At 59.6% G+C, this 54303-nt stretch carries 67 protein-coding genes and 2 tRNA genes (1 of these 69 only partly in view); 22 read left to right on the forward strand and 47 right to left on the reverse strand.

Features of this window, described 5'->3' with window-relative positions; translation table 11 throughout:
- Nucleotides 1–175 precede the first annotated feature (175 nt).
- The 9 genes from ACZO3G_RS03170 to ACZO3G_RS03210 are packed head-to-tail and all read right to left on the reverse strand — an operon-like array spanning nt 176 to nt 5880.
- Entirely contained in the window at nt 176–616 is a 441-nt protein-coding gene (locus ACZO3G_RS03170; protein ID WP_276870436.1) for a putative ABC transporter permease, read from the reverse strand.
- Nucleotides 576–1298 carry a hypothetical protein gene (locus tag ACZO3G_RS03175; RefSeq protein ID WP_276870440.1) on the reverse strand — a complete coding sequence of 241 codons (723 nt, stop codon included), beginning with the start codon at nt 1296–1298 and terminating at the stop codon, nt 576–578. Before ACZO3G_RS03175 ends, ACZO3G_RS03170 begins: the two co-directional genes overlap by 41 nt.
- 11 nt (nt 1299–1309) lie before the next feature.
- Nucleotides 1310–2107 (reverse strand): hypothetical protein, encoded by a 798-nt coding sequence (locus ACZO3G_RS03180; protein WP_276870441.1) that lies wholly within the window; start codon nt 2105–2107, stop codon nt 1310–1312.
- Between the two features lie 9 nt (nt 2108–2116).
- The gene (locus ACZO3G_RS03185) at nt 2117–2530 is read right to left on the reverse strand and encodes a hypothetical protein (protein ID WP_276870443.1); all 414 of its coding nucleotides are present in this window, start codon (nt 2528–2530) and stop codon (nt 2117–2119) included.
- Complete coding sequence (locus ACZO3G_RS03190) at nt 2523–3089, reverse strand: putative phage tail protein (protein ID WP_276870446.1); 567 nt, start codon at nt 3087–3089, stop codon at nt 2523–2525. Before ACZO3G_RS03190 ends, ACZO3G_RS03185 begins: the two co-directional genes overlap by 8 nt.
- Nucleotides 3089–4168, reverse strand: coding sequence for a baseplate J/gp47 family protein (locus ACZO3G_RS03195; protein ID WP_276870450.1), 1080 nt, complete (start codon nt 4166–4168; stop codon nt 3089–3091). Before ACZO3G_RS03195 ends, ACZO3G_RS03190 begins: the two co-directional genes overlap by 1 nt.
- Nucleotides 4161–4550 carry a DUF2634 domain-containing protein gene (locus ACZO3G_RS03200; protein ID WP_276870452.1) on the reverse strand — a complete coding sequence of 130 codons (390 nt, stop codon included), beginning with the start codon at nt 4548–4550 and terminating at the stop codon, nt 4161–4163. Before ACZO3G_RS03200 ends, ACZO3G_RS03195 begins: the two co-directional genes overlap by 8 nt.
- Nucleotides 4547–4939 carry a hypothetical protein gene (locus tag ACZO3G_RS03205; RefSeq protein WP_276870455.1) on the reverse strand — a complete coding sequence of 131 codons (393 nt, stop codon included), beginning with the start codon at nt 4937–4939 and terminating at the stop codon, nt 4547–4549. Before ACZO3G_RS03205 ends, ACZO3G_RS03200 begins: the two co-directional genes overlap by 4 nt.
- Nucleotides 4915–5880 carry an XkdQ/YqbQ family protein gene (locus ACZO3G_RS03210; RefSeq protein WP_276870458.1) on the reverse strand — a complete coding sequence of 322 codons (966 nt, stop codon included), beginning with the start codon at nt 5878–5880 and terminating at the stop codon, nt 4915–4917. Before ACZO3G_RS03210 ends, ACZO3G_RS03205 begins: the two co-directional genes overlap by 25 nt.
- A gap of 67 nt (nt 5881–5947) precedes the next feature.
- Between ACZO3G_RS03210 and ACZO3G_RS03215 the strand changes: the two genes are divergently transcribed.
- From ACZO3G_RS03215 to ACZO3G_RS03230, 4 genes are all read left to right on the forward strand, one after another.
- Nucleotides 5948–6205: a hypothetical protein gene (locus ACZO3G_RS03215; RefSeq protein WP_276870460.1), complete on the forward strand. Its 258-nt coding sequence runs from the start codon at nt 5948–5950 to the stop codon at nt 6203–6205.
- Between the two features lie 78 nt (nt 6206–6283).
- Complete coding sequence (locus ACZO3G_RS03220; protein ID WP_276870463.1) at nt 6284–6595, forward strand: hypothetical protein; 312 nt, start codon at nt 6284–6286, stop codon at nt 6593–6595.
- 15 nt (nt 6596–6610) lie between these two features.
- Nucleotides 6611–6889, forward strand: coding sequence for a hypothetical protein (locus ACZO3G_RS03225; RefSeq protein ID WP_276870466.1), 279 nt, complete (start codon nt 6611–6613; stop codon nt 6887–6889).
- A gap of 42 nt (nt 6890–6931) precedes the next feature.
- On the forward strand, nt 6932–8050 hold the full coding sequence (locus ACZO3G_RS03230; RefSeq protein WP_276870469.1) for a hypothetical protein: 1119 nt from the start codon (nt 6932–6934) through the stop codon (nt 8048–8050).
- A 7-nt stretch (nt 8051–8057) separates the two neighbouring features.
- On the opposite strand, the gene ACZO3G_RS03235 is transcribed toward ACZO3G_RS03230, so the two are convergent.
- The 20 genes from ACZO3G_RS03235 to ACZO3G_RS03330 form a co-directional block, all read right to left on the reverse strand.
- Nucleotides 8058–8879, reverse strand: coding sequence for a hypothetical protein (locus ACZO3G_RS03235; RefSeq protein ID WP_276870472.1), 822 nt, complete (start codon nt 8877–8879; stop codon nt 8058–8060).
- Nucleotides 8879–10318: a hypothetical protein gene (locus ACZO3G_RS03240; RefSeq protein ID WP_276870474.1), complete on the reverse strand. Its 1440-nt coding sequence runs from the start codon at nt 10316–10318 to the stop codon at nt 8879–8881. The genes ACZO3G_RS03235 and ACZO3G_RS03240 overlap by 1 nt, the downstream gene beginning before the upstream one ends.
- A gap of 171 nt (nt 10319–10489) precedes the next feature.
- Nucleotides 10490–10876, reverse strand: a complete 387-nt coding sequence (locus ACZO3G_RS03245; RefSeq protein WP_276870478.1) for a phage tail assembly chaperone — start codon at nt 10874–10876, stop codon at nt 10490–10492.
- 4 nt (nt 10877–10880) lie between these two features.
- Nucleotides 10881–11342 carry a phage tail tube protein gene (locus tag ACZO3G_RS03250; RefSeq protein ID WP_276870481.1) on the reverse strand — a complete coding sequence of 154 codons (462 nt, stop codon included), beginning with the start codon at nt 11340–11342 and terminating at the stop codon, nt 10881–10883.
- 12 nt (nt 11343–11354) lie between these two features.
- On the reverse strand, nt 11355–12668 hold the full coding sequence (locus ACZO3G_RS03255) for a phage tail sheath subtilisin-like domain-containing protein (protein WP_276870483.1): 1314 nt from the start codon (nt 12666–12668) through the stop codon (nt 11355–11357).
- Nucleotides 12665–13141 (reverse strand): phage tail terminator family protein, encoded by a 477-nt coding sequence (locus ACZO3G_RS03260; RefSeq protein ID WP_276870485.1) that lies wholly within the window; start codon nt 13139–13141, stop codon nt 12665–12667. Before ACZO3G_RS03260 ends, ACZO3G_RS03255 begins: the two co-directional genes overlap by 4 nt.
- Before the next feature lies 1 nt (nt 13142).
- On the reverse strand, nt 13143–13547 hold the full coding sequence (locus tag ACZO3G_RS03265) for an HK97 gp10 family phage protein (RefSeq protein ID WP_276870488.1): 405 nt from the start codon (nt 13545–13547) through the stop codon (nt 13143–13145).
- Entirely contained in the window at nt 13544–13894 is a 351-nt protein-coding gene (locus tag ACZO3G_RS03270; protein ID WP_276870489.1) for a hypothetical protein, read from the reverse strand. The genes ACZO3G_RS03265 and ACZO3G_RS03270 overlap by 4 nt, the downstream gene beginning before the upstream one ends.
- Nucleotides 13873–14265: a hypothetical protein gene (locus ACZO3G_RS03275; protein WP_276870490.1), complete on the reverse strand. Its 393-nt coding sequence runs from the start codon at nt 14263–14265 to the stop codon at nt 13873–13875. Before ACZO3G_RS03275 ends, ACZO3G_RS03270 begins: the two co-directional genes overlap by 22 nt.
- Complete coding sequence (locus ACZO3G_RS03280; RefSeq protein WP_276870491.1) at nt 14265–14510, reverse strand: hypothetical protein; 246 nt, start codon at nt 14508–14510, stop codon at nt 14265–14267. Before ACZO3G_RS03280 ends, ACZO3G_RS03275 begins: the two co-directional genes overlap by 1 nt.
- Nucleotides 14510–15406: a capsid protein gene (locus ACZO3G_RS03285; protein WP_276870493.1), complete on the reverse strand. Its 897-nt coding sequence runs from the start codon at nt 15404–15406 to the stop codon at nt 14510–14512. Before ACZO3G_RS03285 ends, ACZO3G_RS03280 begins: the two co-directional genes overlap by 1 nt.
- Before the next feature lie 15 nt (nt 15407–15421).
- On the reverse strand, nt 15422–16000 hold the full coding sequence (locus tag ACZO3G_RS03290) for a phage scaffolding protein (RefSeq protein ID WP_276870494.1): 579 nt from the start codon (nt 15998–16000) through the stop codon (nt 15422–15424).
- 155 nt (nt 16001–16155) lie between these two features.
- Nucleotides 16156–16302, reverse strand: a complete 147-nt coding sequence (locus tag ACZO3G_RS03295; RefSeq protein WP_276870496.1) for a hypothetical protein — start codon at nt 16300–16302, stop codon at nt 16156–16158.
- Nucleotide 16303: 1 nt separating this feature from the next.
- A complete protein-coding gene (locus tag ACZO3G_RS03300; RefSeq protein WP_276870498.1) occupies nt 16304–17845 on the reverse strand; it encodes a minor capsid protein in 1542 nt (513 codons plus the stop codon).
- Nucleotides 17842–19221, reverse strand: coding sequence for a phage portal protein (locus ACZO3G_RS03305; RefSeq protein ID WP_276870500.1), 1380 nt, complete (start codon nt 19219–19221; stop codon nt 17842–17844). The genes ACZO3G_RS03300 and ACZO3G_RS03305 overlap by 4 nt, the downstream gene beginning before the upstream one ends.
- A 1-nt stretch (nt 19222) precedes the next feature.
- Nucleotides 19223–20479: a PBSX family phage terminase large subunit gene (locus tag ACZO3G_RS03310; protein ID WP_276870502.1), complete on the reverse strand. Its 1257-nt coding sequence runs from the start codon at nt 20477–20479 to the stop codon at nt 19223–19225.
- Nucleotides 20469–20819, reverse strand: a complete 351-nt coding sequence (locus ACZO3G_RS03315) for a hypothetical protein (protein ID WP_276870505.1) — start codon at nt 20817–20819, stop codon at nt 20469–20471. Before ACZO3G_RS03315 ends, ACZO3G_RS03310 begins: the two co-directional genes overlap by 11 nt.
- A gap of 367 nt (nt 20820–21186) precedes the next feature.
- Nucleotides 21187–21597, reverse strand: coding sequence for a sigma factor-like helix-turn-helix DNA-binding protein (locus tag ACZO3G_RS03320; protein ID WP_276870507.1), 411 nt, complete (start codon nt 21595–21597; stop codon nt 21187–21189).
- A gap of 8 nt (nt 21598–21605) precedes the next feature.
- The gene (locus ACZO3G_RS03325; RefSeq protein ID WP_276870508.1) at nt 21606–21836 is read right to left on the reverse strand and encodes a hypothetical protein; all 231 of its coding nucleotides are present in this window, start codon (nt 21834–21836) and stop codon (nt 21606–21608) included.
- A complete protein-coding gene (locus ACZO3G_RS03330) occupies nt 21836–22099 on the reverse strand; it encodes a hypothetical protein (RefSeq protein ID WP_277138506.1) in 264 nt (87 codons plus the stop codon). The genes ACZO3G_RS03325 and ACZO3G_RS03330 overlap by 1 nt, the downstream gene beginning before the upstream one ends.
- A 457-nt stretch (nt 22100–22556) precedes the next feature.
- Here ACZO3G_RS03330 and ACZO3G_RS03335 point away from each other — a divergent pair, with 457 nt between their 5' ends.
- Entirely contained in the window at nt 22557–23372 is an 816-nt protein-coding gene (locus ACZO3G_RS03335) for a hypothetical protein (protein WP_276870510.1), read from the forward strand.
- Between the two features lie 380 nt (nt 23373–23752).
- Here ACZO3G_RS03335 and ACZO3G_RS03340 read toward each other — a convergent pair whose 3' ends face one another.
- The 13 genes from ACZO3G_RS03340 to ACZO3G_RS03400 form a co-directional block, all read right to left on the reverse strand.
- Nucleotides 23753–24163, reverse strand: a complete 411-nt coding sequence (locus tag ACZO3G_RS03340; protein ID WP_276870511.1) for a VRR-NUC domain-containing protein — start codon at nt 24161–24163, stop codon at nt 23753–23755.
- Nucleotides 24160–25689 (reverse strand): DEAD/DEAH box helicase, encoded by a 1530-nt coding sequence (locus ACZO3G_RS03345; RefSeq protein ID WP_276870513.1) that lies wholly within the window; start codon nt 25687–25689, stop codon nt 24160–24162. Before ACZO3G_RS03345 ends, ACZO3G_RS03340 begins: the two co-directional genes overlap by 4 nt.
- A 305-nt stretch (nt 25690–25994) precedes the next feature.
- A complete protein-coding gene (locus ACZO3G_RS03350) occupies nt 25995–27905 on the reverse strand; it encodes a DUF927 domain-containing protein (protein ID WP_276870516.1) in 1911 nt (636 codons plus the stop codon).
- 77 nt (nt 27906–27982) lie between these two features.
- Nucleotides 27983–28576 (reverse strand): CHC2 zinc finger domain-containing protein, encoded by a 594-nt coding sequence (locus tag ACZO3G_RS03355; protein ID WP_276870518.1) that lies wholly within the window; start codon nt 28574–28576, stop codon nt 27983–27985.
- Nucleotides 28560–28991, reverse strand: coding sequence for a single-stranded DNA-binding protein (locus ACZO3G_RS03360; RefSeq protein WP_276870520.1), 432 nt, complete (start codon nt 28989–28991; stop codon nt 28560–28562). Before ACZO3G_RS03360 ends, ACZO3G_RS03355 begins: the two co-directional genes overlap by 17 nt.
- Nucleotides 28991–29806, reverse strand: coding sequence for a PD-(D/E)XK nuclease-like domain-containing protein (locus ACZO3G_RS03365; protein ID WP_276870522.1), 816 nt, complete (start codon nt 29804–29806; stop codon nt 28991–28993). Before ACZO3G_RS03365 ends, ACZO3G_RS03360 begins: the two co-directional genes overlap by 1 nt.
- Nucleotides 29803–30156: a hypothetical protein gene (locus ACZO3G_RS03370; RefSeq protein ID WP_276870524.1), complete on the reverse strand. Its 354-nt coding sequence runs from the start codon at nt 30154–30156 to the stop codon at nt 29803–29805. The genes ACZO3G_RS03365 and ACZO3G_RS03370 overlap by 4 nt, the downstream gene beginning before the upstream one ends.
- Nucleotides 30146–30958: a hypothetical protein gene (locus tag ACZO3G_RS03375; protein WP_276870526.1), complete on the reverse strand. Its 813-nt coding sequence runs from the start codon at nt 30956–30958 to the stop codon at nt 30146–30148. The genes ACZO3G_RS03370 and ACZO3G_RS03375 overlap by 11 nt, the downstream gene beginning before the upstream one ends.
- Nucleotides 30959–30974: 16 nt before the next feature.
- Nucleotides 30975–31145: a hypothetical protein gene (locus ACZO3G_RS03380; RefSeq protein WP_276870530.1), complete on the reverse strand. Its 171-nt coding sequence runs from the start codon at nt 31143–31145 to the stop codon at nt 30975–30977.
- Nucleotides 31142–31597, reverse strand: a complete 456-nt coding sequence (locus ACZO3G_RS03385; RefSeq protein ID WP_276870533.1) for a hypothetical protein — start codon at nt 31595–31597, stop codon at nt 31142–31144. Before ACZO3G_RS03385 ends, ACZO3G_RS03380 begins: the two co-directional genes overlap by 4 nt.
- On the reverse strand, nt 31590–31880 hold the full coding sequence (locus ACZO3G_RS03390; protein ID WP_353939286.1) for an AbrB/MazE/SpoVT family DNA-binding domain-containing protein: 291 nt from the start codon (nt 31878–31880) through the stop codon (nt 31590–31592). Before ACZO3G_RS03390 ends, ACZO3G_RS03385 begins: the two co-directional genes overlap by 8 nt.
- Before the next feature lie 85 nt (nt 31881–31965).
- Nucleotides 31966–32112: a hypothetical protein gene (locus ACZO3G_RS03395; protein WP_276870535.1), complete on the reverse strand. Its 147-nt coding sequence runs from the start codon at nt 32110–32112 to the stop codon at nt 31966–31968.
- A 69-nt stretch (nt 32113–32181) separates the two neighbouring features.
- Nucleotides 32182–32418, reverse strand: coding sequence for a hypothetical protein (locus ACZO3G_RS03400; protein ID WP_276870537.1), 237 nt, complete (start codon nt 32416–32418; stop codon nt 32182–32184).
- Between the two features lie 93 nt (nt 32419–32511).
- Between ACZO3G_RS03400 and ACZO3G_RS03405 the strand changes: the two genes are divergently transcribed.
- Complete coding sequence (locus ACZO3G_RS03405; protein ID WP_276870539.1) at nt 32512–33312, forward strand: hypothetical protein; 801 nt, start codon at nt 32512–32514, stop codon at nt 33310–33312.
- A gap of 207 nt (nt 33313–33519) precedes the next feature.
- Here ACZO3G_RS03405 and ACZO3G_RS03410 read toward each other — a convergent pair whose 3' ends face one another.
- Nucleotides 33520–33741, reverse strand: coding sequence for a helix-turn-helix domain-containing protein (locus tag ACZO3G_RS03410; RefSeq protein ID WP_276870541.1), 222 nt, complete (start codon nt 33739–33741; stop codon nt 33520–33522).
- 172 nt (nt 33742–33913) lie between these two features.
- On the opposite strand from ACZO3G_RS03410, the gene ACZO3G_RS03415 reads away from it, so the two are divergent.
- The 3 genes from ACZO3G_RS03415 to ACZO3G_RS03425 all read left to right on the forward strand — a co-directional run bounded on the left by ACZO3G_RS03415 (nt 33914) and on the right by ACZO3G_RS03425 (nt 36347).
- Nucleotides 33914–34429, forward strand: coding sequence for a helix-turn-helix transcriptional regulator (locus ACZO3G_RS03415; RefSeq protein WP_276870544.1), 516 nt, complete (start codon nt 33914–33916; stop codon nt 34427–34429).
- Complete coding sequence (locus ACZO3G_RS03420; RefSeq protein ID WP_276870546.1) at nt 34429–35076, forward strand: ImmA/IrrE family metallo-endopeptidase; 648 nt, start codon at nt 34429–34431, stop codon at nt 35074–35076. The genes ACZO3G_RS03415 and ACZO3G_RS03420 overlap by 1 nt, the downstream gene beginning before the upstream one ends.
- Nucleotides 35077–35207: 131 nt before the next feature.
- Nucleotides 35208–36347: a site-specific integrase gene (locus ACZO3G_RS03425; protein WP_276870548.1), complete on the forward strand. Its 1140-nt coding sequence runs from the start codon at nt 35208–35210 to the stop codon at nt 36345–36347.
- A 112-nt stretch (nt 36348–36459) separates the two neighbouring features.
- Here ACZO3G_RS03425 and ACZO3G_RS03430 read toward each other — a convergent pair.
- The 3 genes from ACZO3G_RS03430 to ACZO3G_RS03440 all read right to left on the reverse strand — a co-directional run bounded on the left by ACZO3G_RS03430 (nt 36460) and on the right by ACZO3G_RS03440 (nt 37351).
- Nucleotides 36460–36550, reverse strand: a tRNA-Ser gene (locus tag ACZO3G_RS03430).
- 43 nt (nt 36551–36593) lie between these two features.
- Nucleotides 36594–36680: transfer RNA gene (locus ACZO3G_RS03435), tRNA-Ser, on the reverse strand.
- A gap of 41 nt (nt 36681–36721) precedes the next feature.
- Nucleotides 36722–37351, reverse strand: coding sequence for a flavin reductase family protein (locus ACZO3G_RS03440; RefSeq protein ID WP_276870549.1), 630 nt, complete (start codon nt 37349–37351; stop codon nt 36722–36724).
- 238 nt (nt 37352–37589) lie between these two features.
- Here ACZO3G_RS03440 and ACZO3G_RS03445 point away from each other — a divergent pair, with 238 nt between their 5' ends.
- From ACZO3G_RS03445 to ACZO3G_RS03480, 8 genes are all read left to right on the forward strand, one after another.
- Nucleotides 37590–39506: an NAD(+) synthase gene (locus tag ACZO3G_RS03445; protein WP_276870551.1), complete on the forward strand. Its 1917-nt coding sequence runs from the start codon at nt 37590–37592 to the stop codon at nt 39504–39506.
- Nucleotides 39507–39710: 204 nt separating this feature from the next.
- Nucleotides 39711–40751, forward strand: a complete 1041-nt coding sequence (locus tag ACZO3G_RS03450) for an ABC transporter substrate-binding protein (protein WP_101552622.1) — start codon at nt 39711–39713, stop codon at nt 40749–40751.
- A gap of 116 nt (nt 40752–40867) precedes the next feature.
- Nucleotides 40868–42391, forward strand: a complete 1524-nt coding sequence (locus tag ACZO3G_RS03455; protein WP_276870560.1) for a sugar ABC transporter ATP-binding protein — start codon at nt 40868–40870, stop codon at nt 42389–42391.
- Nucleotides 42375–43409: an ABC transporter permease gene (locus ACZO3G_RS03460; RefSeq protein ID WP_101552618.1), complete on the forward strand. Its 1035-nt coding sequence runs from the start codon at nt 42375–42377 to the stop codon at nt 43407–43409. The genes ACZO3G_RS03455 and ACZO3G_RS03460 overlap by 17 nt, the downstream gene beginning before the upstream one ends.
- Nucleotides 43406–44395 (forward strand): galactofuranose ABC transporter, permease protein YjfF, encoded by a 990-nt coding sequence (gene yjfF / locus ACZO3G_RS03465; RefSeq protein WP_306574532.1) that lies wholly within the window; start codon nt 43406–43408, stop codon nt 44393–44395. Before ACZO3G_RS03460 ends, yjfF begins: the two co-directional genes overlap by 4 nt.
- 138 nt (nt 44396–44533) lie before the next feature.
- Nucleotides 44534–46324 (forward strand): cache domain-containing sensor histidine kinase, encoded by a 1791-nt coding sequence (locus ACZO3G_RS03470; protein ID WP_276870564.1) that lies wholly within the window; start codon nt 44534–44536, stop codon nt 46322–46324.
- Entirely contained in the window at nt 46317–47522 is a 1206-nt protein-coding gene (locus ACZO3G_RS03475) for a response regulator transcription factor (RefSeq protein WP_101552614.1), read from the forward strand. The genes ACZO3G_RS03470 and ACZO3G_RS03475 overlap by 8 nt, the downstream gene beginning before the upstream one ends.
- A 22-nt stretch (nt 47523–47544) precedes the next feature.
- The gene (locus ACZO3G_RS03480) at nt 47545–49401 is read left to right on the forward strand and encodes a substrate-binding domain-containing protein (protein WP_276870566.1); all 1857 of its coding nucleotides are present in this window, start codon (nt 47545–47547) and stop codon (nt 49399–49401) included.
- Nucleotides 49402–49453: 52 nt separating this feature from the next.
- On the opposite strand, the gene ACZO3G_RS03485 is transcribed toward ACZO3G_RS03480, so the two are convergent.
- Nucleotides 49454–50461: a hypothetical protein gene (locus ACZO3G_RS03485; protein ID WP_101552611.1), complete on the reverse strand. Its 1008-nt coding sequence runs from the start codon at nt 50459–50461 to the stop codon at nt 49454–49456.
- A gap of 200 nt (nt 50462–50661) precedes the next feature.
- Here ACZO3G_RS03485 and ACZO3G_RS03490 point away from each other — a divergent pair, with 200 nt between their 5' ends.
- From ACZO3G_RS03490 to ACZO3G_RS03510, 5 genes are all read left to right on the forward strand, one after another.
- Nucleotides 50662–51441, forward strand: a complete 780-nt coding sequence (locus ACZO3G_RS03490) for an HAD-IIB family hydrolase (RefSeq protein WP_158595605.1) — start codon at nt 50662–50664, stop codon at nt 51439–51441.
- A gap of 135 nt (nt 51442–51576) precedes the next feature.
- On the forward strand, nt 51577–52044 hold the full coding sequence (locus ACZO3G_RS03495) for a hypothetical protein (protein WP_276870571.1): 468 nt from the start codon (nt 51577–51579) through the stop codon (nt 52042–52044).
- A 171-nt stretch (nt 52045–52215) separates the two neighbouring features.
- Nucleotides 52216–53376, forward strand: coding sequence for an MFS transporter (locus ACZO3G_RS03500; protein WP_276870573.1), 1161 nt, complete (start codon nt 52216–52218; stop codon nt 53374–53376).
- A gap of 117 nt (nt 53377–53493) precedes the next feature.
- The gene (locus tag ACZO3G_RS03505) at nt 53494–54168 is read left to right on the forward strand and encodes a response regulator transcription factor (protein ID WP_276870576.1); all 675 of its coding nucleotides are present in this window, start codon (nt 53494–53496) and stop codon (nt 54166–54168) included.
- Nucleotides 54152–54303 carry the start of a sensor histidine kinase gene (locus ACZO3G_RS03510; protein ID WP_276870578.1) on the forward strand. It continues 1411 nt past the right edge of the window, so the window shows 152 of its 1563 coding nt (coding positions 1–152); it begins with the start codon at nt 54152–54154; the stop codon falls past the right edge of the window. The genes ACZO3G_RS03505 and ACZO3G_RS03510 overlap by 17 nt, the downstream gene beginning before the upstream one ends.

The raw sequence follows: 54303 nt of genomic DNA on the forward strand, positions 1-54303 counted from the left end.
TCTGCATGAGTTTTTCATCCGCGTTCGGGCTCCACTTGACTGTAAAATACACGGTGTCGCCTCTCTCAAAAGGATGCAGGGAACCGTCCGGGTTCTTACACAGCACGGTAAAGGTTTCGCTGTCGCCTCGAATCATACTCATATTTCTTCCGGAAATCTGCATGCAGCATCCCCCCTATAGAATCTTATATTTCGGCCGATCCTCTCCAAACCACCAGTGGCGCAGCCAGTCGTCGAGCACGATAGCGGGAAGCGAGAGCAGGAACCAACCGCAGGAAAACAGCAGGCTGATTTGTCCCAACAGGTTGTAAGGCATATCGGAGTAGTTCCAAATATCAAGCCTCATCCATACGTTGAGTACCATGCCCACCAAAAACTCCGCCGCAGTTACGATCGCCGCCGCAAGGAGCATTTGGGAAGTGAGCGCCATTTCCCACGGATATCGTTCGTTGAGCAGACCGATCAGCAGGAAGCAAATGCCGCCTACAAGCACCATCGTCCAGTGTGTCCTCCCACGGAAAAGCAGCTCTACGCCGCAATACATGCCGCCTCCCGCCGTCGCGAGGACGGCCGCCTTAAACGTTCCCCACAGCGGTTCCGTAGTTAATAACAACATCTGCCACTTCTTCCTTCGTTCCCGCCGCATAAATTGCCTCCTTGACCTGTTCCTGATATCTCAGAGATGGGTATACGTACTGCGCAATCGCCAGCGACAGCGCGGAGAATTCCTTCGGGTCCCATGCCGTGCAGGCGGATTTGGTGCTGTGCCACTCCAATACTGCTTCCTGTCCGGCGGCAACCGCCGTCTGGTATTGCATGAGGTTGAGCGCCATTTCCTGCTGGTCCTCCAGCGTGACGCCGTACCGCTTTCCGTCCGCCCACGTGAGGGGGTGCGACGCCAGCCACTCGGCCAGCGCCTCCTTGTTTTCGCCCTGCTTTCGAGCCTGCCACCCGGCCAGCGTGGTCGGCTCGGGCGGAATTAAAAGCTGGAGTTGTTCACGCATGGCAGTAATCTCGCTGCGGCGGAAGAGCGTCACCGAATATCCCTTCCCGTCATAGCCGATGTGGTCGAGTTCATATCCGCCCAGCTCGTTCACCTTTTCCCACGATCCGCCGTCTACAGATTCGAATATCTCGATCGTAACACGCCCGGAGAACATCTCCTTCAGGTGATCAAATCCGGCTTCCCTCCCAAGGCGGATTACCACCCCCAACCGCTTGACTCCATCCAGATACCCGGTTTCTTCCGCCACCGAGATCACAGGCAGTTCGTGACTTCCAACTACGATTTTTTCCATCATGATTCCTCCTAAAATACGTTGTCATAGGTGTCAGCCGGATATGTACTCGTCATCGCTTCTCCCTTAGTGTTTACCCATGTGTACGTCAGGTCAAATACCAGCCCCTCCGGGATATCATCCGATTGCCAGATACGATAGATGTGCCAGTGGGGGGAATACTGAACCCCCCAACCGATATCGTCAGCTAAAGACTCCAGCGACAGCGCCCAATGCTTCGTCACGCTTTTGCGCAGGTCCGCGCATATGACTACGGTACCCCCTTGCATCGTCAAGCTCCTGTTGAACCAAGTCGTGTAATAGAGGTTTTTGTTGGTAGTCCAGCCGGTTCCTGAGTTGCTGCCTATATAATGCGCGGGGGAAGTAAAACTTAAATCTTTGAGTACCGTTCCGTTGGGGGCGCTCTTTGCTTTGAAGTGTGCCATACCGTAAGTCCTTTCCAGGTAGAGCTCCATGCACAGGTAATTGCAATCCCAGTCGCACGCCTCAAAATCCACCTGCGCAATCTTGGTGGGTTTCTGCCCGTAATTATTCTGGACGAACTTCTGAGGGTAAAGAATGATTTCCGTGCCCGCATCCCATCCTCCGCAGGTGTACCCTTGGCTGTAGGTATAGTTTCCGCTTTGGGAGGCAATAGGAACGTCTTTTACGCCCCGGTTGTAGAGCTCCAGTGCCGAAGAATGGTACTGCCGCAGCACTCCGTCAATCCGGTCATATCCCTTGGATACCTCCCGCAGGGTTCCGCCCATGCTGTCGTAAATCCTGCTGACGGGCCGCAGCACCCCATCGATCTTGTCATAAGCGGGCATTCGATCACCTCATTTATAAACATGCAGCACGTCTCCGTCGTTGATGGTGACGTTGGTATCCGTCGCACAGACGATATTTCGCACCCGTGCCGTCGTGTAATCCGCCCCGCCAGCGGCAACCAGCGTCCCCGTCATCGCGCCGCCAGCTTTCGGGAGCGCCGCGTCCGCCGTCGCCTTGACCGCGTTCAGCGCGGTTATCGTGGCTTTGCCGTTCCATGCCGTGCGTTCCGCTCCCGTGATGTGCACCGTGGTATCTGCAACGTGTGCGGCGATCTGCTGGGCGTGGCCTTCAACGTGGTCCTCTATCTCTTTTGTCTTTCCGTCTACCGCTTCAAACTTTTCGTTTGCCGCCGCAAAGCGGTCATTCATGCCCTTTCTGCTTACGGCATCGGTACCGTTATAAAGCTGTATTACATCAGCCAATCCATTCACCTCGCTCAAATTCGTCCCAAACCAGGGATCTTGCGTCCAGCTCATCCCAAACCAGGTCGAGCGAATCCAGTTCGTTCCACACTAAATACCGATAAGATATTTCCACGATCAGGTTCGCCGGTATCATTTCGTATACCGTGGAATACAGCGGGTTCAAATCCGGCTGTCGGCTCTCGCCGCGGTACCACACCCGCAGGGTGTAGTCCTCGCCGAGCACAACGTCCACCTCCAGCCCCATGTAAGCCTCCGCGACCGCCTTGAAGGATTGCAGGTTGATCGGCGGCTTCGACATCAGCTTGGCCCGCAAAGCCTCCCGTCGCGCCTGCAAACTGCTGTTGAGCGGGGAGGTGACGCCGAGAATCCGCTCCCACCGTGCGACGCCGGATTCGTCCGCCAGAGTTACGCTTTTGTTGGTCACGCACGCCTTGATGCGGTCGAGCACCTTGTCAAGCTGGATATTGACGCCGTTGGAAATCACCTTGATTTCAAGGAGTTCCCGCCAGTCATCCGGCAGAAGATGCAGATAATCGGAGGAATCCCCGTAAAACATCAGGAAACCACCTCCGTCACCGTAATCGTCCCCACCGTGGGCACCTGGTAGTTTTCGAAGGTTTTGACCAGCGCGATATTTGCCGCCGCACCGTTCATCGTAACCTCTCCGACGTCGAGGATGCTTTCATGGCAGCCGAGGATAGCGGCTACCAGCTTGGCGTGGAACACCGTCTGGTCGGTGAACCCCACGTCTTCCACATAGTTCCGCACCGTATTCTCCACCACCGGCCGGACGATCTCGAAACTTGCGCCGGTTTTGAGCCGCAGCGGCGCCGCAACATTCACCGGGAGATCTGTTGAGGTGCCAACCGTGACCGTATGCCAGATCGGCGCGATGCCGTCACCGTTGACGCCCATGAGGGCCTGCACCTTGTTGACCAATTCCTGTGAAGCACGGTTGCCCTGTTCGTCGCCGATCACGAGCCCCACCCGTCCGGGGCCCATCGTCGGGGCGGCGAATACCTGTACGGCCCCGACGCCCTCCACCTCCAGGGTTTTCTGTTCGTAGTCCGAAATGTTCCCGCCGTAGGGAGAGCGCCGCACGGTTGCGTAGAACCGGGCGCGCAGCGCGTCGTCCGTCTCGGTGTCCCGGGCGGCAATGACGGGCTCCGGATCAAGGACGGCGGATCCGAGGCCGTTGAGATTGTCGACCGGAAGCAGCTCCCCCGAATAGAGGTTGCCCTGCGACCCCGCCTGCTCACACTGCGCGTGGTATTCTCCGGGATTCTTCTTTTCACTCAAAGCGAACGTGAGGGAGTTGATGGCAAAGCGGGTGCCGATGGGGAAATCCGCCGGCTGGCCGTCGGTGCCCGTGAGGATGATCTTGCGCAGCGCGTAGGTGGCCTGCTCGCGGGCAACCCCGAAGTCGTACACCACACGGTCAAGCCAGTCGCCCGTGGAGGTGTCCGCGAAAAGCAGGTCGAAGAGGTAGCCGATCATGTAATTCTGCTGGGCAAGCAGCAGCGCCGAGGGCGCCAGCGCGGTATAGATCACGCTGCCCTCCCGCTTGTCCAGCGTGTCGGGGACGGCTTCCAGCATCTCCCGCAGGATGGATTGATACTCATAGTTTTCAGCCAAGCGGCACACTCCTTTCAATGGAGGCTTCCCCGAAGGCGGTCACCGCCGTAAGGGATACGCGGGCGATTTCACCCCCGAACGTCAGCGCGAAATCTTTGACCCCGGTGATGCGGTCATCCTCGAGCAGGGCGTCGGTGATCCGCCGCTCAATGTCCGCCTCGACGTAGGCGGGCCGCCGCTCACCGATCAGCTCGTCCAGCTCCACACCGTAATCGGAAGAAAAGATTTGCCACTGAAAGCGTTCGGTGATCAGGATCAGCTCGATGGACTGCCGCACCGCATTGAGACCGTCGATCGTTCCCTCGATGCGCCCGTCATGGATGCGGTAGGTCCTGGAGGGCGCGGACGCCGTCCCCTCCGGGTAGGTTTTCAATACGCTCATACACCGGTCACCTCGTCAATGATGGAGTATTTGTTTGCGCCGCGCTTCTGCACGACGGCCACCCGCGCGCCGGGGGCGAGGCCGGTTTTGATGGTCACCGGCGCATCGGTGAGCTTGAGCCGCTTTACCTCCACCTTTTTGCCGTTTTCATCCTTTGCCTGGATCTCTTCCAGCCCTTCGGAGAGGTCGCAGGAGAGCAGGCCGGTGATCGTCTGGAGATGCAGGGGGATGTCCACCATATCGAGAGGGACGGGGATGGGGCGATTGTCAATGACCAGCGAACCACCTGTGTAGGTGGCATATACCACATCGGAAATTTTTTCGTTATCCAGATAGTTCTTGACGATCCCCTTAAACGCCTTTGTCAGCTGTGCGAATTCTGCATCCATCGCGGCCACCTCCCAAATATCAGATTGAGTGTCATCTTATAGGGGCTTCCGAATTCATGTGTCGCGGTGTCCACAATCGCCCACAGGTCGATTCCCGTGTCTTTCAGTACCGCGCGCACCCCGTTCCCCGCCATCACGCGAGTGTCGCCGAGGCACTCCACCTTGAGGGTCTCGGTCTCGCGGTCCCTGATCTGGAGAAGGAGCTGCGCCAATTCCGCGAGCTGCGCCTCGTTGTAGTTCGCCGTCACCTTCTCATAGAGCGTCAGCTTGCCCCACTCGGCGATGGAGACGCCGTCCTGGGCTTCGTAGGTGTATCGGGTGCCGATATCCTTCCGGTCCTTCGCCACCTTGATGTGGTTGTAAGTGTCCTCGTCGATGGACTTCACATACTCAAAATCTGTGGCAAGGCTTCTGTCGCCGATGATGAGCGGCAGCCGCAGGTCAATGGTGTCCCGCAGATCGAGCGCGCCGAAGTTGTCGCGCAGGGTGTATTGGTACCCATTCCCGTAGAGGTTTTCCTGTATCGACTGGTAAAGCATGTCGAGATAGGTCTGGTTGTCAAACAGGTAGCGCGGCAGCGGGTATTCGGTGCTGTCCACCTGCCCGAGGCGGATTCGGTCCCCATGCGTGGCCCCGACACGGTTAAGAAAGCTGTCCAGCGGTTCCACCTCGCGCAGGATGCTGTTTTTCGCCTTGAGGTACCGCAGCTGGTCGTAGCAGGTACACTTGAACTTGTCGCGGGTCTGCGAGGTCTTGAAGAGCCAGCCGTAAAAGACGTTGGAGCCCTCATATGAAAACGTCACGGTGCAGCCGTTCGGATACATTTTTCCTTTCCCCGCCGCATACTCGAAGGTAAGCGTTCCGGGGCCGTTGTTCCACAGCGAAACGTATCGGGCGTTTTCGGCGATCTGTGTGATGTCGGCTCCGTCGACAAGAAGCATGAAAATCACCTCTTTCCTTTCAAAGCGGGCTGTGGTATAATCAAATCCACAGATGGGAGGCGGGAATATGCTGGACCAAAACGACATCCAGATGATCGCGCAGCTGCTGGAGCAGCAGGAGAAAAAGATCATCAATCAGATGAACGCCATCATTGAAACGAAGGTAACGCCGCAGATACAGTTGATCGCGGAACAGCATGGCGATATCATCGCCCGTCTCGACAAGGTGGACCAGATCGACGACCATACCGATCGTATCCGCACTCTGGAACGGGTCACCGCGGCGCATACCGCCGAGATAAAGGAATTGAAGAAAGCGCAGTGAACGAAAGCCGTCCGAAAGGGCGGCTTTTTATTGTAAATGTTTTCCTGCCGTGTTATGATGTGGGCAGGAGGGATGCCTGTGAAATCGAGGCTTCGCAAGAAAATACATACCAAGTATATTGAGGATGTCGTCTGCGAGATCAGCCAGGCAAACGAGTGGCGCCAAGCCCTTTTTTCGTCACCTGCCGGTCAATCGCACGAGATTTCAAGGCGATCTGAAATACCGCTTCCGGCACCGCTCGAAGGAATCTTTAAGCGGTACCCTTTAACCTATTTCGTTGGCGTGTTTCCTTCCGATAACATGGTTGTATTTGAGTTTTCGCCGAAGTCCTTCCCAGAAGTAAAACGGTGGTCTTGCAACCGGGCACCGGTAAATGGTGAGCTCATTTGATTCGGAGGGGATGTCTTGAAAAATCGCACAATTGCAAGGATCCTGAGACATTGGGGGAAACTCCTATTCCTGCTTTCACCGATTTCTCTGATTGCCGGTTTCGGAGCGATTTCCAAGCCCCTTATCACTCCCGTCTTGGGCTTCCTGATAGTGTTTTCGAGCCTGAGCATTTTGGTTACAGGGTTTGCTTTTCTGGCCATATCAAGAATTCTTCTAATAGTTAATTTCCTAGGTGAAGATAAGACCGACAGCGAAGACTTTTGCGATGAAATGGATGAAGATAACGATGCTTGAAGATTAGATGCCGCGCTATTATGAAAGCTGGGGGTGTGGAACATGGCAACTTGTGAAAAATGCGGACGTGCGCTTGATGACGAGTATGCAAAGGAATGGCATTGGTGCACCGAGTGCCGTGCCGAAGCTGGTTCCGCGCCGTTTGGCAACTGTGAAATTTGCGGGAAAGCCCTCTATGAAAATGAAAAGGGCGGAATATGTTCTACTTGCCTGCAAAACGCTGAAGAACTATACGAGTCTGAGCGCGCCGCCTTTTTGCCAGAGGAAAAACACCGGACGAATAGCGGCAAGGGCTGCGCGGTCATTCTCGCTGTAGGATTATTGGCTATCATAATATTTGCGTGTCTTTCAGCGGCTTTGCCGAGAGGTGCACACGAGAACTCCACCACATCAACTCCGGCATCCTCCGCCACTTCAAACGCTGCTCCTTCAAAATCTGTTTATGAAATCGAGAGGGATGCCGACTTTGATGATGCCAGATCGTATACTATGGATGCAATTAGGGCCGTCTCTTCGCGCCCCGAATCCGTAAATATTTCAGACCACAATAAGAATAAATTTCGCGGCGGCGGTGTTTTCTTTCATGATTATGGGCAGGTGACATTTACCGACTCCGCAGGGAGCGAGCGTGATGAGCCCTACGAACATACTTACGTTACGAACGGAAACGACTATGTAAGTTGTTATTTAAAAATCGGTGATACCGTAATGTACGACTATACAAATTTTATAGATCCAGACACGGGGATTATTATCTCTGCATCGTACTCTATCGACGGTCGTTCATTCGGCGAGCCTATAATTGAAGGTAAAATATCGTCGTCAAAAGATTGGAGCCCTACCTCGCCAAAAAACGACGGAAAGATTCCTGAAGAAAAATATAGCAAAGTTAAATACGATGTAGAAATCGCATTTATTCAGGATGTCCAAGAGCTTGTGCCAACAATTACGGGGAAAATGAAATTCGATTACCAGTCGTACAAATTCTTGGACATGGGGGACAATGTCTTGGCAGTTTCGATCGATTTCACATCCGAAAATGCTTTTGGCGTTGAATTGAAATATACGGCTACTGCGGCCTATGATTACGATGACGAAAACTATGCAATTACCTTGATGGTGTTGGGCGTTGATGATCAAGTTTATTATCCGGCCAGCTGATCCAGGGTTAAACTTTATCTCCAAACAAAAACTTTTTGATGGCATCTCCCATAGCTGAAAACGTTTCGTCAGCCCTGCTGGATTTATTATTCACTTGAGTTTGATGATCCCGTTGAGCTCTTGTTTTATCGTTGCCACCTGCCGTCCCATTGCGAGCATTCGCCAGATCCGTCTTTGTCATCCCCGGTTCGTAATCATTGTTGGGGAATACAGTCACAGTCTTCTTTGTGGGAACGATATTGGGGTTGTTGGTCTGGTGCATAATCCCTTTTTCGTCCGTCCAGCAATAGTTTATGGCCGGCGGCGGCTTCCCTTGTTGGGCCGCGTCGTTGCCCCGCTTTACCGCATCCTCTCCCACGTCTGACGGCTTATCAAACGTCATTGTCTTTGGCATCTCCGGGATTTTCCCCGGCCGGGTAATGGCAGGCACCCCCGTGGTTCGCACCACAGGCTTCCGGTACTCGGTCAGCTTGACCGTCACGTCGTACACTCCCGCGCACGTCTCCGTGGCGTTCACGTCGGTGACGTAGGCCAGCACGGAGGTCTTGTCGTACCCGTTGGTCATTATAAGGCGCTCGGGGTCGTCCGAGCCCATCATGCTTTTCAGATCGGCTATCAGCTCGTGCGCGGGTTCCCACCCGGCGAGCCGGTAGTCGTTTTTTTCTGTCCACTGGCCCTTGACCGTCCATCCCCGCAGCTTCCTGTCGTCGGGGGTGGGGTACTCCCCAAACCCGAGCCCGTTATGGACGGTCACTGGACGGGCAAGGGCCACGTCAACCTTCTCCGCCCCGTAGAGTGTGAGCGGCCCGAAATATACCTTGTAGCTCATCAGTACACCCCTTCCGCGTAGGCTTCGCCCGCCTCGGTCAAGCCCTCCGCCAGCACTGGGAGGACCTCTCGAATATCCGCCGTTTTCTCGATGGTCTGCCCGTAGATGTTGACCTGCGGAGCCAGCATCGCCGTGGAGAACTGGGCGTAAAATTTCTGGCTGGCGGCGTCCAGCAGGTACCGCATATTCTCCTTTTCGATTTCCACCTCGCCGGTCACCTTGATCGGGTCGGTATTGGTGATGTGCGCGTCGATGTCTGCGGTACCCGCAAGTCCCGCGCTCAGTTGATTCTTGATATCCGCGATACTCTGCTTTGTCTCGGTATCCACGCTCTTGGTGACGGCGGAAATCGCGGCGGCGCTGCCGATAAACGCGGCGAGCGCGGCGGCGGCCTTAACCCATCCACCTGTGAGGATTCCAGTCGTGATACCGAGGATCTGCGTCGTCGTGTTCACGACCTTCATGACGCCGTTGTAGATGATCAGCGCGGTCATGACGCCCACCAGCGTCGGCGCAATCCAGTTTAGGTTTTCGACGACCCACGCAATCCCGTTCCCGACGAGCTCCATACCGTTCACCATCACGTTGATGAACGGCTGAAACTTCCCGGCCTCCATATCCGCGTTCAGGCGCTGCATAACGCCGGCAAGGCTCTCCATAACCGGGGTCGCTTCCTCCCCGATGGCCGTTTTGAGATTTGAGGTAAAGACGTTCGTCTGTGTGGTCAGGCCGGTGAAGTTCCGGTCCACAACCTCCTGCGTCGCACCGAACTTGTCGAGGAAACCGCTGATGTAGTCGAAGGCGCCCTGTATGTCGCCGGCTCCCGTCAGCTTGCGGATATAATCGCCGCTGATACCGGTAATGCCGTACACTCCGCGCGCGGACACAACGTCCCCTGCAAGCAGCTCTTTGAGGGAGAATACCGCCTGCTGCGCGCCCTTGGTCGGGTCCTTCGCGTACAGGCGCTCGATCATCTTGATGAACTGCTCGATCTGGTTGATGTCACGGGTGACGGTCAGCGCGGAAGTGACGCCTTTGGCGACATCCTCGCGGCCCAGCGCGGACACCTCGGCATACCGGCTCACATAATCGTAGAGCTGTGAACCGATCCTGTCGCTGTGCGTCAGCGCCTGGAAGGTCGTCTCCTGAACCTTCTGGAGGGCCGAGAGGTTGACCGCGGCGAACATCCCTTCCAGGGCCTTTTTCCCGAGGTAAGCCACGGACACCAGTCCGCCGATCTTTGCCGCGAGCCCGCTGACGCCCGTTCCGGCGTTGTCGGCGGAACTTCGGAGGCCGTCCAGCCGCTTCTTGAAAACTTCAGTCGCTTTGTCCGCAAGCTCCTGCTTGCGGGCGAACTCATCCTGTGAATGCAGGATTTTCGTAAGCGCCGCCGTATACCTGTCGTTTAGAGCGAACACCGCCTGCAGGGTCTGAGCCATGGTATCACCTCGGTTTCATTTGGTCTTTCATGTGCTTGGCCGCTACGGCGTCGCTCGCAATGATAAACTGCCGGTCCTTTACCGGCAGGGCCATAAAGTCGCGCGGAAGAATGTTGTGATTCTGCAGGGCGAGGTGGGCGTACAGGTAGTACCCGTCCTCGCCCTGCTCGATCAGTTTTTTATCTCTTCCACTCCTTCGGTGAAGGTGACGTCCACGCCTGAAAACTCGGTGTATGCGCCGAGAATCGCCGACAACTCCGCGCTGGTCGTCATCGCGACTAGCGCGTCGGCGGGCGACAGAACTGGGCGCCCTGCCTTCTTGGAGAGCTTGTCCTGGAAATCCGCGTTGTGGAGGTCGGGCACGACGAGCGCTTCGGCCGCGTAGGCGATCAGGGCGTCGGCGCCGTCCAGCTTCTTGTCTCCCTGCATCCGGCGAAGGATTTCCCGGTCCTCCTCCGCGCTGAGCAGGCGCATCTCGAATTCGTCGGGGTATGGGGAGAGCTTAAAGCGGATATTGGGCTTGCGTTCGGGGTTTAGGAAGCTGTCAAAGCTGTTCATGCGATCACTCCTTGTAGGATTCAATGGTCTGGAAGTCGTCCGCCGTCAGGTCGCTGTCGAAGGTGGTCGCCGTATCCCCGGAGTCGTCCAGCGTGACCAGACCGATATTTTTGAGGATGACGCCGGTGGCGAGAATCTCCTGCCGGCCGATGCCCGACACACTCGCATAGGCCTGAATCGTGATATCCGGGTAATCCGCGCCGCCGTTTTTCCAGTCCTCAATGGCCTTTACGAGCGCGCTGGTACAGTTGTAGTAGGTGATGCTGCCGGTGATGTTCCCGCCGCGCGCCGCGTGCTGCGTCATGCGCTCCTGCAGGAACCGCTTTTCATCGGGGATCGTTTCAAAGTTGATGTTCATTTTGGATACCAGAAAGGCTTCATAGCGGCGCCCGTCCACCATCAGGTAGGCCTTCCCGTCATGCCCGGTCGGGATGTCGGAAAGCCGCCGTGTCCTTGCCAATGCCATCTGAATCCCTCCTTACTGCGACACAACGGTCACATAGATTTTGTCGATCGCGTCGTTGGGCTTGATGCCGACCTTGACGTCGATCGCGTCGCGCTCGTTTCCGAGCTTTACGGAGATGTCGTCGGCTGAGAAGCCCTGCGGGTCCTCGTCGCTCCTGCGGGCGATGTATCCCCGGTCGACGTATTCCTCCGCCGTCATCTTGGCGATCATGCCCTTGACGAGGTTCCGCCCCTCCACGCTGTTGCGGATGCCGTTCCGGGTCCCCCGGTAACCAATTACCTTCTCCTCCAGCAGGAGCTGCAGGTCCTTGGCGTACTTGTCGTGCGTGCGCACCACGAGGCCCTTGTGCCAGTCTTTGGGGCGGGCGCTCGTATGGGTCGTCAGGCTGTTGATGTCGTAAAGCACCTTGACGGCGCCGTTCCGGAGCCCAAACAGGATTTCGCCCGCCTGCGTGCGCGCCTTCTGCTGCTCGATGGTCAGCCGTGTGGAGACGTCGATCCAACCGGCCACGTCGTCGAAGTTGGTGGCGCTGTCCGAGATGCCGCACCGGGAAAGAATCCCCGCCATGGTGGCGCACGCCTCGGCGGGGGTCAGCTCGTAATCAGCGGTTTTGCCGCCGACCGTGCTGTGGTAGACCGCCTCGTTGTCCGTGGCCGTCACGCTCTGGACAAGCTGGATCATGTCGCACACCTCGGGGTCGCGCCTCTCCTTGACGTATCCCACGAGCTTCTGCACGTCCTCCGCGCTGGTCCCGGTGTAGGCGATCAGGTTGTATTCGTGCAGCGGCAGCCCCGCGATGAAGCTGTCGATGCTCTTGGCGTCCCCGTCCGCGCCTCCCGTGAGCTTCACGGTCTTTGCCGCGAGCGCGCCCTCGCCCTCAAGCGTGATCAGGCCGTTCGCGGTGAAGCCCACGGCCGAGGTCACCGTCTGGCTGTCCATCTCCACGGTGTCCAGATAGGTCTTTACCATCCAGCCGTCCCCGGCCGCCTCGACGATCACCGAGAGGTCGTTCCCGCGCGCGCCGCCGTACATAGCCTTCGCCGTCAGGCCGGAGGAGATCGTCCCCGTTGCCTGCGTCCCTGTGTTGAGGCGGTAGAGGATGAGCCTGTTTGCATGGTTGAGCACTTCGTTTACGAGCTTGAGCGCGGGGTCGGACCGGCGGTAGCCGAGGGATACCCGCGTGTCGTCCGACGGGGACAGTTCTGTCACCTTCGCGCCCCAGGGGAGCGTCAGCGGCATGGCCACCACCCCGGTGACGCCCTGCTGCGCGGCGCGTTCTCCGGCCACGGTTTCCACGCTTACGCCGGGGAGCACTCGTTCGATCATATTGTCACTTCCTTCTTTGCTTTTTCGATATACGGGTCGTCCGGCACCGTCTGCTCCAGCGCCCGAACAATCCCCGTGATGTGGGCTACGCGGTCCGTAACGGCCCCGTTCTTGCGGTAGACCACGTACTCTTCATCCTCCCATGGGAGCCGGTGCAGGCCGCTGTTGAGGGCGTACAGCGCGCCCCGCAGCTCTGTGTCGGACCGGCTGTCCGCGGGCCAGTAGACGAGGTCGAAGCCGAACGTATACTCCGAGAGATCGTCCAGCTTCTGCGCGTTGTGGATCTCGTAGAACCCGACGAAGAGCGCGGGCAGCTTGGCATCCTGCCGGATGGGGCCGGTGTAGACCGCCGCCTCCGGCAGCAGCCCTGCGGCCGCCTCCGCGAGCGCAAGCAGCACGCGGTCGGGGATGGTCAGGGTTCTCGCCGCGAGTTTTTTCTTCAGCGCGGCGTCCGGTTTTACATTCACGTTCATGTCAGAACCCCGTTTCCCGTTTGATGCGGTCGATCTCGGCGTCAAAGAGCGCCGGCAGCTGCCGCTCGGCGGCGTTCACGCCTTTCTCAAGCATGAACCGCCCCTCGACCCAACCGGTGGTTTCCTTTGCCTTATTGACCGTGCGGTGCCCATAGTTGACGTACTGCCCGTACTCGACGTTGTTGCTGTAGCCCGAGATGTGGGCGTTGCCGACCTTGCGGGTCTTGTCGCGCCTCCAGTTGCGGCGCAGGTGGCCGGTCCTGTAAGGCGTTTCGCGCTTGGTGGCCGCCAGACCGGCGTTCGCCTGAGCGGTTACCACCCTGCGGGCGCTCTCGTCGAAATCCGCCAGCAGGCTGTCGAGCTTGAGGCGGAAGTCCGAAAGCGCTTTCCGGTTTTCCGGAGTCATGAGACCACCACACTTTCCAGAGTCACCGCGAGGCTGAGGGCGCCCCGCAGCGGCGGCCCGGCTGCTCCTCTGATGGTTTGCCCGCGGTGCGTGACGGTGACTGCGTCGCCCTGCCGAAGCTCCGTCTCCGGGGCCAGGTAGAGGGTGTAGCGCACCGTCGAAACCGCTGCCGTGTCCTCACCCGACTGAGGGGGCAGGGTGGTACGGGAGAGGTGGCAGGGCAGGCCCGTGTAAACCCGTATATCCTCTCCCGCGTCGCTGTCAAAGCGGACGATGTCCGCCCGGTCGTCCCGCAGCATGGAGAGCGCGGCGCGCGCACGGGCCGTCACGTCTGCTGGAATTGCCACGGGGACTCCTCCTTTCGGGGATAGGCGCTGCGGTAGCGGTTGAGGTCGGAGGCGTATTCGGAAATGAAACCGTCCGCTGTGGCCCGCGCGGTTTCCGAGGAGACGGCGAAGGTGACCGTGACATCCCCCTCTGCGATACTCCTGACCTCCCCGGCACCGCCGGAAGCCGCCCCTGAATCAGCCGTCTGGATATACGCGCCGCACAGCCGGCAGAAGGTACGGAACAGCCCGTCGGGGATATTGTCCGTATTCAGGTAGCTCATGACCTTCTCGGCCATGTCGTCAATCTGCGCCAGCGCCCTGGGGGAGGGGCCGTCCGGGAGCAGGCCCTCCAGTTCCAGGCGCGCGGCCACCTCCGCCGCCGTAAACATTACGGCTCCTTCCGGGGCGGCTTTTTCGGCGCTTTGGCCTCCAGCTCGGCGGCTTTGGCCTCGAGCTCGGCAATCCGATTTTTCGCCGCCTCCAATTCCTTCAACAGATCGGCGGCGTTCTTTGTCACGCCCCGGCGGAGGATGCCGCCGTCCTCCCCGACAAGGTTGTACCCGTCGGAGAGGTATTTCTCGACCGTTTCGTCCGGCACGGTCAGCAGCCGGTTCGCCCGCTGCACCTTTGCCATTACGCGCTCGCCTCCATGTTGATCTGGATGGCGTCAGCCTTCTTGTTGAGGATGAACACGTCCTCGAAGGATTCCTCGTAGTAGACGTACTTGCCCTCGGAGAGCGCGGACGGCTGGTCGAGCTGGGCGAAGGTGTAGGAAACCGGCGTGATGACCGCCAGCGGGTGGATGAGCAGCATGTTGATCTGCTTGGCCGCAGAGGCGACGCTCCAGCCCGTGGTGAACTCATAAAGGGTCTTCATGAGCTCGGACGGCACGACGGTGATGGACACGGTGTCGATGCTCGAGATCATGCGGTTGACGGCGCTCGCGCCGCCCGTGACGCTGACGGTGCGGTAGAACTCCTTGGCCTGCTTGATGATCGTGTCGATCGCCGGGGTGACGTAGAGGATGCGGCCGGAGAGCGGCACGCGCGCCTCGGTCATCTTCTGCATCAGGGCGTCGAAGACCTGAAAGACGTTTTCCACCGTGATGGCGGTCGTGTCGGCGGTCTTAGACTGGCCGGTCCAGTCCGCGTAGATCTTGGAGATCGTGTAGGCGTCCATCTCCGGGAATTTCTGCTCCTGGTTGTACACCTGGGTGATGTTCTGGATCGTGGTCACCATGCCGGTCTGATCAATGTCCTTGGGATGGACCAGCGTCGACCACTTGCGCTCGTTGGTGAGCACCTTGGGTTCCCAGGCGTTGTTGTAATTGCGGGCAGCGGTTGCGATCGTGTCGCGGTCGGCGTCCACGCGCCCGGTCGTCGAAATGCTGGGAATCTCAATGGTCTTTGCATTGATCCAGCGGTACCGGCCGTTATTGGGGGTGCTGTACAGCGCGCCGAAGTACAGGACGTAGGGGAACGCCTGCGACAGCGCGCGGGAATATTCGGTTGCGTAGTTGAGGGCTGCCATGATCAAATCTCTCCTTTACTCTTTCGGTTTGTCCCTCACGCCCATGAAGTTGAACGCGAAGGCGTCGCTTCCCGCCGGATTTCCGCCGGCGGGGTTGTAGTTCTGCTCGGTCCTGCCGGTTTTGAAGAGGAAGGGCTTCTGTTCCCGCAGGGCGGCGATCTGCTCAGTCAGGCCGGAGACGGTCCCGTCCTCCGCGACCGCGACCTTTCCAAGGTCGAGCGCGGCCATCGTGAGCGCGTCGTCATGGACGTTCTCCTTTGCCACCGCAAGCCTGACGGCCGCGTCCTTCGCCTGCGACTTGATCTTCTCCTGCAGCGCGGCGGTGTCGGCGGCGTGTTTGTCCTTCCACTCCTGCGCGGCTTTCTTGAGCCCCTCCGGGTCGAGCTTTTTGAAGCCGTCAATGGCTTCGTTGGCGGATTTGAGCTGTTCACGGATGCCCGCCAGCTCGGTCTGCGCCGCGTCGAACTTGCCCTTGTCCACGTACTGGCCGGAGGCGAGGTTCGCGAGCTTCACGTCGGCGCTGCCCTTGAGCTTCTCCGCGAGCTGGTCGTAGGTGAGCGCCGCGCCTTCAAAGATACTTTTCAAAAATTCCATGCTGTTCCTTTCTCACCCTCGATTTGATTTGTAAACGCGCGGCCACTCCGCGCCCGGGGCTGCCCTGCATTTAAGCGCCGGCAGGGTGGGCGGATTTTTGGGCATAACAAAAGCGCCCCAGCGTAAACTGGCGCGCTTCGGGCACGATCATTTGGTTATTCCGGCTTACCCTCCCGGGGCTTCTCCGGCAGCTTTCGTTCCGGGCGGTGCCTCCCGCCGTCCTCGTCCAGCTCGAAGATCGTATCCTCCGGGTAATCGTCCAGGGATTCCACTTCGCTGAGCTTCACAATTCTCGGTTCCATATCAATTCTCCTCAAAAGAATATTCCAGCCCAAAAGCCTCAGCCAGAGCTGACACAACTTGGTGTTGGTAGATCCGGTTATATTCCGCCACTGAGATTTCGCCTGCTTCACAGCGCGCCCAGACCTTCGGCTCAATGAGCTGCTCCAGCCGAGCATACTCGGCCTCGATCTTTTCGCGGGTATTGAAGGCGGTATCCCAATGCACGGGTGGCCTCATCCGGTAAACGCCTCCGCTGGTGACAGCCCGCATTTCAGCAAGTCCGCTCACGCGCAGGGTATTGATGTCCGCTGGCGAAAAGGACGTATCTTCGGGGTGGTTGTGTGTTAAAATCCCGCCCCTCATCAGGTCGATTTCGCGGCGAGTAAAGCGCACCGACCGCTCCCCGCCCTTCTTCACAAACAGAGTGGATCCGTCCGGGCCATAGACGATGGCGGTTTCCTTTTTCCCGCGGAGCAGCCGTCCTTCGTCCTGAGAGATTTTGCCCAACTTTTCTTCCACTTCGATTATACCATCCCGGGCGCCGGCGTCAATGAACTTTTCCTTCCACTGCCGATAGGTCATGCCCGACGGCACTTCGATTGCGTTTCCATCTCCGTCCCGGGCAAAGCGCTCCCCCTCCTGCCCGACGCCCTCCACCACCGGTACGGTCGTGCAGCGGCACCAGGGATGCATCGGCGGGTAGTTGATCCCGGGCTTCGCGTCCTTCACCGCAAACTCTTTGCCGTCCAGCTCGCCGCAGGTCTCGCAGGTTTTGGCGTCCAACGCCGCGGTATACTGATACCGGCCGATTTCGTCTTCCCGGTAAGCGTCAAGTGTCGCCTGTTCCGCCACGAACGCCCCCTCCGTGTAGAGCAGGCGGTACGCCTCCTTCGCCTTGACGCCGAACCGGGCCGCGAGCTCGTCCGCGAAGTCCTGCGGCGGTTTGCCGGTGACGAACATCCGGTTTACCAGCTGCTGGATCTGCGGCTTGAGGTCCTCCGACTGCCGCCACAGGCGCGTGGAGAACATCAGGCCGTCGAAGGGGTAGTCGAGCAGCCGCTTGACCGCGGCGTCGTTGATCCGCGCGAACTCCGCGTGGAAACCGGTGTATTGATCGACGTCGAAGAGCGTCCGGTGGTACTGGTCGGAATAGACCTCCACGGCCGTGCCGCCGATCAACTCCCGCTGGCTGATATAAAGCCGCTCGACCACCGCGTCCATCCGGCATTTGAGCGCCTGGAGGCGGGTCACCCGGGCCTGTGCCGAGAGGTTCTCCAGCTCGAGGTTGAAGGTGCTCATGCTGTCGAGCGCCAGTTTGCGGAAAGCCGCGAGGTCGTCCTTGAAATCCCGCAGCTCCGCGAGCGACAGCGCCTTTTGCGCCTCGGAAAGCGACACGGCGTTGTTGCGTGCGTACCGGCCGTAGAACGCGTCGATCTGCGATTGGATTTCCCGGCGCGCTCGCTCAAAGGACTGTGCGAGCGTCTTTTGTGCCTCGACGATGTCCGCCTCGGCCTTTAAAAACCGGTCCTCGCTGCGCTTCTGCCAGTAGTCCCGGGAGTTCACTGGGCATCACCGGCGCCCTTCCGCGGTGGTTCCGGCGTCTCCCAAAGCTCCCGCTGTTTGGCTTCCTCCTCCGCAAGCAGCTTGAGCTCCTCGTCCGGATCGGCCACCAGCGGGTTTGCCCGCGCGATGTTTTTCCTGGAGGTGCAGTCCTTCAGGTTTGCGATGATCTGCGACAGCTCGAGGTCGTCCCGCACCTTGTTGCGCTGCCACGTCTGTTCCACCGGCGTGTCCTCAGAGACGCCCAGATGCTTCAGCAGCAGGCGCAGGAGCTTTCCGAAGCCCACGCGGAATTCCGTCTCCTTCAGGCCGGCTTTGAGTTCGAGGAAGCCGTACAGGTGGTCAATCACCACGCCCTTGACGTTCCCGAGCTTGTCGGGGTTGATCTCCACGCCCTGCCCCTGCTCATAGATCGCCTTGCGCACCAGTTCGGCCAGCGTGTTGCGGGCCTCCACCGGGATATCAATGGACAGCGTGTCAAGGCCGCTCCTTTGGTCCGCCGCGCCCTGCAGGTCGACCACCTTGTAGCGCTTGAGGTCCCCGAGGAACTGGTCGAGATCCTGCCCGCCGTAATTTTGCAGCACGAAGATTAGCTGCTGGATGTCCTCGATGTCGTTGATATATCCGGAGATCACCTTGTCATAAACGTCGATGAGTCCTTTGACCGGTTTGAGATCGTTTTGGTGGAGGTTGTTATTGGGGAACTCGATGAAAGGGACCGTACCCCAGCCGTGCCGGAAAACATTGGACTCCGTTTCGGCGCCCGCGTCCACGTCCAGAATGGAAAAGCAGTTGTAGGGTTCAAACTCTTCCGGCAGCGTGGCCGTCGCCCGGTAGGCATAGCAGGCGTCGGCTGTCCAGTATTCACATACGGTCCACCGGCCTCCGCTGTCGTCCATGTCCTCATAACGGCGCAGGACGGCGAGCAGTTCCCGGTCGAGCGTCCTGGCGTAGACCGGGATGATCTGCCGTGCGTCCACCGGCCAGTAGCGGAACCTTCCCGCCGCGTCCTTCCAGACGTGGAGCCATGCGGTCGTGCTGTTGGAGGCGTCCACTGAAAGGGACTGGCAGACCTTGTTCCACTGCTCTCCCAGAGTGGATTTGATCTTGTCGTTCAGCCCCTTCTCCCCGGTGTCGAACGTCGGGGGATAGGTAAACAGGTAGGCGGCCTCCTGGTTGACCAACACGGGATAAAACCCGTGAGAGATCCGGTTGTCCGCGCGGCGAAGGGGATTCCCGGCATCCTCTCCGGGATAGTGGTAGGTGTTGATGGCGTTGTCGCAGCCGTAGTATTCCCACGCCTCATTTATCGTCTTCACGAAGGCGTTGTGCTTCTCCAGACGGCTTCGCAGCAGCTTTTTGAGTACCTCGATGTCCAATCTATCCCTCCTTCGGTTTGAGGATGCGGATGCCGCACGGCGTCATCTCCGGGCCCATCCCGTAGCGCACAGCGTCGATCGTGTGGTTGTTTCTGTCGGGATAGGCGGAGACATACCGCCCGTCCTTGTCGGTGTCGTATTCATAGAGCGTAAACTCCCGGTAGGCGTTGGGCGTCCGGCGCTTGTCGATGACGATCGCGTCGAGATCCTGCAGCCATTTGACGCCGTGGTCAACGCTGTCCGGCCCCTTCCGGCAGGGCTCCACCGAAAGCCCGTAATCCCGCAGCTCCTGAATGGACTTCGGCTCCGCACAGTCTGCGACGATGCGCATGCGGCCGGGATGCCGCTGGACCATGCGTTCCGCGGCCTGGCGGTTCTTCAGGCGGGTTTCGTAGATTTCGTCCAGAAGGTAAAGCGTCCGGTGCTTTTGGTCAAAGTGCATTTTGATCCACGCAAGCGGGTCGACGGCGAAGCCGAAGTCGAGCCCAAAGTGCAGATGGTCGAAAGCCGAGATCTCGTCTTCTGAGATCTCCCGCTCCACCACGTTGTCAAACACCGCTCCGCCGGTTCCGGTCGCAACGCCCAAATATTCGTGCTCATATGCCTGCGGTTTGCGTTCGCGCAGGTATTCCGCCTCGCGGATAAACTGCTCTCCCAGCCATTGGGGAGGCACGTCCAGATAGGTGCTGTGAAAACACAGTCTGTCGGGCGTCTCTTCGAGCTTTTCCACGTTGACCCAGTTGTCGCGGCTTTTGGGCGGGTTGAAGGAGTAGAAAAACCAGAACCGGTCCCCGCCGCGCATGAGGGACTGGTTGACGTTGCGGATTTCCTCCATCCCGGCGAACTGGTCAAGCTCCTCGTACCAGGCGGCCGCGATATACCCGAACGGAATTTTGATGGACTTGATTTTTTCCTTTTCATCCAGCCCGAAGAACAGGATCTTTTGACCCGTCTTGCAGTATGTAATCTCCATTGGGGAAACGGTCGCTTTGAATTCCCCGCGGATTCCCATCATGGAAAGCGCCCAAAGCGTTTGCGCATAGACGCTGTTGCGAAGGGTATTGCCGACCTTTCGCATGACAACCGCGTGCGCGTCAGGATTCCGCAGGAGCAGCAGCGGTATCTCGAGGCTGACGAAGGACGACTTTGTGCTGCCACGGCCGCCGTCCAGCCAGTAATGCGTGTGCCCGTGCGCCCTGACATCCCGGTGGACGTCAAAAAAGTGTGGGGCGATCAGCTCTGATATCTTACACGTCATCGATGACCGTTACCCCCTCCGGATATTCGGCCTTGTCCTCGCCGATGAGGCTTCGCAGTTCCCTGATGGCCGCCACGTCCCCCGATTTTGCCTGATTGAACAGGGCGAGTACGATCAGCTGGCTGTTGTCGATGTCCTCCATCGGGATCCCCACCTTAACGGCCTTGTTGAAATCCCGCTGGTTGGAAATCGGGAGCTCAAGCAGGGCGTTCATGCTCTCACGGAGGGCTTTTCGTCGGCGCTGGGCTTCTTTTTGCGCCTTCTGCCCCTTCTGCCGGATCATCTTTGCCTCTTCTTTGCCGCGCTGGGTCAGAGGAATCAGGTTTTTCTCATTTGCCACATCACCCACCATCCAGTGTTTATCGGCTTTTGCCGCGTAATCATCATGCGGCCCCGCGCCGCCAGTCTCCGAGCGGCGCGGGGCGGTCTTGCGCGGCTGCCCATGTGCTCAATTGCCCACCGCGCGGTTTGGGCACTCCGGGGGTTCCCAGGGGGCTTAGGAGGTGCAAAAGGGGAGGGGAGCCGCCGGGGTCGAACCGGCGCAGGATCCACCGGGGACGCCCGGCGATGTCACAACCACAGCTCCCGCAGGCCGCAGGCTTCGCAAGTTTCTGCAGCACGGTCACCCGGGAATAGAAAAGACCGCCCGCGATTCCTCGTGAGCGATCTTTACTGACTACATCATAACACAGATGAAATATGAAATTCTATGAAGTCTTTACTTCGTTCAATGCTTTTCCATGCAGATTACAGATTTGCCGCCACGAATAATTCAGCTCGACTGCAATCCGCTCAAAGGTGAGGCCGTCTATGTACCGATACCGCAGCAGCAGCCGCAGCCGCTCGTCCTCAACCGTGCCGATCGCGGCCTCGATCTCTTCCCGCAGGCGCACCCGCTCGGCGAGTTGGAGCGTCAGGCGGTTCTGCCACCGCACGATTTTTTCAACGGCCGCTTGCAGCTTGTCCTCGCCGTTTGATCCGCCGCCCGCGGCGCCCATCGTGGTGGTCGTCTTGCGGGACAGGCTTTCCCATCGCAGGATCTCCTCCTCGGTGCGGCGGATTTCGCGCTCATTGTCGCGGTAGCGGCCGAGGTATGCCTTTTTCTCCTGATTGGTCATGGCTCCTCCTAGTTCGGCTCGATCTTTACGAAATTGTATGCTGCGATCGCCCCATCCTGCATAACAACTCGGATGATATCCGGATACGGGACACGCGGATTACGGCCGTAGGTTTCTTCGATCGATGTCTCCGGGTATACTCCGATGTGCGACGCCTCGCACTCCATGATCTTATCCTTGTCGGTCGATGTCCGCCCGCAAAGGCAACAGGTATAATATTTTTTCGTGGTGATCCCCATTATTCTTCCTCCTTTAATTTTCCACGACTGCAAAAATCGTCTCTATTTTTCCGCTCTGGCCTATTTCCCCGCCTGCACAAAAGTACCCCCTCTGTAAAAACGGGAACCCCGCAATATCCGCACTCCCAGCAATAACACCCACCAGCGGCATGTACGGGGTCGATGGTTGGGGCATCCTCGATCGCCTTGGCCAGGTCTCGCTTTTTCCAGGTGTGATACTGCGGGTGCCGCAATATGCGGTCGGAACAAATCAGCTTATCCATCATCGCACCTCCAAATATTCTGCAAGTCCCCTCTCCGGGTTCAGCAGGCGGTCGTGGTATTTGCCGTAGTAGTCAATCGCTTTCATCGCTTGGCCTCCTCAAACCTGCGCAGCGTAACCGGATATTTTCTGATTATCTCTTTTTTACAGTTTCCCATAGCGAAAGGCACCGAATGTCCCCTGATAATGTCGCATATTTTATGAAAAAAACGGCAAGCGCGCGCAACGCTTCTGCCAGGAAATACCGGACAAGGTACATACTCATCAACTTCGTCATACGCGGGCTATTCATCTGTACCGTGACGGAATGTCGCGATCCCTGCTCTCTGAATTACCGTAAGCTGTGTGGATTAAAGTGACTTTATGCCCAAATAATGTTGCGAGCTTGAATAAAAAACTGTATACTAAAAACAAACATAGAATATTTGATCAAAATCTAAAATCACGGAGATGATTAAGTGAAAAATCAGAAAAAGTATCCTTTTGACACAAAAGAGGACTTTGCTAAAGGTTTTTATCTTGTAGCTGAACATGTAACCCGGTATCTGTATCGATATCGAGATTTGCTAATTAGTTTTCAGGATGATGTCATCAGCAATGCAAAAGAAGTACTTGTCGATACTATGCTTAAAACAAGTACAATTATTGAGGGCGATTTCGACACCATGCTGGTTGAATTACGAAAAGATAAGCATAAAACACTAGTTCAATCAGCAAGCCTTAATCTGAACTTGCGGCATAGCAAATTCAAGGACTATGAAGAACGGCTAAATTTTAATTATGGAGTCTTATTGAATACTTTTGGCGATTCAGCAGGCGCATCATATAGACGATTGAGAGACGAATACAGCAGAAAAAAAGGAATACTCAACCTACCGCAATTACAAGATGACAAGCTTGTGAGTGAGGCATTGAACTCTTGCCTAAAAAGCCGGAACTACGTACATCATTTTTCTGAACCAAAGCTCCTCTCATGGCGACGATTTCGTGAAGAACAAATCAAACTGTGCCCAACTGTAGTTTGGCCCCCTGCTGATATAGAGATAACACGTTGCGATATTACAAATATTGTTTCTTTACTAGAAACCTTCAATTTTTATAACCACTATTTTGATCTATTCCGTGTTTTGCAGTTTATGATCAGAAACGACTACTGCATATTAGCAACAGGAATTGGTTGCAAAGGAGTGGTGAAATTTAATGTTTTAGATGAAGTTGAAGACTATTCTTCCATTGTAATTTCAGAGAAAGGAAGCACTTTGTATTCTGAATAATGCAATTATTATCCCAAGAATATTCACACCTTGCTGTTACAAGGAATTCGTGATTATCCTCGGGATAACTATTTTTTCAGCATAATCCTGGCACGGGCTCCCGAATGCGATAACGTCGACCGGCTCTATCCGGTCCCCATGAATCTGCGTGATATCTCCTAAGTGTTTCATTTCTGCCTCCAATCCCGGAGGCTACCGGTAGCCATCCGCCCGGTTAGCTACGCCGGGCGTCCTGTTTCAAGTCCTCGAATCTCATCTGCCCGTCAATCACGGGCGGCGTATACCTGCACTTCTGCTGATGGCGTTTTGCCCCCCCGGAGTGGTGAGGACGCGGCCGCATTTCAGGCATTTCCAGCAGTAGACTTCTTTGTACTGCTCCATCACGGTTCTGTCCTTTCTGACTTCGGAAGCCGCAAGTACCACTCAATGGTTCGCACCGCGCTTTCCCACCCATGGCATACTGTGGCATAGCACCCCTGCGCGTTCAGTTGTTCCACCCACCACAGCTGATCCTTTGTCGGCGTCCCCGTTTCGGTCTTGAGCTCGATGTGCAGTCCGTGATACCCTCCCCGGGCGATCGGCAATTCCAAATCCGGAACCCCCGGCTTGACGCCCATCCTTTTACGCCGGGCGCCCTGCTGAGGTGTGCAGTCGCGCTCGTTTTCGATGTGGTGCAAAAGTTTGAGTTCGGGCCACTTTGTGCGGACTCCCTCTCCCTGGCTCCAGAGCATCACTGCGTACTGGTGCCCGTCCTCCCTGGAAAGGTCGATGCTGTGCGCTTTCGCTGTCATGAGGCGCCCCCCCCCTCTGCCCGTGAATCAGACATCAACCGGTTGAGGATCATGCTTGCCTGCCCCTTGGTGAGGCCGGAGACGTCGAAGCCCTTGCACCTACGCCGGATCACGGCGAGCTGCTTTTCAGTGGCCGGGGCCCGCCCCCACCGGTTGACGATATCGAGATCCCAAATCTGCTGGTTGTCGGGGAACCCTTCTCGCAGCTGCTGGTACGCTTTATCAAGCGCCTTCTGCATCGGGATGCGCTGCCCGAAGTACTCCACCCGCCCGAGCTCATCCGGGCAGGGGATGGACAGGCATTGGCGATCCGGCAGGCAGCAGACGAGCGAGCCGTCCGGCATCTTGAACCAGTTGACATTATGCGTCCGGTATCGCTGCTCCTTTGCCCAGAGGTCCACGATCTGGACGTTCTTAATCCAGCTTTCCGGACAGTCGGCGGCGGACGCTGCCTTGACCGGCAGATCGAAGAGTAGACCCTGTATACCATCCTGATTGCGTGCTGGAATATCCTTGAGGTCGATTCCGAGCAGAGACGGCGCCGTACACAGGCTTGCTTTTCCGGTGACCCCTACGCAGTCGATGAGGTTCAGCCGCTCCTTCCCCGGGAAGGGACGCAGCCCGCGGCCAACCATTTGGGTATAGAGCGTATCTGACTGAGTTGGCCGCGCGACGATGACCGTCTCCACCCGCGGAATGTCGGTGCCTTCGGTGAATACCATGCAGTTGACGATGCAGGGGATTTTACCAGCCGTGAAGGCGCCTACAATGGCGGAGCGATTTTTTGTTTCACCGGTTACGACGGCCGCCCCGGGGATTCGCCGGGCGATTTCCTCCGCTTGTTCTACGCTGACCGCGAAGATCAGCGTCGCGCCTGTGGCCAGTTCCCGGTATGCTTGTGCGATAGCGTCGGCTGTTCCATCCATCGCCTCCGCCAGCTCTCCGGGGGCATAGTCTCCGTGGCTGGTGCGAACACCGCGCAGGTCGTACCCGATATTCACCCGCCGACAGAAGATATCCGAAAGATAATTGTTTTGGATTCCCCATCGGAGGTCCCGCTGAAAGATGATATCCTGGTAGACATCGTCCAGACGGACCTTGTCGCCACGCCCGGGCGTCGCCGTGAATCCCAGGTGCAGGCGCGGTTGGAAGTGGTCAAAGATCCGCCGGTAGGATTTGGCCGCCGCGTGGTGCGCCTCGTCGGTGATGATGAGGTCGAACTCATCCGGGGAGAACCGGTCCAGGCGGCGCGCAAGGCTCTGCACCGACGCGCTCACTACTTCATCCGCCGGCGAGGCATGGTTCGCGCCCTGTTCGATGCCGCATGGACAGTCGAAGTATTTGAGCGGCTGCCGCACCAGTTCCTCTCGGTGCGAAAGGATAAGCGTGCGGCCCTGACGGGGGATATTGGCAAAGGTTACCGTCTTTCCCAGCCCGGTGGCCATCTGTACGAGATACGCTCCCGGGCTTTGCGCCTGGATGACGTTTATACATTCTGCCTGATAATCCCGTAATTTTATGTTCAATCCGCTTCCTCCCTCTTTGTTTTGTGGGACTTGTGGGAATCCGTGGGACGGCAGTCCCACAGCGCAAACCCCCTGTTCATGCGGCCTCGCGCACCCTTGTGGGACTGTGGGACTAAAAACTCGATTTTCCCTTACGCGCGAGGATTCTATATGTGAACAATCTGTGAATCGGAAAAAATAATAATATTCTTATATATACCCTTATATCAGTACCCACAAGTCCCACAGTCCCACAACCAGCCTGCAATGCGGGTTTGCGGGTTTCCGCCTGTCCCACAGGCCCCCACATGCTCCCTACATAATCCTTAAAATCGCTGCTGTTCCACTTCACCCGGACCAAATGGAAGGTCGTCCGGGATAAAATCATCCGCATCCATGTCATTGATCCGCAGGGCCACACACTCGGCGAGGACTCGGCGAATCCGCTTCCCCCGGGTGAGATTTCGGCCCCGAATAAGAATCAATTCGTTCTCCTTCAAGTAACTCATGAGAGCCGAAGCTGAAAATCCAGCTTCTTCCACAGTCCGATTGAATACAGATTTGATGATAAAAGCGACTTTGTTTCCTGTGTAGCTGGCCCCCATGGTTTCGTCTTCGATCGCACCGTAAATTTCTCCAGTGGGTACGCTGTTGACCTCATTGGTTTTATCGATCGCGCTGTCCCTCGTCTCGAAGCGATTGGCGTTCGCCGCCACCCATTGGCACATATACTCGTAACCGCGGGCGCCGGCGGACACCGCCGCCTTCGAGGCGAGGAATCTCGACAGATCCTCCACGGAAAGCGCCCGACTGTCCCGGAAGATCCATTCAGTGGCGAGCGCGTCCGCCGCGAGGATCGCCGACGCGGCCATCGCCTGCTTTTCGGTGGTGTCATTTTCAGACAGCAATCGAAAATACTGTTTGTATAATTCCTGCGCGCGCTCTGTCCCTTCTCCGTCGTCCCCGTAAAGCCGTCCGACAAATTCCCGGCCGGCAAAACCGTAATTACGCTTTACAACGGCAGACAGTCCCGGTCCGTCCTCTATGACCTTCTGGCTCGGGCTGCACTCGATGTCGATGACGCGGTTGACCGCGCCGGCGCCGCTTTGCAGGGTGGTGATCGGGCTTTCGCCTGTGGTCAGAATGCAGTTCGCCCAGGTGGCGGTTCGCTCGACGCCTCCCGTGCGGGTGCCGCGCGTGCGCCCAACGCCCTCCGCCAAGGCGTAGACGTCGAAATCTGGCTTCCCCTTGGCGCCGCGAGAGAGCTGCAGCTCGTCGATCATGAGGGGCAGGTGGTTGTAAAAGGCGGCCAGCTTCTCATGACCGACCTTGGTGGAGTTGAAGGTTTGGATATACCGGCCGGGCGCGGGATTCGCCCACACGCTGGCGGCCAGCATGAGGGCCACTGTTTTCCCGGTGCCGCTCTCTCCGCCCCAAAGATGGACGAAAAAGGGGAGCGCCCCGCAGGGGGCCACCAGCACCGAGGCGAATGAGGCGGCCAGCACGATACGGGCCGTAACGCTTCCGGATGCACGCACCCCGAGCGCCGCCTCCATCCACCGATCCCGCTTCCCGGCGTCACGGACGCTTTCAAAGGCCGCACGGAAGTTTGCCAGTCCGTCGAATACCAGCCCGTCTACAAACGGCGAGAAGCCCTCTCCCTCTATGTATCCCAGCCGCGAAACGCTCTTGCGCTCGGGGATCCTGTCATAGTTGAGATTTTCGACGTCGTGCAGGTAGCGGATCAGCGCTTTGGCGTTTTCGCTGTTGACCGCGATCCCGTTGTCCGCGAGTGCAATAATCTTTTGCGGGCTGGCCAGTTGACTTTTATCTACAATGACCTCCCGCCATCGCTTGCCCTTGGAATATGCAATACGCAGTTTTTCAAGCCCCGTGTCGATGTTGATGAGCCGTTCCACCGGCATGACCGGATGGCAGCACGCCTCCAGGGCGTTTGCCCCCGCGCCCGTGCGCACGCCGAAGTCGTCCGCGACCCACTCTCCGGTGTCCAATTCGGCGGCCTGTCCGGTAAACTCGGTGGAGTTGGTGTAGCCGACGACGTCCCGCGGCCGTTCCTTTGATTTAATATACTGTCTGTATAACCTGTTGAAGCCTTTGAAGCCGATTGCCTCCGCTTCCTGCATCATTTGGGCGAGGTTTTGCTCATGCAGGAACGGGTCGCCCCGCAAGGCATAGAGCTCTTCATAGGGCGCTGTCGTTTTGAGGTAGTCGTCCATCGTGTATCGTGGGGTGATGCGGCGCATCCCTAAATTGCCCTGTACCGATGGCGCGCCGGTTGTTTTCGCCGTCTCCCTCACCTCTGTTCCGTGTAATCAAAATAGTAGTCAAGATACTCTAATCGCCCGAGCAGCTCGGCGTATGCTCCCGCGTCCTCTGCCGGCAGGCCTTTCCACGGCGGTTCTGTGGCCCGTATTTCGCGTGCCTCGGCGCACTTGAGCAGGATGTCCACACAGGCGGCGGCGCGCTCTGTGGCCTCCCTGCGTCGGCGCTCGCGCCATTCCCGGGCGGACGCGGAATCCGTGTGGCCGTCCAGCGGCAGGCCAAGGCGGAAATCCTCGTTGAGCCGCCGGGCCGCCTGCCGCGCATCTAACCTGAACAGCCGGGCGGTGAAGTCTATGACGTCCCCAGTGGCGCCGCAGACAAAGCAGTGATAGCCCCTGTCCCCCGGATAAACGCGGAGGTTGGGATCGCGGCCGTTGTGGAAGGGGCAGGGCATGCGTCCGTGCCGGTTGACGCGGAACCCATAGTACTCTGCCGCCTCACGTGCTGGTATCGCCGCCTTGATCCGTTCAAAAGCGTCTGGAGAGATCGAACCCCCAGCGTGCTCTGCGCGCCCGGAATCCCCCGTGGCGGCGCGCTGCTTTCGCAGCTCAGAAAGGCAGGTCATTGTTGTCTCCAGAGAGTTCAGCGAAATCGCCGGCTTCCTCCGCCACATAGGGTTGCGCGGGCACCGCCGTATCAGGCGCGTCCCGCATGATACTAACAAATTCGCAGACCAACTCCGTACTTGTCTTGACTTCGCCGGTGCTTTTGTCGGTATACTCCCCCGTCTTGGTGCGGCCGATGGCGAAAACGAAGTCTCCTTTGCGGATATCCGCGGCCGCCCTTGCAGCCGCATGCCAGCAGGTGCAGCGGACCCAGATGGCTTCTCCACGCTCGTCCACGTTGGCGGAGGGCTTCTCGCCCACCTTGACGGAGAAGTGCGCCAGGGAGGAATCCTTATCGCCGACCCGCCGGTATTCGGCGTCGCGGGGCACGTAGCCTGAAACCATGACAGACCCGTCTGGCAGCTTTGTTTGCATCAGGCAACGTCCTCCTTTGATAAAAGTCCGATCTCGGTGATGACTTTCGTGCGTCGGCACCAATCACAACTTCCGCATCTGTCCGGTACGCCATCATCGCGTTTGAGGGCGGCGTACTGCGGAGCCAGCTCGCGGACGACTTCCAATGCGCTGTCGAGTTGGCTTTGCTCGACCTGCCAAATGCCGATATCCGGTTCCCGCTCCTTGGTCGCCGCCGCCAGATAGAAGGGCAGAGGCGCGGCGTCCGCCCCGCGGCTCTGTCGCTCGACCTCCTGATAGATGGCGGCCTGAAAATCGTATCCCCATGCCAGCCACCAGGGCAAGCGCCGATGCCCGTCCGGATCCCATACCGGCTGGAAATCCCGCATGATCTTGAGATCGACGAGGGCTTTGCCGCGGTGCAGGGAGTCCACCTTAATTTTAAACGGCACACCCGCAATCTCACCGGTCATGATGACCTGCTTTTCGCCGGACAGGTATTTTGTGAGCGTAGGATCCCGCTCGATTCGGGCGATGACCTGCTCCGCCTGCCGGTATTCCGCCTTAAGTTCGCCAGCCCGGGTAAAGATGCTGGGATGCTGCTCACGGAAGGTCTCCAGCGTACCGGAAAAGTGGGCGTCCACGTAATTCCCGACGAGCAGCGCGGTTGTCTCCTCCGGCAGCCACTCGCCGCGGATCTCTGCCAGTGCGGCCGCCTCGCAGGTTCTGAACGCCTTGAATTGGCTGGCACTCATGTAAACGGCCTGCGCCTCGGGAGAAAAATAGGTGCTCTCCGTGAGGGCGACGCCTCCGGATGTCCCGCTTGCATTTGTCATCCCTCCAGCTCCCCCTCTGCAAAGGAAAGCCAATCCTCATGATCCACGCAGAAGTCCCCCTCGAGCTCCGGCAGGCCCGCCTCTCCGGCTTCCGCTTGGTATGCCTGTTTGGCAAGGCGCAGCCGGTCCTCCTGCGGGAGATATGCCCACCAATAATCGAGGTAAAACTCGGCCTCGTGCGCGGCGATAAAGTCTTCGCGCAGTTCATCCGCATGTTCGTCGCACTTGTCTTTGATGCAGTTTTCGCATACGAACTGGCCGTCAAGCGGCATCAGCTCGCACTCCGGGAACTCATCCCCACAATGTGTACAGGCCACCATGCGAGTCTCGCGGAACAGGTCATACAGCATCCTTGGGCGCCTCCGTTTCCTGGTCTCCCACACTCACCGCCAGAGCATCCACGGCTGCCCGCTGAAAGGTAAAGTAATCCTCCCGCTTTGCCATCCCGTCCTTGAGCGCATCGTATACGCCCTTGAGGCTGGCAAGATCGGAGGCGTCGAAGCTGGCCACCGGATAGCCGATGTAGTCCTCGATCTGCTTGCGGGAGACCTTGAAAGACTTTTCAAACATCTGGAGCATGTTTTTTACTGCGTCGTCGAAGCTCTTGCCCTCTCCCTGGGCCATGGTCTTGTTGCAGATACCAAGGGCCTCGTCCACGATATCGCCGGGGATAACGCCCAGGATGCAGGCGCGGACCCTGCGGGCCCCCATGTTGGCGGTCATCTCGTAGATATCCCGGTTGTCGGTCAGGGCCTGCTTGCCGCTTTTGGTATCCCTCTCGTGCTTTACCGAGAATACCATGGAGCGGCGGACGTTGGTTTCGAGGTCCCAGGCATACGCCATCATCTCGGAGAGCCCGTCTGTGTTGGATAACTCGATGATCCCGTAATCAATGTTGCCCCACGCCTGTGCGATGGCCTCCGCCAGCCGGATGGAGGGGCCGTTTACCTTCTGGCCTCCGCGCGGGAAGGTGTACTGGCTGACGGCGGCAAGGCTTTTTCGCTCGCACATCTTGGTGATACGCAGTCTGGCATCCATCTGGTCACGCGGGAACTGCTTGGCCATGAAGATGGCGCCCTGCACCTCTTGGGCCTGCCGGGAAACCACCATGTTGGTGGCCAGACCGTTGCCGGCCTTTATAAGATCACTCATTTGCACAATCCTCCTATCATGGCGTGTCCAGCGGATCCGGTTCGAGCCGACGCAGCGTCACGACCTCGCCGTCCGTCTCGACGACCACCATCTCGTTGGGCTGCCAGCCGACCAGGCGGCGAATATCCCGGGGGATCATGACCCGGCCGACGTCGTCCAGCGAACGGATACTTCTGGTGTCAATCATTTTTTTGCCTCCTCGTCCCGTAAAATACTAATGAGCGCCTGGACCTGCCCGAAGAGGCGCCAACCCCGGGGTGATTTGGGGTCATTGACCAACTCCACCGAGATCGCCCGCAATCGGTCAGCGATGCCGTCCAAAAGAGAAGCTGGCGGCTCCGATCCGTGTCCTGGTTGGCTCGCAGTGTCATTTGGCAATTCGGGTGCCGCAGGCGGCGCGGGCACAGCCTGTTCGACCAATATACGTGGCTTAATCTCATGAGTGCCGCCCCACTCATGCGGCTCTGGCTCCGGCCGGCGTTTGATTTTCAGGCCCAGTGAGGACAGCTTTTGATAGATCGCACTGGTTGTTCGGTCGAAAGCTGCGGCCAGCTCGGGGGCAGTTGCATAATCTGCTACCATCTGCCGCAGACGGATGACTTCCTCCGGCGCCCAGCCACGGGCTTTATCGCTACTCATTTTGTGGGTCTCCCGACATTGCCCGGTCGAACATATCCAGGCACTTTTCCATCGCCAGCCGCAGTTCCAACTTGTCAGCGTTTTCGGCGAGTTGCCTGAGCCCATCTCGGACGTTGTCCGGTACGGGGTTCCCGAGGGAATATTTCTGCAGCATGATGCCTTCGTCCGTCGTATAGATTTCGATCGGGTCACCTTGAGCCCAGCCGTATCTGTGCCTCAGTTCCTTCGGGATGACCACCCGGCCGAGCTCGTCGAGACGGCGGATAATTCCAGTCGCTTTCATGTTGACAACGCCTCCTTTTCGCGTTACACTTTAAGTATAGATATTTTTCTCGTGCGCCTCGTCGGTGTCCTACCACCGCGGGGCGCTATCTTTTTGCGCTGCGCCAGAGCGCGAGAAACAGGATCACGCCGGCCACCAGCTCGCTGATGAGCATGCAGAGGTGTTGCTGGGTGATGCGGATTGTGATGATCCAGGTGCCGATTGTGTCCCCTCCTTTCGATATACATTTCAACTCCTGATACCACGATCATGAAGACCGCCAGCGGGCCCGCGATTGCCGCGAAGGTGACAAGGTTGTCCATCATGCTGGGGCCTCCTTACCGGTGAAAATAATCGGTCGCCCAAAGCGGCAGTAGAACACGAAGCCTTCTTTAGGAATTTTCACGCGGCTCTTCGTGACAATGACGGGAAAGCCGAGCTTTTCGGGTTCGTTTTGCGCCTGCCACCGCAGCGTGTTCGGGTCTGTGTCGAGATACTCGTAGATGTCCGCCGGCACCAGCATGTCCTTATCCAGCTTTTCGATCTGGTCCAGCGTCATGATTTACCAACCTCCTTTCTGCTGCCCTTGGGGCGGTTTGTATTGCTTGGCCGTTTTACTTGTGGTAAAATTTTATTGGGAGAAGGTGGGAAAATGTACGATTTTTTAGCTCAACAAAATATTATTCTGTCAAAACTTAATTGTCTTTCCCAGATTCAGGCATCAGTGAGCAAGTTTCGTACCGATTTGATAAGCCCAATCCTCACTTGCAAGGAAGTGGCGGATAATTGGGCTGCCAGTATGCAGTCCATCAAGCGGTTTTCCGATCAATTTGAGGCCAGATTCTCAACTGACATCGCCGTTCCCTTAATAGGACTGGCAGATTCGATACGCAAAGCACAGGAACCTTTTATAAATATTCACTTGTCATGTTTAGCGGCATCTAACCAAATCAATTCTATAGCCGCTTTTATTGAGAAGAGCACATGGGATACTGTGCCTCCGTCCTTGTATTCTCGTGGACTACAAGCGTTAGATGTTGCTGCATCGTTTGCTGATAAATATGATAATGAGAGCTGTACCCAAGCCGTCAAAACCTGTGAAGAGGTTAAGCTTCGTAAAAAATGGGTACGCTCCGACATCCTGTCCGCTCTTGGAGTGTTGCTTGCGATCATCGCTTTGCTTTTTCAAATCGCCGACCGAAAGAGTGAGGAAATTGCTCGAGAAAGTGCCCGATTGCAAAACGAAGCGATAATCAGCCAGAATGACAGGCAGGCCACCATTGAAGAGCGAAAAGTACAGGGGCTAGAAGAAATCGAACATGATATAAAAATAATAGCTGGAGAAGTTGAAGCAATTAAATCGATTTTAGACGAGCTTTCCGAGTTGGACGAGGATGGTGGAGAACTGGGTGAGAATGAGGCTGAACTCGGAGAGAATATTGAAAAGCCTTGAATACAGAAAGATTTGCAATATAATCAGCCCAGTCTGCAGGAGGCCGACATATGATATGATTTTTATCGTCCGTTCCAATTGATCACCTCCTAAAAAGAATACTTATGATCGACATGACAATTGCGGCAATCAATAATACTGATCGTACTGAATCCAGCATTTACCGCTCCTTACTTCCGCCCCTCGGGGCGGTTTTTTGCGTAGTCATCATTTGCTTACATGAGTTGTTAAATCGTCGCTGAGCAGTTCGTTTACGTTTATCCCGGCGGCATCACAAAGATTAAACAACTCATCTGCCATCAAGCGGCGCTTGCCCAAAAAAATTTTTGATATGGTGTCGATTGGTATTCCTGTCTTTTGGGAAAGCGTTGTGTATTTGATCCCAGCGGTGTCGATCTTCGTCTTCAACCGGTCTGATACACCAGGCATATTATCACCCCTTTAATCTATATTTATTAGACTTTTCTATATTTTATACTATGTTTCATAGAGTGTCAAGCCGTTTTAGCAATTTTTATCTATATTTTTTAGAGTAAGTTCTTGAAATTCGAGAATTTGTAGGTTATAATAATGGCACTAGATAAAAAGGTGGTAGCAACGGATGTCAAGACAAGAAATTGCCGCAACCCTCAAGCGACTGCGGAACGCCTGCGGTTTGACAGCAAAAGAAGTTGGCTTATATGTTGGGAAATCCGATAAAACCGTTGGAGCGTGGGAAAACGGGAGGGGACAGCCGGATGCTGATACCCTGTTGCTCTTATGTGGCCTTTATCGTGTAACAGATGTTCAGGCGGAGTTTGGATATAAAAAATCCTCTACTGTAGAAGGGGATACAGTAGAGGACTGCAGGCGGGTTATTAAAACTTGTCGAGACCTCGATGAACATGGAAAAACCGCAGTGCTGTCAGTGCTAGACGTAGAGTATAGCCATTCAAAAAACAACGTTACACCGCTTTCGCCGGAAGCCGCCCCCATCGAGGTCGGCAATATTGCAGCCCGTGGCGGCGGCGTCCACGTCCCCGACGCGGAAGAGTTAAAGGATATGCAGGCAGTTTATGAAAAGCTGGTGCAGCCCGCGGACGAGAAAAAGAGGAGGAGAAATCAGGGTGATACCTAATGTCTGTCAGTGAAATTTCTAAGACAGCTTGGAAGGTATTGATTGACAACAAGATCGAACAATTTCCAGTGCGGCCCACTGGCATCGCCAGAAAAAACAACATTCTAGTATTCGAGTACAGCGACTATATGCACGCGACTGGCCGGACATGCGCGGAACTCTTCGACCGTTACGGGAAGGACGGATTCACCCAGCTGCTTAATGGAAGATACACGGTATTTTATAATCATTGCAACAGCCCCGCACGTTGCCGCTGGACGCTTGCCCATGAGTTGGGTCATATCTTCCTCGGGCACATCACAGAGCAACGCCCAACGTTGTCCAGGGGCGTTGTGAAGGATTTCCTAGATATACAGGCCGACAACTTCACTGCACGCCTCCTGTGCCCCGAAGTTATTGCGCATTTCTGCGATGTGCAGTCGGCAGAGGAACTTCGCGACCTGTTCGACGTTTCAGTCCAGGCGACGCAAGCCCGCTGGCGGAGTTTGAGTGAACGGCGATCTCGGGGCTCTTTCCGCTTGGAGTCAGAAGAGAAAATCCTGCTCAATCAGTTAGATTCTTTTATTGCCCGCTATATTTCCGAGAAAGCCAACGGTGTTCCTGACATTACGCCCCCAGGTTGCAGATCACTGTCTTACCGGATTTAAAAAAGACCGCTCCCGGCGGCAACCGGAAGCGGTCAGATGCAAGCCATAAACCTACCAAAATTTACAGCTCTTGCGATTTGATTTTACCACCTCGTGGGCCAAATCGCAAGGGCCTGGCGAGGTGTTATTTTTTGATTTGCAAGAAGTGTGCGCGGGAGATCCCGGCCGACAGCATTTTCTGCTGTTTCTGCGGAACCCGGCAGATGCCGGCGGAAAAGAAGCGGAGCAGGAGAGCACGCCCAAACGGCACTGGATCGGCATATAAGAGAGGGAAGGCCTGGACGGCTGTCGCCATAGTGGGCTGGAAGACCGTCGAACTCGAAGACGGTAAAAAGAAGCGCATACCGGTCAAGCGCACCAAAGGCGGGTTCGCGAGCAAAACGGACGCGCTCAATTATACACTTGCCCTTCGCGGGCAGCAGATCAAAAAGGGAACAGTCACCCTGAATACACTCTATCAGCCATGGAGTACGAGCGCGTTGCTCAAATTATCAAAATCCAAACAGACGGCCTATAAAATTGCATTCGGGAAGTGGGAGCAACTGGCGTATACCGACATATCACAACTGACGATCGGCGTGTTGCAGGATCAGTTGGACGAGAAAGCGCCGACTTTCTACCCGGCTCGGGACATGAAATCCTTGCTGTCCCATCTCTACAAGCGGGCAATTGCTCAGGGGGATGTTACCTCAAATCTGGCGGAATTCCTTGTGTTGCCGAAGCTGGAAGAAGGGGAGAAGACCCCATTCTCATCCGAGGAACTGAAATCCCTTTGGAAGGACTATGCGGACGGGCATACGTTCACCGGATATATCTTGTTGATGTCCTATAGCGGGATGATGCCAGGTGAACTGTTCATCGCAGAGAAGGCTATGATCGATTGGGGAAAGCAGACAATCCTCGGTTGCGGCCTGAAAACCAAAAAGCGCAAGGAAACGCCGCTGGTTATCGCGGATATTATCTTACCGGTGCTGCATGACCTCTGCGAACACTCTAAAAGCAAGATGCTGCTGGACCTGAACCGGGACTATTTTTATGAGCAATTCCACGAGACGATGCGGCGCTGTGGTTTTGCGGCGGAGCACACCCCATACGATTGCCGGCACTCGACGGCGACAGCACTCGCTCTCGCGGATATACCACCATCGATCATCCAGAAAGTCATGAGGCATACAAAGTTTGCGACCACCCAACGGTACATCCACGTGGATGCGGATTCGATGCTGGAAGCCGTCAACAAGATAGCAAAAGACGAGGATTCCCACGCATAAAATGTTGTCAGTAATGTTGTCAGTAGAATTATTTTTTGCTATTTTACACTCACTTTTTGGGCAGACAAAAAACCCGCATGACAGCCATCAAACTGGCTTATCATGCGGGTTTTGGCGGAGATGGAGAGATTCGAACTCTCGCGCCCGTTTCCAGACCTACTCCCTTAGCAGGGGAGCCCCTTCACCGACTTGGGTACATCTCCAAATGGGTGGTGCGTTCAGGATATTTAGTTGTGGAGGGGATGTTGGCGGAGAGAGTGGGATTCGAACCCACGGCTCTTTCGAGTCACCGGTTTTCAAGACCGGCTCCTTAAACCGCTCGGACATCTCTCCGTACGTAACGCCAATCATAATACCATATTTATGGGGACAAGTCAAGTGGTTTCCCCGCGCGGAGCGCGGCGGGGGGCGGATTTTTTGCCCGGGGCGCGGCGCTTGGCGGCGGGCTTTTTGCGCACCGAGAAGCCGAAGGTGCCGAGGCTTTTCCCCAGCGCGAAGTATTCCCCGTGGGCGTAGGCGGCAAGCCCCACGGAGCCCAGGTGCAGCTTGCCGGCGCGGTCGACGAGGGAGGGGTCGACGCCGACGGCGACGATCTCGGCTAGAAACATGTCGTGGGAGCCGAGCGGCAGCACCTGCCGCACGACACATTCGAGCGAGAGGGGACACTCGGCGACCGAGGGGGCCGACACCTTACCGGAGGCCTCGGGAGTAAGGCCGCAGGCGGAGAACTTGTCAAGGCCGCGGCCGGAACGCACGCCGCAGAAATCGGTGGCGCGCACGAGCGCGGCGGTGGTGAGGTTGACGACGAACTCCCCCGTCTCGGAGATCAGCCCGTGGGAATACCGTTCGGGGCGCACCGAGACATAGGTCATGGCGGGATTCGTATTTACGATGCCCGTCCACGCGACGGTCAAAAGGTTCGGCTTTTCGAGCGTTCCGCAGGAGACGAGCGCGGGCGGCACGGGCGCGAGCAGCGTCCCCGGCTTCCAAAGCAGCTTCGGCATGTATAGGTTCCGCCCTTTCCGGTCAATTTATCCTTAGTATACCATCATTCCGCCGCAAGGTGCAACGTTTTACGGATTTCTTTGGTAGACAAGCCCAATTTGGACGGGTATAATTGTAGTCAGACGGACCGCGGCCGGTGCCCGGGCACCGGAGGAACGGCCGAACCGGCGGCGTCAATTTCGCCGGGGCTTGCCCGGTTGGGGAAGCCGGAAAGAAAGCGGGAAGGGATGACCTCCAATGAAGGATGGACTGATCAAGGCGGCGGTGGGCACGCCGGAAATCCGGGTGGCGGACTGCGCCTACAACGCGGCGTCGGCCGCTGCGGCGGCCAGGCGCGCCGCGATGGAGGGCGTGCGGATTTTGGCGCTGCCCGAGCTCTGCCTGACGGGGTACACCTGCGGCGACCTCTTCCTGCAGGACACGCTGATCGAGGGGGCGTATGCCGCCCTTGAGACGGTGCGCCGGGAGACGGAGGACCTCGACATGCTCCTGGCGGTGGGGCTGCCGGTCATGTGGCACGGAAAGCTCTACAACTGCGCAGCGGTCCTCTGCCGTGGGGAGGTGCTCGGGCTGGTGCCCAAGACCCATCTGCCCAACTACGGCGAATATTATGAAAAACGGTGGTTCGCCCCCGCGCCGGAGGAGAACGGCTATCTGACGGGCGTCTTTGGGGAGGACGTGATCCCCTTCGGCGCAAAGCAGCTCTTCCACTGCGAGGAGCTGCCCGGGCTGGTGCTCGGCGTCGAGGTGTGCGAGGACCTGTGGGCGCCCTGCCCGCCGTCGATCACGCTCGCGCAGGCGGGCGCGACGGTGCTCGTGAACCTTTCGGCAGGGGACGAGACGGTCGGCAAGGCCGCCTACCGCCGGGAGCTGGTGAAGAACCAGTCGGCGAGGCTCGTCTGCGGCTACCTCTATGCCAACGCGGGCGAGGGGGAGTCGACCACCGACATGGTCTTTTCGGGGCACGGGCTCATTGCGGAGGACGGCGCGCTGCTCGCGGAGAAGCCGCCCTTTACCGGCGGGTTCGCCGTCACCGACCTGGACATCGGCCGGATCACCGCCGAGCGCAGGCGGCTGACCACCTTCCCGGCCGCCGCCCGCGAGGGCTACCTGAGCAGCACCTTCTCCCTCTCCCCACGCGAGACGCCGCTCACCCGGACGGTGCCGCGGCACCCCTTCCTGCCTTCGCCGGGGGAACGGGACGGCTGCTGCGAGCAGGTCCTGCAGATCCAGTCGCGCGGGCTTGCCCGGCGGCTCGCCCACTCAGGCGCGAAGACCGCCGTCGTGGGCATCTCGGGCGGGCTCGATTCGGCGCTCGCCCTGCTCGCGGCGGTGCGCGCGGCCGATCTGCTCGGCCGTCCGCGCGTCAGCGTGCAGGCGGTGACAATGCCCGGCTTCGGCACGACCGCGCGCACGAAGGGCAACGCGGAACTCCTCTGCGAACGGCTCGGCGTGAGCTTCTCCTGCGTGGATATCGCGGACGCGGTCGGCGTGCACTTCCGCGACATCGGGCAGGACCCCGGCCTGCGCGACGTGACCTATGAAAACGCGCAGGCGCGCGAGCGCACCCAGGTGCTGATGGACATCGCCAACCGCACGGGCGGGCTGGTGGTCGGCACGGGGGACCTCTCCGAGCTGGCGCTCGGCTGGGCCACCTACAACGGCGACCACATGTCGATGTACGGAGTCAACGCGTCGGTGCCCAAGACGCTGGCGCGGGAGCTCGTGGCATACGAGGCGGACCGCGCCGGCGACCCGGTCCTCGCAAAAGTGCTGCGCGACATCCTCGACACCCCGGTGAGCCCCGAGCTGCTCCCGCCCGCCGAGGGGGAGATCGGGCAGAAGACGGAGGATCTCGTGGGGCCCTACGAGCTGCACGACTTTTTCCTCTACTACCTCGTGCGCTGGGGATTTTCCCCCCGCAAGATCCTGCGCCTCGCCCTGCGCGCCTTCGACGGCCAATACGGGCGCGAAACGATCCTCCACTGGCTGCGGACCTTCTGCCGCAGGTTTTTCGCGCAGCAGTTCAAACGCTCCTGCCTGCCCGACGGGCCGAAGATCGGTTCGGTCTCCCTCTCGCCGCGCGGCGACTGGCGGATGCCGAGCGACGCGGCCGCCGCCCTCTGGCTCGCAGAGCTCGACGCGCTCTCCTGATCCCGCGACACAGCCTCCCGGCCCCGCACAGCGGGGGCCGGGAGGCTTTTTTGACGCGCCCGGACGGGCTGAGGGGAAACCGGCGCCTGCTAAAAAATCGCATATTTTGGCTTTTTGATTGTAAAGACTTTCCAGCGGGCGGGTGGTAGGATAAAATCACCGAAAGGGAGAAACACCCGAATCTGCGAGAAGGAGAAAAGAAAAATGAAAAAGAGAATCCTGGCAATCGTCCTGGCAGTGTGCATGGCGTCCATGGTGTTCGCGGGGTGCGGCAGCGAGCCCGCGGCGGCTCCGGCCCCGGCCGATACGCCCGCCTCCGCCGACGCGGCCCCGGCTCCCGCCGAGCCCGCCGCCAAGCCCGCCAACGACAAGCTCGTCGTCGGGTTCGCGCAGATCGGACAGGAGTCCGGCTGGCGTGACGCCGAGACCCAGTCCATCCAGTTCTACGCGGGCCAGAACATCGACACGATCGACCTCAAGTTCGCGGACGCGCAGCAGAAACAGGAAAACCAGATTAAGGCGATCAAATCGTTCATCGACATGGGCGTCGACGTCATCGGGCTCGCCCCCGTCGTGGAAACCGGCTGGGACGCGGTCTTCACCGAGGCCAAGGAGGCCGGCATCCCGATCGTGCTCGTCGACCGCAAGGCTGACGTTCCCGAGGACCTCTACGCGACCTTCATCGGCTCCGACTTCATCAAGGAGGGCAACGACGGCGCCGACGAGATGGCGCGCCTGCTCGACAACAAGGGCAAGATCGTCGAGCTTGAGGGCACCGTGGGTGCCTCCGCGGCCAATGACCGCAAGAAGGGCTTCGACGACCAGATCGCGGCCAAATATCCCGACATCGAGATCCTCGCCTCCCAGACCGGCGACTTCACCCGTGCGAAGGGCAAAGAGGTCATGGAGTCCTTCCTGAAGACCTACGGCAGCGAGATCCAGGGCGTTTTCGCCCACAACGACGACATGATGCTCGGCGCGATCGAAGCGATCAAGGAAGCCGGGCTCAAGCCGGGCGTCGACATCAAGACCGTCTCCTGCGACGGCGTCAAGGGCATCTTTGAGGCGATGGCCGCCGGCGAGGCGAACGTCACCGTCGAGTGCAACCCGCTGCTCGGACCCCAGTTCTTCGAGACCTGCGCCAAGCTCAAGGCCGGCGAGACGGTTGAGAAGTGGATCAAATCCGAAGAGGGCGTCTACCGCGCCGAAACCGCGGCCGAGGACCTGCCGAACCGCGTCTACTGATCCAAGTCTTTTCATTCTTTCTTCCCAACACGAATAGAAACGTTGAAATCCGCTCCGGCGCTGGGTCGGAGCGGATTTCGACAGTCATGCAGGAATAGCGAGAGGAGGATACGGCGATGGATGCGGAAAAGCTGCTTCTGCGCATGGAGCACATCTCCAAGCGGTTCCCGGCGGTCGTGGCGCTGGACGACGTGGAGTTTTCCCTGCGCGCGGGGGAGATTCACGCGCTGCTCGGCGAAAACGGCGCGGGCAAATCCACGCTGATCAAGGTGCTGACCGGCGTGGAACAGCGCGACAGCGGGACCGTCTGGCTGGAGGGGAAGGAGATCTTCCCCCGGACCCCGCAGGAGGCGCAGGAGACCGGCATCAGCACGGTGTATCAGGAGATCAATCTCTGCCCCAACCTGTCGGTGGCGGAGAACATCTATATCGGCCGCGAGCCCCGCAGGGCGGGGCGCATCGACTGGAAAACCATCAACCGGAAGGCGGCGGAGCTGCTCGGCCGGTTTAATCTGAATATCGACGTCACCCAGAACCTCGACGCCTATTCGGTCGCGGTGCAGCAGATGGTCGCCATCGCGCGCGCCGTCGACATTTCGGCCCGGGTGCTCATCCTCGACGAGCCGACCTCGAGCCTCACGGCGGTCGAGGTGCAAAAGCTCTTCGAGATCATGCGGATGCTCAAAAGCCAGGGCATGGGCATCATCTTCGTCACCCACTTCCTCGATCAGGTCTATGAGGTCACCGACACGATCACCGTGCTGCGCAACGGCGAATATGTCGGCACCTACGCGACCGCCGAGCTGCCGCGGGTCCAGCTGGTCGGCAAGATGATCGGCAAGGAGTACGCCGAGCTCGAGGGCAGCGCCGCCGCGAAGGGCGGCGAGGAGCGGATGGGCGAGGTGCTCGTGGAGCTGCGCGGGGCGGGCTCCGCCTCGATCCCGGACGTGAACCTCGAGATCCGCCGGGGCGAGGTGCTCGGCCTCTCCGGGCTGCTCGGCTCGGGGCGCAGCGAGACCGCCCGGCTCATCTTCGGCGTCGACCGGATGGAGCGGGGGGAGGTCGACGTGCGGGGCAGGAAGACGGAGGTGCGCGGCACCCTCGCGGCGATCCGCAGCGGGTTCGCCTTCTGCCCCGAGAACCGCAAGACGGAGGGCATCGTGGGGGATTTGACCATCCGCGAAAACATCGTCCTCGCCCTCCAGACCAAGCGGGGGATGCTGCGGGCGATCTCCCGCGCGGAGGCGGAGAAGATCGCGGACGAGTACATCGAAAAGCTCGCGATCAAAACCCCCTCGCAGGACCAGCTCATCCGCAACCTGTCGGGCGGCAACCAGCAGAAGGTCATCCTCGCCCGCTGGCTTGCCACCAACCCCGACCTGCTGATGCTCGACGAGCCGACGCGCGGCATCGACATCGGCACCAAGGCGGAGATCCAGAAGATCGTCATCCAGCTGGCCGAGGAGGGCATGGCGCTCATCTTCATCTCGTCCGAAATCGACGAGATGCTGCGCTGCTGCAACCGTATGGCGGTGCTGCGGGACAAGGTGAAGGTCGCCGAGCTCTCCGGTGAGGAGATCTCCGAGGCGGCCATCATGAATCTGATCGCGGGAGGTGCGCAGAATGAACAGCCGGCTTAAAAAGCTCACGAAGTGCCAGTCCTTCTGGCCGCTGATGGTGCTGCTCGCCATCCTGCTCGTCAACGGCGTCGTGTCGGGCGGCGCCTTCTTCCAGATGAGGATCGTCGACGGCCACCTCTACGGCAGGCTCATCGACATCCTGCGCAACGGCTCCAAGCTCATGCTGCTCGCGACCGGCATGACGATGGTGCTCGCCACCGGCGGCACCGACATCTCGGTCGGATCGGTCATGGCGATTTCGGGCGCGATCGCCTGCTCGGTCGTCGACGGGCGCATCCTGTCGTCGCTCGGCGGCAGCGTCACGGCCGCGGTGCTCATCGCGGTGCTCGCGGGCGTCCTCTGCGGCGCGTGGAACGGGCTGCTCGTCTCCAAGATCAAAATCCAGCCGATCGTCGCCACGATGATCCTCATGGTGGCGGGGCGCGGCATCGCGCAGCTCATCACCGACGGCAAGATCGTCACCGTCAATTCGGACGCCTACTACTTCATTAACGGCGGCTACATCCTCGGACTGCCCTTTCCCCTCTTCATCGTCGGGTTCTTCGTGCTGCTCATCATGCTCTTCACCAAGAAGACCGCGTTCGGGCTCTTCGTCGAATCGACCGGCTGCAACCCGGTGTCGAGCCGGTTCGCGGGCATCAACGTCGACCGGGTGAAGCTGGTCATCTACACCTTCTGCGGCGCGATGGCGGCCATCGCGGGACTCATCGAGTCGGCGGGCATCAAGGGCGCCGACTGCAACAACGCCGGCCTGATGATCGAGATGGACGCGATCCTCGCGGTCGCGATCGGCGGCACCTCCCTCGCGGGCGGGCGGTTCTCGATCCCCGCCTCGATCGTCGGCGCGCTGATCATCCAGTCGATCACCACCTCGGTCTACGCGATGGGCGTCGCCCCCGAGGTCACGCAGGTGGTCAAGGCCCTCATCGTCGTCGCGATCTGCCTGGCGCAGTCGAAGAAGTTCAAGGCCGCCGTCGCGGCCAGGCTGACCTCCCGGAAGGCGGTGAGCGCGGCGTGAGCACACTGGAAAAAACAAGGCGCAGGGGCGGGATCAAAAACGTCTCCCTCTTCATCACCGTCATCCTCTTCGTGGGGCTGTTCGCGGCGGGGTCGGTCAGATACGACCGCTTCCTCTCCCTCTCCACCTTCTTGAACCTCTTCAATGACAACGCCTACCTCATCATCGTCTCGGTCGGCATCACCTTCGTGCTGCTGACCGGAGGCATCGACATCTCGGTCGCCTCCACCCTCGCGTTCACCTGCGTCTTCTCCGCCTTCCTGCTGCGGCTGGGAGTGCCCGCCTTCGTGGTCATCCCGCTGGTGCTGCTCATCGGGCTGGGCGTCGGCGCACTGATGGGCTTCCTCATCCACAGCTACGATCTCCAGCCCTTCATCGTCACCCTCGCGGGGCAGTTCTTCATGCGCGGTCTGTGCGCGGTGATCAGCACCGAGTCGATCCCCATCTCCGACGGCTTCTACAAGAGCATGGCGCTGGGCAAGGTCGCCTTCGGCAAGGCGAAGCTCTATTACTACGTGTTCATCGCGCTGGCGGTCGTGGCGCTCGCCTACTACGTGCTCAAATACACCAAGTTCGGCCGCGGGGTCTACGCGGTGGGCGGCGGCGAGCAGTCGGCGGTGCTCATGGGGCTTCCGGTGGCGCGCACCAAGATCTCCGTCTACGCGATCAGCGGCTTCTGCGCGGCGCTGGCCGGCGTGGTGTTCAGCTTCTACACGCTGGCGGGCTATTCGCTCCAGAACATGGGCCTCGAGCTCGACGCGATCTCCTCGGCGGTCATCGGCGGCACGCTGCTCACCGGCGGTGTCGGCACCGTGATCGGCACGATGTTCGGCGTGCTCATCCAGGGCGTCATCCAGACGATCGTCACCTACCAGAACCTCAACACCTGGTGGACCAAGGTCACGATCGCGGCGCTGCTCTGCGTCTTCATCGTCATCCAGCGGATCATCGCCATCCGCGCGGAAAAGCTTAAAAACAAGGGTTAACGCGGGCTTCGCGTGACTGCCGGTCCGGCCGCTTTGACAAAAGCGGCCGGACAATCTTGGTTATATTGAACCTGCCGCGAAAGCGGTTTTTCCGCTATAATGGAAAAGTCCGGAAAAACGGGAAAGGGGGGACGCGCGATGAGGCGGCTTTGGGAGCTCTTCCAGAACAACCGGTTCCGCAACAAGATGGCGATCACCTATGTCTTTATGGCGCTCATCCCCCTGGTCATCTTCGCCGCGGTGAGCGCGGGGGTCTTCCTGTCGCAGGCGCGGCAGACGACGATGGCCCACACCGCGCAGATCACCGGGCAGGTGAGCAACTCGATCGACATGTACATCAGCACGATCGACAAGATGGCCGACTACCTGACCTGCATGCTCCAGCGCAGCGGGATGCTCGAGGACGCGGCGGCGTGGGAACGGATGCAGACGCCTGTCTCGAGCACCCTCAGCGACATCGCGCGCTCCCACCCCGAGATTGCGGGCATCCTGATCGCCACCGAGCAGGACGACAGCGTAAGCACGGGGATGAGCCGCATCTCCCGCGACCCCTTCACGAGCGAGAACTGGTACCGGCTGGCGTCGACCGAGCCCGACCGGGTGGTGCTGGTGGGCAGCACGACGGGGCGGAACATCGTCACCAAGCAGGACTACAGCGCGGACAACGTCTTTTCGCTGGCCAAGGCGGTCAAGGACCGCCGGACGGGCGAGGTGCGCGGGGTCATCCTCTTCTACGTGAGCCACGAGATCATCACCGACTCGATCAAGAACGTGACAATCGGGGAGAAGGGGTTCGTCTTTGTCGTCGACTCCGACGACAACATGGTCTTCACCCCCGTCAACGAGATCGTCTACCGCGTCGACCCCGCCTGGCTCGACGGGGACGCGGGCGTCCCGGTGACCGCGCAGATCGCGGGCGGGCGCTACCAGATCCGCTACGAGCAGAGCGGCTTTACCGGCTGGAAGACGGTGGGCGTCTTTTCCCTCGACGAGGTCATGGGCGGCATCAACACGATCGTCTATGTGCTCATCCTCTGCATCGTCGGGACGGGCGCGCTGGTGCTCTTCGTGTCGCTGCAGCTCGCCAACTCGGTCACCAAGCCGATCTCCAAGCTCCAGAAGCTCATGAAGCAGGCGGAGTCGGGCGACCTGTCCGTGCGGTTCAACAGCCTCTACAGCGACGAGATCGGCGACCTCGGCCACAGCTTCAACCATATGATCCACCGCATCGACCACCTGATCCACCGGGTGTACGAGGAGCAGCAGAGCAAGCGGGACGCCGAGCTCAAGAGCCTGCAGGAGCAGATCAAGCCCCACTTCCTCTACAACACCCTCGACACGATCAGCTGGATGGCGCGCGACTACGGCGCCGACGACATCGTGAGGCTGGTCGACGCGCTCACCAGCATGTTCCGCATCGGCCTCTCCCACGGCAAGGACTTCATCAGCGTGCAGGAGGAGATTACCCACGTCTCCAACTACCTCTATATCCAGAAGATCCGCTACAAGGACAAGCTCAATTACGCGGTCGACGTCCCGGCCGAGCTTTCGGGCTGCCTCGTGCCCAAGCTGATTTTGCAGCCGCTCGTCGAAAACGCCATCTACCACGGCATCAAGCAGAAGCGGGGCGGCGGCACGATCGCCGTCACGGGGCGGATGTCGGAGGAGGGGCTTCGCATCACCGTGCGGGACGACGGCGCGGGCATGCCGCCCGAACGCCTCGCCGCGCTGCGGGAACAGCTCAAAAAGCCGCTCGACGAGATGGAGAAGACGAGCTTCGGGCTCTTCTACATCGCGGAGCGCATCCGGCTGTGCTACGGGGACCGCTACGGGATATCGCTTGACAGCACGCCGGGGGAGGGCACGACGGTGACGGTCTCGCTGCCCGCCCGGGCGGAATTGATCAACCGGGAGGTTTTCCATGTATAAGGCATTGATCGCGGATGACGAGGAGATCATCCGGAGCGGCCTTTCTCGGCTGCTCGCAAGGGACCCGGACTTTGAAGTCGCCGCGCTGGCGGAGGACGGGGAGCAGGCGCTCGAGCTGGCCGCCGAGCGCCTGCCCGACCTGCTGCTCGTCGACATCAACATGCCCTTTTTGAACGGGCTGGAATTCATCGAGCGGCTCGAGGGGGTGCTGCGGGGCGCGGTCATCATCGTCATCACCGGCTACGACGATTTTTCCTACGCGCAGCAGGCGCTGCGGCTGGGGGTGTTCGACTACCTGCTCAAGCCGGTGATGGAGGACGCGTTCTACGACGCGGTCGGGCGCGCCAAGCAGCAGCTCCAGACCAACCGCAGGCAGGTCAAATACCTCGACTGGGCGCGCATGCAGCTCGAAAAGAACCGCTCGTCGCTCGTCGCCGCCTTCCTCGACGGCTGGCTTGAGGGGCGGTACAGCGAGCCGGAGGTGGCCGAGCAGCTCGGCTACCTCGGCATCTCCATCCCCGAGCCCTACGGCGTCACGGTCGCGCACCTCTCGGTGAACGAGGGGAAGACGATGGTGGGGCAGGAGTGGGACGAGAACCTGCTCTATTACGCGGCGGAGAACATCGCGCGGGAGCTCTTCGAGCCGCTCGGCCCGGTGACCTCCTGCAAGAACGCGAGCGGCGATCTCGTGGTCCTCTCCTCCTGCCTGCCCGCCGCGCGCTGGAGCGCCACCGCGCGGGAGCTGCGGGAGCTGCTGGAGGAGCACCTGCCCGCGCAGGCGGTGCTGTCGCAGGTCCCGGGTGACCGTCTGGCCGGTCTGCCCGAGGCGTACGACGACGCGATGGAGCTGCTCGAGCAGCGGGAAAAATGCCCGCAGTCGGTGCTGGAGGCGCGGCGTTACATCGAGGAGCGCTACGCCGACCCCTGCCTCTCGCTCCAGGGGGCGGCGGACCGCCTGCACCTCTCCCCCCAGCACCTGAGCCGCCTCTTCCGCCACGAGACGGGGGTCACCTTTGTCGACTACCTCTCGCGGGTGCGCATCCGGCGGGCGGTCGAGCTGCTCGCCGACGGGGAGCTCAAGATGTACGAGATCGCGGAGCGGGTGGGTTATTCAAGCCAGCACTATTTCAGCAGCGCCTTCAAAAAGGTGCTCGGCGTCTCCCCGATGGAGTATCGGAGGGGCGGCGCCGCGCGGTGACGGAAAAGGAGGGGACGGCCATATGAGAAGGGAATTCCGGCGGCTGACGGCGGCGCTGCTCTGCGCCGCCCTGCTCCTGCTGCCCGCGGGCTGCCGGTCCGGGCCGGAGGAGGGGAAGATCCGGTATGTCATCGGCGTCTCGCAGGCCAACATGCGCGAGCCGTGGCGGCTGGTGCTGATCCGCGAACTGCAGGAGGAGGCGGCCAGGCATCCGGAGATCCGGCTGGTCATAACCGACGCGACCTCCGACGGCGAAAAGCAGGTCGAGGACATCCAGCGCCTGCTCGGCTACGGCATCGATCTGCTGATCGTCTCGCCCCACGACGTCGAGCGGATCACGCCGGTGGTCAGCGAGGTCTACCAGAAGATCCCCGTCATCGTGCTCGACCGGGTGGTGGAGGGCTACGACTACTCCCTCTTCATCGGGCCGGACAACGACCTGATCGGCAAGCAGGCGGGGGAGGCCGCCGTCCGGCTCGTGCGGGGCTCGGCGGCGAAGGTGCTCGAGCTCAAGGGCGGGCCCCATTCGCAGGCGAGCGCCGAGCGCAGCGGCGGCTTTCGCTCGGTCACCTCCCTTTTCCCGCTCATCGAGATCGAGTCGGTCACGGTGGAAAACGAGTCGCGCGACGCGGCGGAGGACCTGGTGAGCGCCTACGGCGAGCGGCTCCGGGAGTTCGACGTGATCTTCGCGCACAACGACTATATGGCGCTCGGCGCCTATAAGGCCGCCCACCGGCTCGGCTGCGACGACGTGAAAATCGTCGGCATCGACGGCTTCACCGGGCAGGACGGCGGGCTGGAGCTCATCCGCGGCGGGAAAATCGACGAGACGATCACCTGCCCGACCGGCGGCAGGGAGGCGATCCAGTTTTCGCTCGACATCCTCGGGAAGGTGAGCGGCGTGCCCAAGCAGGTCATCCTGCGCAGCCACGCGATCACGCGGGAAAATGTGGACAGCTACGAGCGCCAGCTCGACCGTGCGACCCGTCCGGTCGACCGGACGATCCGCGTGGGCTACGCACAGGTGGGCACCGAGAGCGGCTGGCGGCTGGCGAACAACCAGTCGATCCGGGACGCGGCGCGGGAGTTCGGCGTCGATCTGACCGCCATTGACGCGGACAACGACCAGCAGGCCCAGCTCGAGGCGGTGCGGGAGTTTATCCGGCAGAGGATGGACGTGATCGTCATCTCCCCCATCGTCGACAGCGGCTGGGACGAGGTGCTCATGGAGGCGCGCGACGCGGGCATCCCCGTGCTGCTTTCCGACCGGAAGATCTCCGTGGCGGAGGACGACCTCTTCATGACCTTCATCGGCGCGGACTTCATCGAGGAGGGCCGCCGCGCCATGCGCTGGACGGCGGCGAACGTGCCCGCGGATAAGCACCCGGTGCGCATCCTTGAAATCCAGGGGACGGTCGGGGCCACCCCGACCATCGAGCGCAAGCGGGGCTTTGAGATGCTGTTGGCCGAGCATCCCGACTATTCGATCGTCTATTCCGCGGGCGGCGACTTCACCCGGGAGGGGGGACGTCTCGTCGTCGAGCAGTATCTGCGGGAGCACGCGTGGGACATCGACGTGATCTATTCCCACAACGACGACATGGCGCTCGGCGCGGTCGACGCGCTCGAGGCGGCGGGCATCCAGCCGGGCCGGGACGTGAAGATCATCTCGGTGGACGGCACAGAGGAGGCGGTCAAGGCGCTCGAGGAGGGCAGGCTCAACTGCGTGGTCGAGTGCAGCCCGCTGCTCGGGCCGCAGCTCATGAAGGCGGTGACCGACCTGATGAGCGGGAAGGAACTGCCGCTGCGGATCATCACAGACGAACGGGTCTTTACCGCGCAGACCCCCAGAGAGGAGCTGCGCGGGCGCAAATATTGAGGCGCGAAAAAGGGCCGGCGGCCGTTTGGCCGCCGGTCCTTTCCGGGTTTTTTCAGCTCTGGCGGAGCACGCAGATCCGGTAGCTCCCGGTGTAAAAGGGCGCGGACTCTCCGCGCGCCTCCTGCCGGTCGCAGAAGAGGTCGTAGCGGTAGCGGGCGGGCTCCTCCCCCTCCACGCAGAGGGCGCTGGCCGCGAAGGAGACGTAGAGGTAGCCCGGCTTCTCCCGGTCCTCCCCGAGCTCGTCGTCAAAGACCATGCTCAGATCGAAGCGCTGGCCGGGGAAGATAATGTTGCGGACGCTCTGCCCGTCCACGTTTTGAAAAATCTGCGTGGACTCGTAATAGCCGTTCTCATACTGCACGTCGGTCACGACGCCCACCATAAAATCGGAGAGGGTCAGTTCGGTGATCGGGACCTGTCCGGGGTTGACGAGGCTCAGGGTGAGCTTGCGGGTGTCCTCCCCCACCGACTCGGTGAAAAAGAGGGTGTCCCCGCTGAAAAGGTCGATGCCGTCGAACGCGCTGTCCCACACCTCGCAGAGCACGGGCCGGTCCTTGCAGACACAGAGCATGGGGAACCTCCTTCCGCTTTGCAGCAGCTGCTTGAGGTTGTTTTCCGTCCGGTCGATCCGGTCGATCACCAGGCGGGCGTTTTCCTTCCCGTCCTGCCGGTTCGCCAGCAGCGAAAGGCGCCCCTTCTGCCCCAGCTGGGCGGAAAGGTACCTGTCCAGCCGCGCGTAGCAGTCGGTAAAGAGGTGGTCAAGCCGTTCACTGCGTCGGATGTCGGGGTGCTCCCGGTAGAACCGCTCGGTCAGTTCGGCGCGCCAGTCGTCGGTGAGGACCTGGGGATCGGTGTACGCGTAGGTCAGCTTGTCCGCAGCGTCCCGCACGGCCTCCGCCTCCGCCCCGCCGGAGCACTGGCGCTCGATGGCCGCGTCCAGCTCGCCGTACAGCCGCTCCAGCGCCCGCTCGTCGAGCCTGTCCTGCGCAAACCCCTTGAATGCTTCCTGCACGGCGCTCTGCACGAATGAGGCGATCACGCCCGCAGCCTGTTCGATCATCCTGCCCGCTCCCTTCCGGTTTCTTCCATTCATTATAGGACTATTTTCAACAAAATACAACCGGGACGGTCCAAAAAAACCGTCTGGGACGGAGAAAGCGGCGGCGGGCGCGGGGAAATGGCGGAAGCCCCTTGGCAAAGGGGCTTCCGCCGTGTTACACTGGACCCGGCCGCACGGCGGCCGGAAACGGGGGAGTTATGGTGATCAAGCTGGTTGCGAGCGATCTGGACGGGACGCTCCTGCAAAACGGGGCCCAGGCCCTGACGCCCGAGGCCCTGCGGCTGATCGGGAAGCTGCTGGAGCGGGGGATCCTCTTCGCGCCCGCGAGCGGGCGGCAGTATCCCAACCTGCGGCGGATGTTTTCGCCCCACTGGCACGAGATGCTCTTTATCTGTGAAAACGGCGCGCTCACGATGCACCACGGCGCGGCGCTCTCCACCATCCCGCTCGAACGGGAGACGGGGGAGGCGCTCATGCGGGACATCCTCGCGCGCGACGACTGCGAGGTCATGCTCTCGGGGCGGGAGACCTCCTACCTCTGCCCGCGCCGCAGGAGCTACTCCGACTTTGTCGTCTACACGATGAAAAACACCGTCACGATCGTGGACGACCTCTTCTCGGTGGACGAGGAATTTTTGAAGGTTTCCGCCTACGTCCACGGGGACGGCGCGGCGCGCGTGGCCCCGGCTTTCATCGAAAAGTGGGGGAATGTCGTGACGGCCGCCGTGTCGGGCGCGGCGTGGATCGACTTCACGGTCGCCGACAAGGGGATGGCGATCGAGGCGGTCGCCCGGCGGCTGGGCATCGGGAAGGACGAGATGATGGCCTTTGGGGACAACTTCAACGATGTGGAGATGCTCGAGGCGGTCGGCCGCCCCTGCCTGATGGAGACCGCCGACCCGGCGCTGCTCGAACGGTTCCCCAGCCGCTGCGCGCGCGTGGAGGAGGCGCTGGCGGCGCTTCTGGCGGAGATTTCCTGAGGCGCGCCCCGGAAAGAAAAGCCGCGGCGGCGCTTTGATTGACAGGAAACGGAAATTCCCTTATAATGAGGATAAAGTGTGCATCACCGCGTCAGCGGGGAAAAGCGTACGCTACATCGTGAGGAGGACAATTTTATGGCACCAAAGGGCAAAACCATGTTGAAAGTGGTCAGCATTCTGTACATCATCTTTTCCGGCATCAGCATCCTGTTCGGGCTGCTCGCGCTGGTGGGCGGCGGCATGATCGCGGCCGGCGGCGACATGATGGGCGCCGGGGTCGGCGCGGTCGCGGCGATCATGGGCGTGGTCGTCATCCTTTCCAGCGTTTTCAGCCTGATCGTCGGCATCATCGGCGTCAAAAACTGCGCGAAGCCCGAGAAGGCGCAGGTCTGCTTCGTGCTCGGCATCATCCTGATCGTGCTCGCCGCGTTGAGCCTGATCAGCTCCTTCGGAAGCGACGGCAACGTCTTCTCCGGCCTGATCGGCCTCGTGCTGCCGGTCCTGTACACGCTGGGCGCCTACTGGAACAAGCAGTCGGCCGCCGCCCCGGCGGCGCCCCAGGCTCCGTCGGACGACGCGAACCGGAACGGCCCCGAGCTGTAAGAATATCCCGGATAAAAAGAACCGCGCCTGGCGCGGTTCTTTTTTTGATTGCATTTCCAGGGACGCTGTGCGATACTGGAACAAGAACGAAACAGAACGAGGCGTCGCCATGGGCAGTCCGATTTGATCTTCGGAATTTCACCGGCAAAATGAAATTCGGAGGGAACACAATTGAATCGAAAAATCGGGATTCCCCTGTTGTGCGCGACGGCGTTTTTACAGGGCATGGTATTCTATGGCCCGATCGCGACCCTTTACCGGCAGGCGCGCGGCGTCTCGGTCTTCCAGATCACACTGATCGAGAGCATCTCCCTCGCCTGCCTGATCGCTTTGGAGATTCCGTGGGGCTACGTGGCCGACCGGATCGGCTACCGGCGCACGCTGGCCGCTTGCAACGTCCTCTACTTCCTCTCCAAGATCGTCTTCTGGCGGGCGGAGGGCTTTGGAGGGTTCCTGCTCGAACGGCTGATGCTGTCGGTGGTGCTCTCGGGCTTCTCCGGCTGCGACTCCGCCTATCTCTTTTCCCTCGCGGGGGAGGGGGAGAGCCAGAAGGCCTTCGGCGCCTACGAGGCGTCGGCGACGGCCGGCCTGGTCGCCGCGTCGCTTCTCTTTTCCACCGCGGTCGGCGGCGACTTTGACGCGGCCGGCTTTCTCACCGTCCTCTCCTACGGGGCGGCGATGGTTTTGACCTTCTTTTTGCCCGAGGTGCCGCCGCCCGCGCGGCGGAGCGCGGGCTTTGGGGCCCGCGCCGGGGAGGCCGCGCGGGAGGTGTGGGGCAACCGGCGGTTCCTGCTCTTCCTTGCGGCGGCCGCCCTGCTCACGGAATCGAACCAGACGATCACCGTCTTCCTCAGCCAGCTCCAGTATGTCCGCGCGGGCATTCCCGCCCGCGCGATGGGATACCTGTTCATCCCGCTGACCCTCATGGGGCTCTTCGCCGCGCGTTCCCACCGGCTGACCGCCCGGCTGGGGGAGGGGCGGGCCCTTTCGGGGCTCTTCCTGCTCGGCGCGCTCTCCTGCGGGCTGCTCGCGGTAACCGGAAGCTCCGTGCTTTCGGTGGCGGGCATCCTTGCGCTGCGGCTGTCCGCGTCGGTCTTCGCGCCCATCGGCATGGAGGTCCAGAACCGGCAGGTGCGTTCCTGCGGGCGGGCCACGATGCTGTCGGTCTACTCGAGCGTGATGAACCTGGTCGCGGTGGGCACCGGCCTGATCTTCGGCAGGCTCGCCGAGGAGGGCGTCGGGCGGGCGATGGCGGCGGGCGCGGGATTCTGCCTGACGGGCCTTTTGCTTTACACCCTGTGGCGGCGCTTGCCGGAAGGGACGGCCGGTTAGTCCGCCGCAATTTTCCGATTCGTCAAACTTTACACACAGGAACTTCACAATAGCGCCGCATACTGGAAGGGTGGAAAGGCGCGGGCCTTTCAAAATGAACGTTGGGACGGTGCCGGAATGGATAGTAAAATATTGATCGCGGAGGACGAAGCGAAGATCCGACAGCTCGTGGCGAGCTACCTCGTACGGGAGGGCTTCAAGGTGGTGGAGGCCGCCGACGGCCAGCAGGCGGTGGAGAAGTTCGAGGACAACGACGACGTCGTGCTGGTCATGCTCGACGTGATGATGCCCCGCAAGGACGGGTACGACGCCTGCCGGGAGATCCGCAGCAAGTCGGACGTGCCGATTTTGATGCTGACCGCGCGCGACAGCGAGCGGGACGAGGTGACGGGGTTCCACATGGGGGCGGACGAATACATCGCCAAGCCCTTTTCGCCCACCATCCTTGTGACGCGGGTGAAGAACCTTTTAAAGCGCACGAACGCCAACGACATGAGCGACGCGGAGGTGGGCGGGCTCAAAATCCTCTACCGCGAGCGCACGGTGCTGGTGGACGGGCAAAAGATCATCACCACCCCCAAGGAGTTCGACCTACTCTACTACCTCGTGAAAAACCAGGGGATCGTGCTCACCCGCGACCAGATCATCTGCACGGTGTGGGACATGGACTACAACGGGGACGACCGCACGGTCGACACCCACATCAAATGCCTGCGCGCCAAGCTGGGGAAATACGCCTCCTGCATCACCACCGTAAGGAAAGTGGGATACAAATTTGAGTGGACGGATTAAAAGCGGCATCCGCAAGGAGCTTTTCGGGGTCATCTTCTTCATCCTCGTGGTGAATGTGGTGGTCCTGCTTTTCATGGGCTCCACCCTGTTCGAGCGGTTCTACCAGAGCAACAAGGTCAGCGAGCTGGAGCAGAG

The sequence above is a fragment of the Anaerotruncus sp. genome (assembly GCF_057433415.1).

Bases quoted from the DNA above. Each gene is read 5' to 3' on its own strand.
- ACZO3G_RS03180 (WP_276870441.1), bottom strand. From the start codon at position 2,107: ATGCCCGCTTATGACAAGATCGATGGGGTGCTGCGGCCCGTCAGCAGG.
- ACZO3G_RS03310 (WP_276870502.1), bottom strand. From the start codon at position 20,479: ATGACGTGTAAGATATCAGAGCTGATCGCCCCACACTTTTTTGACGTC.
- ACZO3G_RS03405 (WP_276870539.1), top strand. From the start codon at position 32,512: ATGTACGATTTTTTAGCTCAACAAAATATTATTCTGTCAAAACTTAAT.
- ACZO3G_RS03420 (WP_276870546.1), top strand. From the start codon at position 34,429: ATGTCTGTCAGTGAAATTTCTAAGACAGCTTGGAAGGTATTGATTGAC.
- ACZO3G_RS03385 (WP_276870533.1), bottom strand. From the start codon at position 31,597: ATGAGTAGCGATAAAGCCCGTGGCTGGGCGCCGGAGGAAGTCATCCGT.
- ACZO3G_RS03475 (WP_101552614.1), top strand. From the start codon at position 46,317: ATGTATAAGGCATTGATCGCGGATGACGAGGAGATCATCCGGAGCGGC.
- ACZO3G_RS03245 (WP_276870478.1), bottom strand. From the start codon at position 10,876: ATGAACAGCTTTGACAGCTTCCTAAACCCCGAACGCAAGCCCAATATC.
- ACZO3G_RS03350 (WP_276870516.1), bottom strand. From the start codon at position 27,905: ATGGACGACTACCTCAAAACGACAGCGCCCTATGAAGAGCTCTATGCC.
- ACZO3G_RS03505 (WP_276870576.1), top strand. From the start codon at position 53,494: ATGGATAGTAAAATATTGATCGCGGAGGACGAAGCGAAGATCCGACAG.
- ACZO3G_RS03240 (WP_276870474.1), bottom strand. From the start codon at position 10,318: ATGGCTCAGACCCTGCAGGCGGTGTTCGCTCTAAACGACAGGTATACG.
- ACZO3G_RS03410 (WP_276870541.1), bottom strand. From the start codon at position 33,741: ATGCCTGGTGTATCAGACCGGTTGAAGACGAAGATCGACACCGCTGGG.
- ACZO3G_RS03320 (WP_276870507.1), bottom strand. From the start codon at position 21,597: ATGACCAATCAGGAGAAAAAGGCATACCTCGGCCGCTACCGCGACAAT.
- ACZO3G_RS03470 (WP_276870564.1), top strand. From the start codon at position 44,534: ATGAGGCGGCTTTGGGAGCTCTTCCAGAACAACCGGTTCCGCAACAAG.
- ACZO3G_RS03415 (WP_276870544.1), top strand. From the start codon at position 33,914: ATGTCAAGACAAGAAATTGCCGCAACCCTCAAGCGACTGCGGAACGCC.
- ACZO3G_RS03215 (WP_276870460.1), top strand. From the start codon at position 5,948: ATGCTGGACCAAAACGACATCCAGATGATCGCGCAGCTGCTGGAGCAG.
- ACZO3G_RS03260 (WP_276870485.1), bottom strand. From the start codon at position 13,141: ATGAACGTGAATGTAAAACCGGACGCCGCGCTGAAGAAAAAACTCGCG.
- ACZO3G_RS03460 (WP_101552618.1), top strand. From the start codon at position 42,375: ATGAACAGCCGGCTTAAAAAGCTCACGAAGTGCCAGTCCTTCTGGCCG.
- ACZO3G_RS03380 (WP_276870530.1), bottom strand. From the start codon at position 31,145: ATGATTGACACCAGAAGTATCCGTTCGCTGGACGACGTCGGCCGGGTC.
- ACZO3G_RS03275 (WP_276870490.1), bottom strand. From the start codon at position 14,265: ATGTTTACGGCGGCGGAGGTGGCCGCGCGCCTGGAACTGGAGGGCCTG.
- ACZO3G_RS03325 (WP_276870508.1), bottom strand. From the start codon at position 21,836: ATGGGGATCACCACGAAAAAATATTATACCTGTTGCCTTTGCGGGCGG.
- ACZO3G_RS03235 (WP_276870472.1), bottom strand. From the start codon at position 8,879: ATGAGCTACAAGGTATATTTCGGGCCGCTCACACTCTACGGGGCGGAG.
- ACZO3G_RS03400 (WP_276870537.1), bottom strand. From the start codon at position 32,418: ATGACGCTGGACCAGATCGAAAAGCTGGATAAGGACATGCTGGTGCCG.
- ACZO3G_RS03480 (WP_276870566.1), top strand. From the start codon at position 47,545: ATGAGAAGGGAATTCCGGCGGCTGACGGCGGCGCTGCTCTGCGCCGCC.
- ACZO3G_RS03360 (WP_276870520.1), bottom strand. From the start codon at position 28,991: ATGCAAACAAAGCTGCCAGACGGGTCTGTCATGGTTTCAGGCTACGTG.
- ACZO3G_RS03230 (WP_276870469.1), top strand. From the start codon at position 6,932: ATGGCAACTTGTGAAAAATGCGGACGTGCGCTTGATGACGAGTATGCA.
- ACZO3G_RS03375 (WP_276870526.1), bottom strand. From the start codon at position 30,958: ATGAGTGATCTTATAAAGGCCGGCAACGGTCTGGCCACCAACATGGTG.
- ACZO3G_RS03280 (WP_276870491.1), bottom strand. From the start codon at position 14,510: ATGGCAAAGGTGCAGCGGGCGAACCGGCTGCTGACCGTGCCGGACGAA.
- ACZO3G_RS03330 (WP_277138506.1), bottom strand. From the start codon at position 22,099: ATGGATAAGCTGATTTGTTCCGACCGCATATTGCGGCACCCGCAGTAT.
- ACZO3G_RS03340 (WP_276870511.1), bottom strand. From the start codon at position 24,163: ATGACAGCGAAAGCGCACAGCATCGACCTTTCCAGGGAGGACGGGCAC.
- ACZO3G_RS03285 (WP_276870493.1), bottom strand. From the start codon at position 15,406: ATGGCAGCCCTCAACTACGCAACCGAATATTCCCGCGCGCTGTCGCAG.
- ACZO3G_RS03290 (WP_276870494.1), bottom strand. From the start codon at position 16,000: ATGGAATTTTTGAAAAGTATCTTTGAAGGCGCGGCGCTCACCTACGAC.
- ACZO3G_RS03205 (WP_276870455.1), bottom strand. From the start codon at position 4,939: ATGGATGCAGAATTCGCACAGCTGACAAAGGCGTTTAAGGGGATCGTC.
- ACZO3G_RS03495 (WP_276870571.1), top strand. From the start codon at position 51,577: ATGGCACCAAAGGGCAAAACCATGTTGAAAGTGGTCAGCATTCTGTAC.
- ACZO3G_RS03440 (WP_276870549.1), bottom strand. From the start codon at position 37,351: ATGCCGAAGCTGCTTTGGAAGCCGGGGACGCTGCTCGCGCCCGTGCCG.
- ACZO3G_RS03210 (WP_276870458.1), bottom strand. From the start codon at position 5,880: ATGCTTCTTGTCGACGGAGCCGACATCACACAGATCGCCGAAAACGCC.
- ACZO3G_RS03455 (WP_276870560.1), top strand. From the start codon at position 40,868: ATGGATGCGGAAAAGCTGCTTCTGCGCATGGAGCACATCTCCAAGCGG.
- ACZO3G_RS03485 (WP_101552611.1), bottom strand. From the start codon at position 50,461: ATGATCGAACAGGCTGCGGGCGTGATCGCCTCATTCGTGCAGAGCGCC.
- ACZO3G_RS03190 (WP_276870446.1), bottom strand. From the start codon at position 3,089: ATGTTTTACGGGGATTCCTCCGATTATCTGCATCTTCTGCCGGATGAC.
- ACZO3G_RS03175 (WP_276870440.1), bottom strand. From the start codon at position 1,298: ATGGAAAAAATCGTAGTTGGAAGTCACGAACTGCCTGTGATCTCGGTG.
- ACZO3G_RS03255 (WP_276870483.1), bottom strand. From the start codon at position 12,668: ATGATCGAACGAGTGCTCCCCGGCGTAAGCGTGGAAACCGTGGCCGGA.
- ACZO3G_RS03170 (WP_276870436.1), bottom strand. From the start codon at position 616: ATGTTGTTATTAACTACGGAACCGCTGTGGGGAACGTTTAAGGCGGCC.
- ACZO3G_RS03370 (WP_276870524.1), bottom strand. From the start codon at position 30,156: ATGCTGTATGACCTGTTCCGCGAGACTCGCATGGTGGCCTGTACACAT.
- ACZO3G_RS03390 (WP_353939286.1), bottom strand. From the start codon at position 31,880: ATGAAAGCGACTGGAATTATCCGCCGTCTCGACGAGCTCGGCCGGGTG.
- ACZO3G_RS03200 (WP_276870452.1), bottom strand. From the start codon at position 4,550: ATGAGCGTATTGAAAACCTACCCGGAGGGGACGGCGTCCGCGCCCTCC.
- ACZO3G_RS03445 (WP_276870551.1), top strand. From the start codon at position 37,590: ATGAAGGATGGACTGATCAAGGCGGCGGTGGGCACGCCGGAAATCCGG.
- ACZO3G_RS03295 (WP_276870496.1), bottom strand. From the start codon at position 16,302: ATGGAACCGAGAATTGTGAAGCTCAGCGAAGTGGAATCCCTGGACGAT.
- ACZO3G_RS03365 (WP_276870522.1), bottom strand. From the start codon at position 29,806: ATGACAAATGCAAGCGGGACATCCGGAGGCGTCGCCCTCACGGAGAGC.
- ACZO3G_RS03355 (WP_276870518.1), bottom strand. From the start codon at position 28,576: ATGACCTGCCTTTCTGAGCTGCGAAAGCAGCGCGCCGCCACGGGGGAT.
- ACZO3G_RS03265 (WP_276870488.1), bottom strand. From the start codon at position 13,547: ATGACTCCGGAAAACCGGAAAGCGCTTTCGGACTTCCGCCTCAAGCTC.
- ACZO3G_RS03250 (WP_276870481.1), bottom strand. From the start codon at position 11,342: ATGGCATTGGCAAGGACACGGCGGCTTTCCGACATCCCGACCGGGCAT.
- ACZO3G_RS03450 (WP_101552622.1), top strand. From the start codon at position 39,711: ATGAAAAAGAGAATCCTGGCAATCGTCCTGGCAGTGTGCATGGCGTCC.